Consider the following 40,414-nt stretch of genomic DNA (forward strand, 5'->3'; position numbering starts at 1 on the left):
GAGCGACAAATTCCAATTTGGCGGCCTGGCGGGCGAAGGCCGCGAACTCGCGCTGGAGGGGGAGAGGGGGTACGGGAACCTCCAAGGTCTTTATTTTTCCAGAGCTCAATGTAAATAACCCTGAGGTACTAACCGCCTTTGCAACAATCTGTTCGCGACCTGCTGGCGAAGAAAAATATGCAAGCGCAAACACAGGGAGTAAACCGGCATCCAAACGCACGCGGATAAGATGGTTCTGATGAATACATGGCTCAATTGAACCATTCCAAATCGCTGATCTGCCAATTTGATCTTTACTTCCATTCCCCTCAACGAACAGCAAGTCGCCCTTTCGTAGCAGGGTCTTATCTATTTCCGATTGCGAAGCCCCAATCGTCAGAACCTCTTCAAGATCGAGCTCTCCTTGCAATACATTAGCAACACGCAGATATGGAAGCTGCACGCCGTACTTATCTCGCTTGCTGTTTTTAGTTATTCCGCTCTGAATTTCAGAAACCTCTTCGAGCGCTTTGATATTCCAGCGGCCTTCTCCGAACATCTCGACAAACCGCGATTTGACCAGGGATTGGAGGCGGGAAATGGTCTTTTTTCGGCGTTCGATTAGGTCAAGTGATTTGTCGAGGGCTGCACAGATTTCTGCTTGGCGAGGTGCGGAGTGAGCAGGGAAGCTGGTTTCCTTGAGCAGCTTGAAATGCCTGCTGTAACCGAGGTTTTCGATGCGAACGCTTCGCAGGGCGTGATACCAGTAGCGATCATTGCCGGAGAGGGCGGGTTTCAGGATCTTCACTCCGTCTGCGCCCGCGAAGAACGGCTCCTCGATGTATTTTACGCATCGCGTGTGATCGCCGAACACTATCGCGGGTACGTCCGTAAAGAGCCCTTCCTCGCTATCGGAATAACCGCTTACGAGAAGTTGGCCTTGGTCTATGATTGGATGCGGGCCCTCATTCAGATAATCTTTCTGCTTTATCCGTGCCACGCCCCGAGACACCTCTTTGAATGCGGATGCAAAAGGAATCCGTTCCCCGCTAAACGCGGGTTTGCCAGTGCTAGCTTATGTATCGGTGGTGCGACTGCTTCACATTCTGCTGATCGACCATGGCGTAGCAGAGCGTCGTGTCGATCTTGCTGTGTCCAAGCAGCACTTGCACCTGTTCGATGGGCATTCCCTTGTCGATGGCCCGCGTCGCCAACGTTCGCCGGAATTTGTGAGGGTGAATTCTCTGCTGCCGCGCCATCGAGCCGAGCTTTCTCAGTCGTATTTCGACGCCGCTGATCTCAAGGCGATTGAATGGCGCATTGAGCGATGCGAAGAGAGCCGCGTTCCCATCTTGCCTTTGATCGAGATACGCTTTGAGATGCACTTTCGTGCGCGCGTCGAAGTACACTTTTCGCTCCTTACCGCCTTTGCCACGCACAACACATTCGCGGCCTTCGAAATCTATGTCGTCCCGGTTGAGCTTCACCAATTCGCCCACGCGCACGCCGGTTGAAGACAGCATGTCGATCATCGCCAAATCCCGCAACGTCGTGCAGTTGTCGCGCAGCGATTCCAAAGACTCGTCAGAGATGACCGGCTTGATGGCTTTGAGGGTGCGGATTTTCTTGATGCGCCGCACGGGGCTTTTGTATATGAGGTCTTCGATCTCAAGCCATGAGAACAGGCTTGAGATGACGCGCCGCACGTTGTCGGCGGTAACATTGCTCAAATTGCCTAGAGCTTGGTAATTGGCAAGATATTCCCGCACGTCGTCGGTCGAAACATGGGAGAGGGGCTTGCTAACCGACGTTATGAATTTCTTGAGGGTGGAAGAGTAGTAGCGAAGAGATCGTTCCGAGCAGCCTTCAAGCCGTTTTGCGCTCAAGAACGATTCAAGTAGGCCTTGATTGCTTGAGTGTTTTCCAGAAACGGGAGGGAAGTCGTTTTCGTCGATGAGGCAATGACTGAGCACGACATGGAGCCGCTTCATTTGCGCGCCATTGAGGGATGATGCCATCAGGCGTTCGATTTCGCTCATCGTGAGGAATTTCTCGTTCATGATGCCGCCTTTCGATTGTTTTGCAAGTCTTCGAGACGGCATGGTATCGAACCGGCGACGTCAAGCAATCCTCCTTTTTGAGAGGCTAATGGAAGAGGCATCGATGGTTGGACGCGGATTCTCCGAGGGATTGGCGGCAGGTTGACTGGGATGCGTGGGATTGCGAAAGCGCCACCGCGCATGAGCGCGCCGGGAGCACCTGAAAGACGGTTTGGGCGTCGCGAAAAGACGGGCTCCTCGGACGCGTCCGAGGAGCCCGTCGAGGGAAGGGGATGCGCGAAACGCTAGCCTACGTAGTCGGCAGCATTGTCGCCGGCGATACGGCCGAACGTGTAGATGTCGGCCATGGAGGTGGAGCCGAGTCGGTTCGTACCCATCTTATGCCCGGCCACCTCGCCGGCTGCGAACAGGCCGGGAATGGGCGCGCCCGCAGTGTCGAGCACTTCGGCGCTTGGGTTGATGCGCAAACCGCCCATCGTGTAGTGCACGGCTGGCTTGTACGTCATGATGTAGTAGGGCGGCGTGTCGATCTTGTGCATGGCGCCTCGATAATTGAAGTCGGGGTCGGCGCCTGCATCCACGTAGCCGTTCCATTGCTCGATGGTCTCGGCCAATGCCGCCGCATCGATGCCGAACGGTTCGCACGCCTCTTCGAGCGTGTCGGCCTTCACGCACAGCTTGCGGGACACGAGGTTCTCGAACTCGTCGGAGTGGATGTCAACCACCTTCGTCTCGTCGGCTGCGGCCTGGTCCCAGATCTCGTAAGCGCGCTCGTCGGTTTGGGCCAGCACGGCGCTTGACAGCACGTCGCGACGATCCAATTCCTCCACAAAGCGCTTGCCCTCTTTGTTGAACATGACGGTGCGCTCGTCAAGGCGCAGGTCGTCGAGGTAGAGCAGCGCGCCGGTGTCCACGTCGCAGATGGGATAGGTTTGGATGAGCTCCATGTCCACGAGATCGGCGCCGATCTCCGACGCCATGGTCAGTCCGTCGCCTTGCGCGCCCACCGAGTCGGTGGAGTTGAACTGCTCGCCGTAGTCCGGATTCGCCTTTGCGCGCATCTCCACGTTGGAACCGAAGCCGCCGCATGCCAATACAACCGCCTTGCAGCTGAACGAGTATTCGTTGCCCGTGACCGTGTTCTCGGCCTTCACTCCGCTGATGCTGCCATCCGAACCCGTGACAAGCGCCGTGGCCTTCGTGTTGTCGATGAGGGTGATGTTGTCGATGGACTGCGCCCGTGCAGTCAGTTTGGTGGTCATCGCATTGCCGATGTGTCCAGAGGGAATGATGGAGCGTTTGACCGAGTGGCCACCGAAGAACAGCAGGTTGTGCTCCCAGGACACGCCTCCCTCGAAGGTGAGCCATTGCGCCGCATCGTACACGCCGTTCGCGATGACGTTCACAAGCTCCGGGTCTCCACGGTTGTCGCCGCCTTCCAGCATGTCCTTTGCCAGCTGCTCGGGGGTGTCGGCCACGCCTTGGCTGGTCTGGATCCAGTTGCCGGGTACGGCCATCTCGCCACCGGAAAGGGCGGTGGAGCCGCCGAACACGCCGAGTTTCTCCATGAGCAGCACGTTCTTGCCTTTGTTCGCTGCGCTGATGGCGGCTGTAAACCCTGCGCCTCCGGTGCCGATGACGATGACGTCGTACGTTTCGGAGATGTCCTCGGCTGGTTGCTCGAGCGCTTTGTCGCGTTTCTTCCATTCCGACGATTTTTCACCGGCCTGGTCAAGCGCTTCCGCAACGGCGTTGAGGTAGGCCATGCTGGAAAGCGACGCGCCCGTCACCACGTCCACGTTGAGCGTCTGATTGTCCACGATAAGTTTGCCGAGTTTGTCGAAGCACACGTCGCCGAGCCCTAACGACTCGCGCGATTCCAGCACGTCGATGCGCTCGATGGCTCCGTCCTTCGTCACCACTTCCACCTGGATGGTTCCATGCTTGCCCATGCCGGTGCCTACGGTGGCGATTCCGGCGCCCTCGGGAAGCGCGCCGCCCGCGCTCTTGCTCGACGCTTCACCCGACGGCGCGCAACCTCCCAGCGCGAGCGCCCCGCCTGCGGTGGCGAGCGCCGCTCCGGTCAGAAACTGTCTGCGCGAAAGTCCCTCCATGATCATGTCCTTCCTTTTGACGTTTCCCGTCTCCTCGGCCTCTTGGCTTTCCTCGAGGCGGTTCCACCGTATCACCGATCACGCCGCTCGTTCGTCTGTCGGGCGGTTCAATGTGTAAACCTGACCGAGTTTAAAAATGTAACCCATGGCAAAACAGGCGGGCGGTCGGCGGGTTTCGGAGTAAGATGGGGACGAACCTTGCAGGGAGGGGAGAGTCTGCATGAAGGATTTCGTTGGGCGGTGGAGGGACGTGCTGATGCGCGTCGGCATGTTGCCCGCGGCGTTTCTCGGCGTGGGGCTGTATCGGGCGTGGCTTTCGACGTTCTTTCGTTACGAGGCGTTTCCCACCGTCGGTTTCTTCGATTACGCCCTGTTCGAAGGGGCAATCGGCGTCGCTTCCTTCGCGGTGGTGGCTTTTGCGCGTCGCGTCGTGCCGCTTTGGTGCAACAAGGCGCTGGTCAGGTTGACCGCCGCCTCTATGGTGGGCGGGTCGGCGTTGGTGGTGATCGCTTGTTTCGGCATGCCGGTCGCGGCGCTCAAATACGCGGGGCTCGTGCTGGCGGGAGCGGGACTGGCGCTGCTCATCCTCATGTGGGCAGAGTTTTTCGGGTCGCTCAACCCCATGCGCGTGGCGGTGTACTACGCGGGCGCCATCGTGCTGGGCGAGTGTTTCAAGTGGGTGTTCACCGGCCTTGAGCCGGCGCATATCGCCGTGTTTTCCTTGGTGCTCCCGCTTGTCTCGATCGACTGGGTGCGTCGCTCGATGCGGCGGCTTCCCGAACTCGACCTACCCAAGCCCATGGGCAAACCCCAGCTGTCTGAAGTGCCGTGGAAACCCGTTCTGCTCATGGGGGTGTGCACGCTCGCGACGGGGTTCGGCGTCCTGCCGGACAAGCCGCTTGTGACGGGGAACATCGTGGGTACGGTGCTCATGGCGCTGTTCGTGTTCTTCGGTGTGCTGTCGTCGTCGAAGTGGTTCAATTTCGATACCATCTACCAACTGGCGTTTCCTTTCATGACCGTGGGGTTGCTGCTCATCGTCCCGCAGTTCTCGCTCGATTTTCAAACGGCGGCGGCTTGCTATGACGCGGGGTACACCATGCTGTCCCTGTTCATCGTCCTCGTGCTGAGCAACATCACGTACCGCTTCGGCATCGCAGCAGCATGGCTCAACGGCATCGAGCGCGGTATTCGCTACCTTGTCGAGGCTCTCGGGTGGGGCGCGTTCGCGCTCGGATCGTCGTTTCTGACGCAGGGGCAGATGAACGTGCTGCATATCGGCATCGTTGCGGCAGTCGTCGTCGCGTTCGCGGCGTTGTTTCTTTCGGAGAAGCGCCTGTCCGCGAAATGGGGGATCAACCTCAAGGGCGATCCGGGGGAGGATGACGTGTTCTCTCCTGGGGTGTTGGCCATGCGCGTGTCGGATTTGTCGCACGACTGCAATCTGAGCCCGCGCGAGGAGGAGGTGCTGCAGCTGCTCGCGCGCCGGGAGACGGCGGCTCAGATCGGCGAAAAGCTGTTCGTGGCTCCCGGTACCGTAAAGGCGCATACGAGCCGCATCTACCGCAAACTCGGCGTCCGCAGCCGCGAAGAGCTCTACGAGCTGCTTGGACAGAGGGAGTGAAGGCGGGGCTGGTCCGCTGGGGTGCCAAGCGTGCGCGAGGTTGTCCGAGGCGCCGAAGCGCCGTATGCTTGGGCGTGCAGCGGCAGGTTGGGGTTTGCGCGGACAAACGGGGTGCGGGACGGTTGGCATGTTGAGGGGCTCGGACGAGGCTGGGCAGGGGGGATGTGGACAGCGAGGGCGCGGGTGGCGGCTCGAGTCGGGTGCGCATGTTGCCTTCGTCGTCGGCAGCTGCGGCAGCGGACACGGTCCGCGTCGCACACGAGGGCGTGACCGTGTTCGAGTGCGGCGCTGCAGGAAAGCCCCTATGGCGGCCACCGCGTCGTGCATGAGGGTGCGATCGGGTTCGTGTTCGGTATCGGCGGCGCGTTGCAGATGCGGCCATTGCGTCGTGCATGGGGCTCGGCCCGCATCGTCTGCCTATTAGCGGGTTTGGCCCGCCTCTTCCCCTTTCCCCTTTTTCGCTCGATGTCGATTTCGTTTGCGCTGCTTGCTGAGCTTCTATCGGCGGTTTGCAAGCTTCCAGTCATCGCCGCATCTCTTCCCGGCATCCAGCAGGTTCCGGTGGTCGCATGTCGATTTCGCTTACTGCGTTCAGTGATGTTGATGGGCTCTTGTCGGGAGCGAAGGGGAGGGCGTGGGTACTCGTATTCGGGAAGGTGCAGCGTGGCTTCTCGCGAGTCGATGGGCGCGCTCGCCGAGCGTGTGCGCCGCGCCTTGTATGTGGTGAGCGCGCGTCTTCGTGAAGCGATGGGCGAGTTCGTCGAGTGGGCAGTCGCGGGCAGGTGCGGTGTTCGCGTCTTCGCGAGTTGATGCGGCGCTGCGTTGCGCAACGAAGGAGCGTAGGTTGATGCGTGTTCGTGCCTTTACGAGTTGATGCGAGTTTGTAAAATGGCACAAATTTCGACCTATGGCAGCAATTTGAAGGATTTCCGGGAAGGTTTTGAGAATCAGCGTGGAAAACCCCAGGTGAATTGCTTCAGTCAGGCGTCTTTATTGCCACAGGTCGAAATTTGTGCCAAAATGGCCGACGTCCGTTGCTAAACCGAGATTGATGAAGGCCTTGAAACCCGCCGCGCAAATCCCTCCGGCGCTTGAAGAGCCCTCTGGTCCAGCGGATCGGTCTTTCGTTTCGTCCGGTCGCAAGAAGTTCGATGTGGAATCAGGTGAGTGCTGGTCCGTGTCGGTTTTGATCGGGTAGCGAAGACCAATGCTCTATGCCGAGCCAAGGTTGACGCCGGATTGCGTTTGCCGAAGTTCAAGCCGAGTCTTTTGCAGCCGGGCGAAGCGGAGGATCGCCCCGTTGGGCGGGGAACTTCCGCAGCGCTAGAGAGACGGTGCACGACGGGCTGATATAGACGAGGCCGGTATTGTTGAATTGGTTGATATAGAGGGGCGGCTATGGGCGAGACCAGCATTTTGCTCGGATACCTGTCTGCGTTGGAATACTGGCGGGCTGTCGGTCCGAGGTTCCTGCGCGGGAAACGCCAGCGACGCGAGGCCACGCAGCGGGCGCGGGAAATGCTTGCTGCCGGAAAGAAGCCGCGGCTATCGCCTGGCAACCGTCGTCCCGCTGGCGCGAAGCTTCCCGTCCGAGTGCTGGTGGGGGATGCGAAGTTCCGTACGCGAACCGCCTCCGTGCAGAGCCGCGTATGGCCCGCTATCCCCGACAACTCGATGGTCGATGCGGGCGAGGGGTTCCTTGTGAGCACGCCCGAGTTCTGTTTCCTGCAGATGGCTTCTCAACTGACACTCGTCCAGCTTGTGCTTCTGGCCTTCGAACTGAGCGGTACGTACGTTTTCGAAGAGCACGGTCCGGCGCGCCGTCGAGAAAGCCCACTCACTTCGATCAAGAAGCTGAACGAATTCGTCGGGGCGGCGGAGAACGCATCGGGCCGTGCGAAAGCCCTGCGCGCGTTGCGCTACGCGAGAGACCGCAGCGCCTCTCCTATGGAGTCGGCGCTTGCCATGATGCTGTGCATGCCGTACTCCCTTGGTGGCTATGGCGTGCCGTACCCCCTGTTTAACTATCATGTCGACGTTCCACCGTCTATGCGCGGAATGGTCGATCGCGCGTATTGCGAGTGCGATCTGTGCTGGCCGGAGTCGCGCTTGTGTGTGGAGTACGATAGTCGGCTCCATCATGCCGATGCCGAAAAGCAGGAGGAGGATGCGCGACGGCGCAACACGCTCATCACGCTTGGGCTTACGGTGATCACGGTGTCGCGCGGCCAACTCATGGATGGAGGCGCGTTCAATCGGCTTGCGCGGCAAGTGGCCAAGCAGACGGGCAAGCGCTTGCGCTACCGCGATCCGGAGTTCACGCGCAAGCATTTGGCGCTGCGGGGAGAGTTGTGGGCTGCGCTTCTCCCTCCGCGCACGTAGGCGCGTTCCGCTGCTCGTCTTCGCGCTTCCCTTCGCGTTCGTAGGCGCGATCCCTCGCACCTCCTGCCGCGCGGGCCATTCGGATGGAGGCCCTCCTGCCTCGAGTGCCCTTTCTGCGCTCGCCGGGAGGCGCGCGCAGGCTGTGTGGAGGCTGCTTTGAGTTTCGGTGACGAAGCGCGGCGGCGCGCGGCGAACGAAGCGCCGCTTTGCTATCATCAATCTCTATGGCGAAGGCGAAGAAACATGGATGGTTGAGGGCGATGCTGGGTGTGCTGCTGGGATGCGTGCTGGCAGTGGTTGCGGTGGTCGCGGCGACGAACGCGATCACGGTGCTGACCACGAAGGATCGCATCGTGGGTGCCGAGGCCGCCGCGTCGTTCGATGCGGATGCCATCGTGGTGTTGGGCGCGTCGGTGTACGCGGACGGTACACCGTCCGGCATCCTGCAAGACCGTCTCGACGACGGCATTGCCCTGTACTTCGCGGGCGTGGCGCCGAAAATCATCATGAGCGGCGACAACAGCACCGTGTCGTACAACGAAGTGAAGGCCATGAAGGACTACGCAGTGGCCCAGGGAGTTCCCAGCGCGGACGTGTTCTGCGACCATGCGGGCTTCTCCACCTACGAGAGCATGTACCGCGCCAAGCACGTGTTCGGCGCCGAGCGCATCGTCGTGGCCACGCAGACCTATCACCTGTACCGGGCGCTCTACGCGGCAAACGGCCTGGGCCTGGAGGCCGTCGGCGTGCCGAGCGACTACCGCGAGTACGCCCACCAGCTTCAATACGACATGCGCGAGATCCCTGCGCGCGCCAAGGACTTCTTCAAGACGCTGCTTCGCGTGCCTTCGACGTTCGTGGGGGATCCCATTAGCCTTGAGCAATCGGGTGACGTCACCGAAAGCTAGTCGGATGCGAGCTCGCGCGCTGCGGACAGCGCGTCGTCGTAGGCGGTGCGGGCCTGCGGCATGCGGTCACGCGCGGCGGCCGCATCGCCCGCGCGCAGCGCGTCGGTGATGGCGCAGGCGTGCTCGTGCAGAACGCGAAACGACAGGCTGCCGGCCACGCCTTTGAGGGAGTGCGCTTCGCACAGCGCCGTCTCGGCGTCGCCTGCTGACAGCGCTCGCTCGAGCGCGGGGAAGTGCGGGTCGTCCGCGAACTTTACCGCCAGCCGACGATAGAGCGCCTCGTTTCCGTCGAAACGTCGCAGGGCGTCTTGGTAATCGACGCCACGAGCGCGCAGGCGCTGCTCGAGCGATGCGTCGCCCCTTTTGCCGTCCATGTTCGTCAGTCCTCCAATTCGCTCGGGTCGAACGATTCGATGAGATCCAAAAGCTCCTGCTTCTTGTGGATGTCGAGTTTCGCGTAGATGCGCTTCGAGTGCGTCCGGATGGTGTTCTCGGACACCACGAGGTCTTCGGCAATGCGCGCCACGGTGTTGCCGCGCGCGATGAGCTCCATCACCTCGGCTTCGCGTGCGCTCAAACGGTAATGTTGCTGCAGGGCGGCGGCTTGCTTCGAGATACGGTCCTGGTAGACACGCTCCTCAGGACCCAGTCGCCGCGGTCGTTGCGCGTGTGCGTTTGCGCCGTTTGCCGGGCTCGTCTCGCGTGCCGCTTGCCTGCGTTGGCTTTTAGGCGTCCCCTGGCTTTCGACAGGCTGCGGCTTCCTTTCGCTATCCGTTGTCGCATTCGGGGTCGCGTCTTGGGCGGAGCGTCCGGTCTCGGATTTTCGTCCAGACGCGTGCGGGGCTCGCAGCGCCACGAGTTCGATGCTGGCTGCGGCGTCGGCATTATCGACATCGCGCTTGAATATGCGCACGAAGCCGCCTTGCCCGATGAAGTACATGAGTCCGAGCAAATACACCGCCACAAGAGCCACCACGGCAAGCGGGGCGACGCCCATCACCATGATCTGCTCGGCGAACGTCCCTCCGATGAAGCCCACGTCGTGCAGGGCGTACACGATGCCGCCGAAGAACCCATAGATGAACACGGGGTTGATGCCGCGGTCGCGCGAGGCCTGCGCGCATTGGATCATCATGAGCATGATGGCCACGCTGTACACGGCGTACAGGATGGCGGCAAGCCAGCGGACGTACCCCTCGGGCAGAAACGGCAGCATTAAGAACCCCGTGATCACGATGGGGAAGAACACGCGGTACGCTCCCACCACGTTCAGGCGCAGGTTCTTGAACTGCCACAGCACGAGCAGGGCTATGGCGGCGGCGCACATGCCTCCCATCGACAACGCATTCACGAGCGATCCGACCGCCGGCTCGCCGATGGCGAGCGAGCGCATGATGCCGGTGCAGAACCCGAGCGCGCCCACGCACAGCGCACTGCGCCAGTAGTCGTGCGCCACGCGCCGGTACACGCGCGGATGCTCGCGCGGAACGTCTTGGAACATGGCCTGGTCGCGGTCGATTGTTCGACTTTTCAATGCGATGGTCAGGCCAAATAGAGGCAGGAACACGAGCGGAATCAGAAACGCCGTCACAGCCTGGGGGATGAGGTAAAGCGAGAAGTAGAGCACCGCGGCCCAAGCGGTTCCCAGGATGAGCTCGCGGTTGCCGCTATCGGCATCTTGGCTGGCGAACAGCCGTTGCCACAGCATGTAGAACCCTGCCGAGCCCAGCCCTAGGAGCGCGCCGCCCGCAACCACGAGCGGAAGCGACCAATCGCTTAGATAGATGGCTCCGATCAGGCAGCACCATCCCAGCAGGTAGGGAACGGTGGCAAGCCGCACGATGAACGTGCGCGTGGGGCCGGGCACGAAGTACCCGCCTATCATGCTGGCGAAGTAGCTTGCCGAGAACACGACGGACTGCGCGAAGAAGAACCAGAACACGATCTGGGGTGTTTGGAACTCCAAGGGAAGGAACGGGAACACGCCGCCCCACACCCCTGCGGCGTTGATAGCCAGGAACAGCGCGTAACCGAGCGTTGTGATGCTGGGCGTGAATATGCGGACGATGCTTTGAAGCTGCACGTGCTTCCTTTCCCCGCGATCGGCTCATGCAGGCGCAAGGGCTAGCATACCAGACTTTTCCGGGGCCGCACGTGCCGGAGCCGCGACGTTGCGGTTTCGGCGTGCGACATGTTCCGCACCGTCCTTCCGCTTCGTCTTTCCGCAGGCGTGCCGTCTTTCGCCGCCGTTCGAAGATGGCTGCCTTTTGGGCGAAAGGGCGTTTTCGGGCGCGAGGGCGCAAGGGTCGCATGCTTGCGGGGCGAGGCGGGGCGGTTTGCCGACGCGCATGGCGACGCTCGCGCGCAAAGCGGCTCTGCACGCGGGGAATGTGCGTTCAGCGAACGGCCCCGCTGATCGCGATGGCGTCATGGACCGCGCCGGGATCGCGCGGAGCGGTCATGTGCGCTCTTGCCCCGTCTCCCTTCCATCGCGCGTACGCCCCCTTGAAAAGTGGGTCGTTCAGCGAACGCAAGCCTATCGCAGTTTTGGGAAGAACGCGAGTTTCGCTCGAGGCGAGGGCTCGAGTTCGCCAAAGAAGAGGCCGGGAGCGAAGCGGCTTGGCTGCGGATGGCGCAGTCGCGATCGGCGCGGCGCGTGGTCCTTTGCGAGCTGCGGGATTCGGTACCGTGGCGATCAGGCGACGGGGCGGCTGCGGCGGGGATACGGGTTGACGAACGATGCGGTCGCCCGGCGTGATCGAGCGATCAGGCAGGTAGGATGGGCCCATCGAAAACGACGGTTGGGCCCCTGCGCATGCGTTCGCGGCCCGTGAGGAGGTGCAGTCATGAGCCTGGCGCTCTTGCAACTGCCGATGACGCTGTTCACTACGTTGGTGCCGATGGCATCGGGCGCGTTCATCGGGTTGGCCATCGCGTTTCTGACGACGCGCTTTTCGGATGGGTGCCTTAAACGTATTGACCGCTGGACGCTTCTTCCCCTCGGCATCATCGCGGTGGGCTTCGTTGCGGCCTTTTTGTCGCTCGCATTCCCGCAGGGGGCAACAAGCGTTCTGCGAGATATTGGCGGAGCCGGCTTTGCGACCGGGATGATCGTTCCGTTGACGGGTTTGGCGTTCTCGTCTCTTGCGGTGGTGTATTGGATCATTGCCTTGACCGGGAATTTGGGCTATCGGGCGAGAACCGTGTTCGCCGTCGTGGTGGGGGTAGGCGCGCTCGCGCTGTCGTTGTCCATCGGCATGTCGCTAGCGGGCTCGTCCGCCTTGTCGTGGAGCGCGCTGCCCACGGTCGTCGGGCTGATGGGATTCTGCGTGGCGGGCGGCGTGCCGCTTGGCGTGCTTGTGGTTGCGCTGGGAGGCGGATTGCAAGAAGCGGAGAACGCGCGGTTCGCGTCGGCGTTGGTGGTTGCGGCGTTCATCGGCGTGGTGGCGTCGATTTTCGGAGTGGCGTCCCAGATGCTGTTCGCGCAGTCGCTGGTCGCTGCACTTGTTCCGGGTGCCGAGGCCTTGCCTGGTTCGTGGGTGTACTTGGTGATCTCCATCATCGGGTTTGTCGTCATGCTGGCATGCCTGCGAACGGCCCTTTCGCCTGATCGCACGTCCGCGCTCGGGCGAACTGCCGGCGCAACTGCAGGGGTGCCCATACGTGATCGCGGCGACGTTCTGCCGGTGGGCGAGCGTTCGGCCGTTCCGCTTCTCGTGGGCGGGAACGCCGCTGTGCTGGCTGCAATCTTCGTGGCGTGCCTTGTGTTCTATGCGCTGCCCGTGTGAGCTGCGTTGAGGGGAGGGGCGAGGCTCCCTCCCTCTCTCCCTTGTGCCCGAGGTTGCAGAGGCGGCGGCAAGCGCGCGGCGCGCAAGAGGGTGTTGGCCTCCGCATCGCGTGCCGTTCGGTTTGCGGTGACGAGGGGAGGCGTGATCGTAGACGGGCTCTGCGCGCGCCGTCCTCCCGAATGCGCAAGATTCGCCAGATCGCCACCCGGAAGGCCGATGTTCGTAGCGATAGCGAAGTCGCATAAAGTGTTTCCCCGTTCAAGAAAAACGTTACAGCTGAGGAAAAAGGATGCGGGTTCCGAGATGTCTTCTTCGCTTGCTGTTCGGCAGCAATCTGGCGAATCTGGCGAAAAGCACCCTGTGCGTTGCGAAGATGGCGGGCGGGGCCTTGGCGCTTTCGGCGCTTGCTCGCTCTTCGGTTTTGCCCGTGGGCCAGCTGTTGTTTCCCGGTGACTGCGCAAGTCTTCAGACGCTGAGCCTTCTTTGCGGAAGAGGTCGCCCGAATGGAGGAGAAGGGGCGGGGCGCAGGTAAGGGAGCGCATGCGGGAAGGCATCCAAGAAAGGACGCGTGCGGACGTATGCAAGATGCGAAGAAGCACATGTGCAGTGAGCGGGGGTTTGAATAGAGGCGGTAAGTCAGAGACGGGGAAGGGCGCTCGTGGAGGCCGAAATGCCTCGAGTTGTTCTGAAGGTCTGATCCTCTAGCGTCTTTCGTTGCGGCGGTCGAGAGACGCGGTCCTCTCGGGGTGGGGCTCGCCTTGCAGTTCGAAGAAGATTGCGAGATGGAGTGGATGGGGTGGCGGTGTGCGCAGGGGCGGGTGCCATGACGTGCCCGTGCGCATGAGTCCGAGCATGCGGAAAGCAGCGCTCATTTAAAGCGTCCCTTCTGTCACCCGTTTGTATGTGACCCCTTCTGAACTGGTAAGATGTCAAATTCGCACGTTTTATGTGACACGTGCCCAAGCTGAAATGGGTATGGTTGGCCTGCTTTGACGAGAGTGCGTTCTAGAGAAGGGGGAGTGCAATGTCTGAAGCAATGCCGACTTTGAGCCGTCGCGCGTTCGTGAAGACGACGGGGGCGCTCGGCGCGCTGGCCGCCGTCGGCGGCGCGGCTGCGACCGATTCGCTCTTCGGAAACGGCGTGGCGCAGGCGTCTGCCGACAGCGAGGAGAAGGTCACCTGGGGCCACTGTGCCATCAACTGCCCGGGTCGCTGCGCTTTGCGTATCCATACGAAAGACGACGAGGTTGTGTGGGTTGAAGGTGACACGTCGGATGACAACAATATCGATGAAATGCAAGTGAGGTGCTGCTTGCGTGGGCGTTCGTATCGCCGGTGGATTAATCATCCTGATCGACTGAACTACCCTATGAAACGTGTTGGACGACGTGGCGAGGGGAAGTTTGAAAGAATCTCCTGGGATGAAGCCATTGATACGATTGCCGAGAAATTGAAATACACTATCGATACGTACGGAAACGAGGCAATTTACATTCACATGGGTTCTGGCACCAGCTCCACTACTGCGCGCCCGTACTGGCGTATGTTTAATGTGCTTGGGGGGTCGCTGCAGTTTTATGGCAGCTATTCAACTCATCAGCTTACCTATACGACGCCGTTCGTTATTGGTTCGGGATCGGGGTCCACGCTCAATGTGATTGAGGATGCTACGTTGTATTTGGCCTTTGGTTCCAATCCTACGGTAACGACGCAAGGTGGCGGTTGCGGGCATACGGATTATGTTCGTATGCGCGAGAACACCAAGGCAAAGATTGTTCATGTCGATCCGCGTTTGACGGACACTGTAGCCGGGCATTGTGACGAGTGGTTGCCCATCAATCCGGGAACCGATGCGGCTCTTATCGCCGGTTTAGCCCATTATCTTATCGAGCATGATCTGGTCGATCTGGATTTCCTGCACACCTATTGCGTAGGCTACGACGAAGAGACTATGCCAGAAGCTTACAAGGGCAGGAATATGTCCTACTATGCTTACATCATGGGCGAAGGTTACGATAAGGTAGAGAAGACGCCAGAGTGGGCCTCTAAAATTACCGGAATAGCTCCTCAGAAAATTGAAGAATTGGCACAGGAGATTGGCACCACGGAAGCTTTGTTCGTTGATCAGGGATATGGTTCTCAGCGTAGAAGTAATGGTGAGTGGAATTGCTGGGCAATCATGGTTCTTCCTGCGCTTGTGGGTCAAGTTGGCAAGCCGGGAACGAATAGCGGTTATCCCCATGGAAGCTACTCAATCAATCTGACCTCCATCCCTGATCTCGAAAATCCCATAAAGGAGCAGATTCCCTGCTACCTTTACACTGACGCTATTGACCACGGACACGAGATGACTGCTAAAAATGCAGGAGTTAAAAGCGGCGACGCAGTTAAGAGCGACATTAAATTTATGTTCTATGGGGCAGGCAATTGCTTGACGAATCAGCATGGCGACATTAATCGAACTCACGATATACTAGCAGATGAGAGTAAGTGTGAATTCATCGTCTGCACGAACACGGTTTTGTGCGACTCTGCGAAGTATGCGGATATCCTTCTTCCCGATTCATTCCGTTTTGAACAGGTGTCGATGATTGGCACGGGCGGTGATACCGGCTACATGATTGCCGGCCAACCGTGCACGAGTCGTAAATTCGAGCGTAAGGATCCTTACGAGATCGCCACGCTCATTTCGCGAGCCATGGGAACAGAAGAAGAGTTTACCGAAGGAAAAACCCAGGAGGAGTGGATCAAGGAACTCTACGAAAAAGATCGTGCCAAAGATCCCTCCTTGCCAACGTATGACGAGGCAATGGAAATGGGAGTGTATAAGAAAGCGAATCCCAAGGGCAAAACCATCGCGTTGGAAGCGTTCGTTGCGGATCCTTCTGCGAATCCTCTTAAGACGGCGTCTGGCAAGATAGAGATATTTTCCGAGTCTGTGGAGAAGCTTGCCGAGACATGGGATCTTGCGGAAGACGAGCAATTCCATGGCTTACCGCTGTATATTCCCGAATGGTATGGTGTTGAGACGACGACGAAAGAAAACCCTCTCGTTTTGACGGGATTCCACTATCGCGGTCGTCAGCACTCTTCGTGGGGCAATATTGACATTTTGAAAGAGGCTAATCCTCAAGAGGTTTGGATCAACCCAGCCGATGCGGAGGAACGAGGGATTGTTTCGGGTGACACCGTTTCTGTAACGAATGATTTCGGTGAGACTCATCTGCTTGCCAAAGTAACGCCTCGCATAGTTCCCGGAACTGTCGCCATATCTCAGGGTGCTTGGCACGAAGCGGATATGTATGGCGACCGTGTGGACAAGGGCGGATGTATCAATACACTTACTTGCTATCGTCCCTCGCCATTGTCGAAAGGCAATCCGCAGCATTCCAATATCTGTCAAGTGACGAAGATCGCGGGTTAAGGAGGGGAGCAAGTCATGACCCAGTACGCATTCTATTTTGATGGTACTCGCTGTACAGGCTGCAAAACCTGCGAGTTTGCCTGCAAGGATTATTACGATCTAAATACTGAGTTTCAGTATCGCAAAGTATACGAATGTTCTGGAGGGACGACTGAAAAGAATTCCGATGGGCACATTGAGACGAGCTGCTTCGCTTACTATGTGTCTATGTCGTGCAACCATTGTGATAGTCCGGCCTGTGTTGAGGTGTGTCCGACGGGGGCCATGCACAAAGATGCCGAGACGGGCCTCGTGTCCGTTGACGCCGACAAATGCGTGGGCTGCGGCTACTGCCACATGGCGTGCCCCTACAACGCGCCGAAGGTGGATCGTGAGAAGGGCCACTCTGTGAAATGCGATGGTTGCGCAGAGCGTATGGCTTCTGGTGAGCGACCAATCTGCGTTCGCGCGTGCCCTGCCCGTGCCCTTGACTTCGGCACGGTGGAGGAGATGTCCAAGCTGGGCGAGCGCGGCAACATCGCGCCTTTGCCCGAACCCTCGTACACGAACCCGAACCTCTATATCAAGCCCTCGGCGGACGCGCTTCCTGCGGGGCATGAAGATGGCAAGGTCGCGAATCCCTTGGAGGTGATGTAGCATGGAGGCCGCTTTGAACGAACTGCCTTTGGCGCTGTTCACCACGCTGGCTCCTATGGGCGCGGGCGCATTCGTCGCCCTGGCGTGCGCGCTGTTCACCACGACGTTCTCCGACGAGCAGCTAAAGAGAATCGATCGCTTCACGGCCCTTCCCCTCATCGTGGTGCTGGCGGGCTTCGTGGCTTCGTTCTTTCATTTGGCGAATCCTCTGCACGCTCCCATGGTGTTCGCAGGCATCGGCTCCTCGCCGTTGTCGAACGAGATTGTGGTGGGCTGCGTTTTCCTGGCGTTGGCCGTGGTGTACTGGATTTTGGCCGTGGCGGGCAAGCTGTCTTCGGGCGCGCGCAAGGGGTTTGCGGCCGTTGTGGCCGTGGCCGCGCTCGTGTTCGCATGCTTCACGGGGCTGGCATACGTGATGGACACCATCGCGTCTTGGAACAGCCCTCTCGTGCCGACGCAGCTGGTGGGCTTCTCGTTGACGGGCGGTATGGCGCTGGGCGCTTTGGTGCTGGCGCTGGCCGGAGCGCTTGGCGATGCGGCGAAGGGTCCGTTCAAAATGGTGGCTCTCGCGGTGGTCGTTGCGGGAGTGGTGCTGGCCGTGGTGGCGTTCTGCACGCAGATCATGGGCGTCTCCGGTTTGTCGAACGCTTTGGCGAGCGGCGCTGATCTGGTGTCGGAAGTCGCGTCGTTCGTGGCGGTGGCCTCCGTTTTGCTGGTGGCGTCTGGTGTGGCGACCGTTCTGGCGGTGCGCGGCGTGAGTCCGGTGGCCCTTTCATCGGCGGCCTCGGTGCTGGCCGTGGCGGGCATTTTCGTGGCGCGCCTCGTGTTCTACGCGGTGCAGCTGTCGGTTGGCTTGTACGTGATGTGATCGACGACGCGCCCCGCGCACTGCGCGGGGCGCTTTCACATGCGGGACTGAAAGCGGTTTTGGCGAGAGTCCGTCGCGTGTCGAGATCGGTGGGGCAGGGCCGCGTTGAGAGGCGCCGTTCTTCCCTTCGCGCCCCTTCCTCCGCTTCGTTTTAGCTCTTCGAAACCTCGTTTGGTTTCCCTGGCGTCTGATCGGCATGCGAAGATCCCCTCCGTCCGCTCGTTTTCGACATCCATCCCAAGGCTGCGGCGTGGTGGTGTGGCGAAAGGGTCGGGCTCTCATTACGGAAAAGCGCGATAAGAGGACGAGGATTCTGCCGTAGATGAAGATCTGCCGCATGAGGTGCGAGGGGAGCGAGAGGGCTGATGCCCCCGCATGCCGCGCGTCGCGTTCGTAACGCGCGCGAAGGACGGCTGAAAAGCAAGGTGCGCTACAATGGACATCGCGTTTCGCCTGCGCGTTGGGCGCGTTTCGCTAAGCCTGCGAAAGGAACGACAGCATGGACAAGAAAACAGATCAGACGCTCGAGGCCATCGCCTTCGCAGGCGAGGCCCTGGCTCCGTTTTTCCTGCAGGATCCCCTCACCGGGGATGCGGGGGCGTCCTTCGACGCGATGGCGGCGCTCGATGTGGACGACGCGGCGGCGGAGTGGCCCTTCGCCGAAGAAGGCGAGGCGCGAGAGGCGCTCGGGCTCATGGTCGCCGGTCTGGCTGACGGACGAAAGGCCGATGCGCTTGTGTGGGAGTATCGTCGCCTGTTCGTCGGACCCGCGCCGAAGCCGGCCCCGCCGTGGGGCTCGGTGTACACCGACCGCGAGTGCGTCGTGTTCGGCGCGTCCACGCTCGAGCTGCGCGCGTGGATGCGGACGCGCGGCATCGCGCGCCTAGGGGGTGAGAGGGAACCCGAGGACCATATCGGGCTCATGCTGGCCCTCATGGCGTGGATCGCCCGCAACCGTCCGGCCGACCTCGACGACTACCTTCGCCTGCATTTGCTCACCTGGGCGCCTCACTATCTTGACGAGTTGGCCGAGGCGGCGTCCCATCCCTTCTACGAGGGCCTGGCGCGCCTCACGGGGATCACGCTCGAAGGGATCCGGGTCGAGCGGGGGCTCGAGGTGACCGTTCCGCGGTTCTATCGCTAAAGGCGCTCCCATGGCCTCGGGACTCGACACCGCGCTCGGCGAGATCACGCTCGTACTGTTCACGACTCTCGCGCCGTCGGGCGCGGCCGCGTTCATCTTCATGGGGCTTCCCGTCTTGTCGCGCGGCACGTCCGAAGAGATGCGGCAACGCCTTAACGCGTATCTCGGGCTGCCTCTCGTGGTGACCATGGTGGGGCTTGTGGCGTCGGCTACGCATCTCGGGAACCCGTCCAATGCGCTGTACGTGTTTCTGGGCGTCGGCCGCAGTCCGCTTTCGACCGAGGTGTTCTTCGCGGTGGTTTTTCTGGCGCTTGCGGGCTTGTACTGGCTATACGGGTTCGCAGAGCATCGCCGCCCGCGCGTGCAGCGTGCGTGGCTCGTCTGCGCGATGGCGGCCGGAGCGGCGTTCGTGGTGGCGGTGGCGTTCGCGTACTCCGCCGAGACGATCGCTTCGTGGCGCACGGCGTACGTTCCGCTCAACTTGATTTTGAACGCGCTGGTGGGAGGACCTGTTTTGGCCATCGCCGGGTTGCGTTTTGCGGGGTGCGACGTAGGCGAGAGCAGCGGCGGGCGTGTGCTGGCGGGCGCGGCTGCCGTCGCGTTGGCGGTGAACACGGCGACGTTTTGCCTGCAGGGTGCCGAATTGGACTCCATCGAGAACTCGTTTGTGACGGCGGCGCAGCTGGTTCCCTTTTACGGTCCGATGGTGGGCGCGTTCGCCGTGCTGGGCGCGGCGGGTGTGGCCGTTGACGGCGTTGCGCTCTGGGGCAGCGCTTCCCTTTCTCGCATGCGCGCGACGGGCGCGGCCGCTCTCGTTTTGACGGGCATCTTCATCATGCGGTTCGCGTTCTACATGATGCATATGACGGTGGGGTTGGGCGTGTGAGGCGCGATCGGGCTTCGCTGTGCACGTCGAGGCCTCTCGGGGCGTGCGCTGAGCTGAAGCGGGGCGCGCTCTCCGGCAAGCTCGTATCGTGAGTGCCGCGTCTTCGCAGGGGGTGCCTTCGGAATGGCGAGGTCGCGTCCGGGGCATGGATTCCCGTGCCTCATTCTATGACGGGAGTTGGCGATCAATGGCTTTGCGGGCAGAAAGGCACCGCAACGGATTCGAGTGCGGGGCCTGCGCGCGGAGCATGATTCGCGCTGACTTGCGGAGCCCTCGCGGCCGACTGTTTGACGGCGTGCGCTGGAGGTTGCGGCTTTCGGCTATATGCGGGGCGTACCGCGCTCGAGCGCATCGAGCAACCCTTGTTTCGAGTGCACGTCCGCTTTGCGGTAGATGCTCGTGATCTGCGATTTGATAGTGTTCTTCGAGACGATGCGCTCTTCGGCGATGCGGTTGATGGTGAAGCCCTTCGCAAGGTAGAACAGCGTGTCGCATTCGGCTTCGGTCAATGAGTGGGCTTGTCCGAATGCGAAGCATTGGTTGCGAATGGCGTCGTTGATGCCTCCGACATCGTTGGAGGAGGTTGACGCCGGACCTCTGTCGCCGGATGCATGGGGGCGGGCGAAAGGGCGTCCTCCGAACAGGAAGATGAATGCGAGCAGCAGCGCCACAGCCACGGTGGTGGGCGTTTCGACTCCGGGAGCCGCCACGTTCATGATTCGTCCGACGGCCAGTCCCGTTGCCACGCTGCCGTCGAAGAGAGCGAGGGCTGTGACGAGCAGCCGTCCGTCGGCATGGGCGCGCCCGGCTGTTGCATCGCCCGAACGTCCCAGCAGGAATAGGCACAGCGAAAGAACCGAGTATCCCACCCATACGACGCCCATGAACATTGCGTGCCAATCGGGTGCGACGGCGGTGAGCAGTATGGCTATGCCGAGAAGCGCGAACGCGGCTCGGACGAGCGTTTCCGGTCGAGCTTCCCTTCCCCGCACGAATGCCGTGGCGAAAAACGCGAGACATACGGCGAGGGCCCCGAACACCCACAGCGTGTAATCGCGGATTGACGCGGATGATCCCCAAAGGATACCCACGCCCAACGTCGAGACGGCTATGCCCGTTACAAGCGGATTCGCAAGCAGGGGTATGATCCGAGTTCGGGCGACGTTGCCCGATGAGGGGAAAGGATCGCCGTCGACTCGGGCGACAAGGGCGATGGTCGATGCGAACAGCACGGCGCAAGATGCCACGAGAAACCCCGCTTGAACCTCCGTGCTCGTTTGCTTCAGGAGCAGGAACGCCGTCGAGGTGGCCAGCTGCCCAGTGGTAAGCGCTCCCACGAGCGGCAGCGTGGCTGCCCTCATGGCGGCGACAAGCCAGCCGAAGTGCAAAAGCGCGCATCCTGCCGAGAAGACGCCTGCGGCGACAATGATCGTGAAAAAGGGGAACTCGGCGTAAAGAAGCGAGAGGAACGCGAGGCTTCCGCCGAGTCCGAGGACGAAAGCCGGCTCGAGGAGCCCTCTGAGCAGGCGTCGGCGTTTGCAGGCTGGCGTGCTCGAGAAGCACTCAAGCGTGATGAGCAGCGTGGCGGCCGTGACAACGCCCCATGTGCAGAACAGCGCCACGAAGCAGTCGGGCTGAAGATCGATCCAGGGATGCTCGGCCAAGGCGTTGCCGTTCCAGGCCAGCAGAATGCACAGCTTGTAGGAGGCGAAGCCGCCTGCGAGTAAAGCGATCACGCGCAATTGGCCGTCGCCTACCCGATTTCTCGTGCTTGTTGGAACATTGTTCATAAAGCCAAGCATAGCAAAACTTGCGAACTGCCGCCGAGGAGGTCCTCTCGTGCTTCGTCGTGGAAGGGCAGGGCGGAGGGGCGGTCGCTTCGGTCCCTCCGCCCTTGCCGAACTCGCTTCGGGCGGCACGCGGTTTGACGTCGCGCCCGATTCACGGGTCTGCAAGCGTGATCGCTAGTCCCAGGTGTTTTCGGCGGCTACGTTCGTTCCGGCCTGGCGGCCTGTGGTTATGGCCGTGGCCACGGCTGCGCCGCAGGTGGGGTAGAAGCGCCCGAGCGCCATGCTGTTCATGCCGGCGGCGTACAAGCGTCCAATGGGCTGCCCGGTGGCCGCTGCGATGGCGTGCATGTCGGTGTCAACAGTGACGCCTCCAAACGTGCTTGCGCATCCGGGCTTCACCTCGGCTGCATAATAGGGACCGCTCTCGAGCGGGTAGAGCTCGCTCTTGCGCCCGAATTGCGCGTCGACCCCTTCGACGCATCCTGCGTTCCACTGCTCCACGGTGGATGCGAGGGCACCCGCGTCGACGCCCATCTGCACTGCCAGGTCGGCAAGCGTGTCCGCCTTGCACGCCTGGTCGGCCGCCTTGCCCAGACCGGCCAGGCCCTTGTCACCGCACGTGAGCACGAAGGCCCGCCCCTCTGGCTGCTTAAGCAAGTCGTCGCAGATGTAGGAGTAGAACTTGCGCTCGTTGCTCCAGCGCTCGCCTTTCATGTTCACGCATATGAACGGAGGCTTGCCCTCCATCGTGTCTGGACCGAGCACGATGAAAGCGCAGGGGCTGATGGGTTTGGAGTACTGCACGTTCGACAGCATGCCGAAATAACCCGCTCCGCACCCGGCGGAAAGCCCCAGGTTCATCCCGTCGCCCGTATCCCCCTCGTTTGCGGTGGTCTGCACTTCGTAACGCGAGATGAGAGCGCGCATCATCTCGGGATTGCGCGCGTAGCCGCCTGCCGCCAGCACCACGCCCTTGCGGGCTTTGATGGCGCTTTCACCGTCCTTTCCAGCCATGACGCCGAGCACTTCGCCGGTTTGCGGATGCTGGACGAGCGCCGTTGCCGGCGTGTTCGTGCGCACGATGACGTTTTCTTCGGCGTCGAGGGCCTTCTGCAGCACGGGCCATAGGCCGGGATCGGGCTGCACGGCGTAGTGAGTTCGCATGATGGGGGCGGTCAGATCGGCGCGCTCCTTCTCTTGGCCGCCGTACACGAGCCCGGGGTTGCCGATGACGGCGGGCACTTCCATTCCGAGGTCGATGAGCCATTCCACGGCCTCGGCGCTGTGCTCCACAACAAAGCGGACCAGGTCATCGCGACCGTCTCCCACTTCGGCGAAGTACTTCATGGCCTCTTCCACCGAGTCTTCGATGCCCGCTTCCTTTTGCACGGACGTGCCCACGCCCATGATGGCTTGGCCGCAAAGCGCCGTTGAGCCGCCCGTCATCGCGGACTTCTCCAATACGATAACCGACGATCCCGCCTTCGCCGCCATGAGCGCCGCCGATGTGCCCGCTCCTCCACCGCCCACGATAACGACGTCGGCCTCTTCGTCCCACGTTGTCGGAATCCCCGATTCCGAAACGCCCCTGCCCTGGTCCTCGCGGGGAGCGCAGCCCCATAGGAGAGCTCCTGCGGCGATGGCGGCAGTGGCCCCGGTTCCCCTGAGGAAGCTTCTGCGCGAGCATCCGTCGCCAGAGAGGGAAGCGTTTGCGCTATGTTCGGTTTTCATGGTTGTCCCCTTTCCTTGATGAGCCGCGCCCCTCTGCGCGGCAACGACGCCAGCGTAGGCTCCTGGGAGTGTTTTGGCATCACCTCTTTTTCGCGAAATGGAAGGAGAATGCCGTTGACCTTGTCGTTTTCGTCATTGGAAACGTGTCGGCTGGGGATTTCTTCCGACGGGGCGTTTCGCACGGAAGGAATGCGGAGCGAGCGGTTCGAACGAACGCACGGAATTCGGCGCTTTCTAGGGAAGGGAGGCGCCGGGTTGGGGATTGGCCGGACGTGTCGCGCAAGGGAAAGGCGACATTCGGCTGGGGCAAGCGGAGCCGAAGGGAAAGAGGGGGAGGGGCGCTCCGCCTGCCCCAGCCGGGATCGGCGACGATGCAGCTCGTCTCCGATCCCGGCTGGGTGCGGGGGCGTATGTCCGATGCGCGCCGAAGGCATCGTTGCGAGGGGCCGATCCGCGTTCAGCGAAGGTGTCCTCTCGTTGCCGGCGACGCCTTCAGCGGGAAACGACGGCAACGGCGACGGAGGGGGATGCCGCCGGTCTTCGGTTCCGCTTCAGCGCTTGCCGCCGCAGCGGCGCATTGCCGCGCCCCTCGGCACCGCAAGGGCGCCGGGGGCATTCGGCGTGTCGCCGTGCGTCTTCAACGTCGAGGGGCGCGCGACGACGCTTCGCCTAGTACAGCAGGAACACGGAGTATCCCAGCTGGTAGATCAGCACCCTGAACAGGATGGAGGCAACCGCTGCCGCCACGACGGCCACAGCCATGAAGGGCATGGAAGCGCCCACCTTCTTCCGGGCGACCGCAGCGCACGCGATCACGACCGCGATGCACACGAGCGACACCCAGAAGTTCACCGCGCCGTCGCCGGCCACCATGATGTCCATGAGGCTGTCGATGTGCGTGGGGGCCGTCGTCATCGACGTCGGGTCGGCGTAGTGTCCGTAGTTGGCGAACGTGGCCGTGGCGCACACCGCCGCGTACGCGAGGTCGGCCACCAGCGAGGCCGCCGCGCCGACAAGGCTCATGCCGATCGCGGTCTTCTCGACCTCCTGATCGCGCTTGATCGTCGCGATGCCCCACAGCACCACAGGGCCCATCATGAGGGCGTTGCCCAGGTAGAACACCACGAGCGCCCAGCTCCATGCCGGGATGGCGGCCATCAGGTAGGAGTGCGCGGTGGCGCACACCATGGCGACGGCGGCCACGAGGGTGACTGCGCTCAGCCCCACGGGCAGCTTCTTGCCGCCGCGCAGCATCACGAACCACACCACGATGAGGATGGCGAGCACCACGCATCCGATCAGCTCCTGGGTGATGCCGGACGTGATGTGTCCGAACCCGTTGAAGATGCGCTCCCAGTGCTGCAGGTGCAAAAAGGATCCGATGCCGCCGATCACGAGCGACACGGCGGACGCGACAAGCGCCGTCATCTGCAGGTCGCGCCCCTGGCCTTTGATGGCCAGCACGGACATGCTACCCAAAAGACCGCAGGTCACGCACACGAAGAACGTGAAGATAACGAGAGGCCACTGCGTTTCCATTACTCATCGCCTCCTTCCCAATGCTGCCCGCGTAGGATGTAGGCGAACGACGGCTTGTTGCCCACGTCGGGCAGGTGGTAGATGTCGGACTCCTCGAACGGCTCCAAGAACTCGGTCATCTTGCGCTGGTTGCCAGCCGAGTCGAACGACCCCACGAAGGAGTCGAGCCCCTCGTCGGTGTCGCCCACCCAGCGGGCGTTGCCGCCGCATTGGCTGACGCACTGGGGCAGCTCGCCTTGGAGCAGCTTCTGCTCGCACAGCGTGCACTTCTCGACGACCCTCTCCTCCTCGTTGAGGTAGCGGACGCCGTAGGGGCAGGCCATAACGCAGAACTGGCAGCCGATGCACTTCTCTTTGTCCACCTGCACCGTGCCGTCCTCGGCGATGTGGGATGCCTCGGTGGGACACACGTGCACGCACTCGGGGTTCTCGCAGTGCTGGCAGCTGATGGGCAGGAAGTACATGTACACGTCGGGGTAATGGCCCGATCCGCCGGGGATGGGGTTGGGTCCCACGCGCACGACCTTGTTCCAGTAGTTGCCGATGGGCACGCTGTTGACGGCCTTGCAGGCAACCGAGCACGCAAGGCAGCCCACGCACCGGTTGACGTCGGTTATGATCGCTTTCGTCATGGTTTACTCCCTCCCTTCGTAGGTGGGCAGCCATTCCTTCAGACGCGGGTCGTCGGAAGTGTGGATGATGGGCTTTCCGGTGCTGTCGCACGGCACAGGGTTGCCGAACGGCGAGTTCTCAGGCGTGGCCTTGTAGATCTTCACCTGGTAGGCGCGCAGGTTGGAGCTGCCGGCGTGCGGGTCTTGCGCATCGTGGTCGATCAGCTGGTTGACCTGCGAAAGCTGCCAGCCGTGGCCGGCGTCTTGCACCTCGGGGTACCACCACGTGTGCTCGAGGTTGATGACGTCTTCCTTCACGCCGTAGTACAGGTCGGCCACCTCGCGGATCTTGCCCCATTCGGTTTCGATCCACACCCAGTCGCCCTGCTCGATGCCGTACTCGGCAGCCGTCTTCGGGTTGATCTCCACGCGCGGCACGGGCCACAGCTCGCGGCACCAGGGGAGCTGGCGATGCTCGGAGTGGAAGTACACGGGGATGCGGCGGCCGGTGGTGGCGGTCAGCGGGTACTCCTTGATGCGGTCGCCGTCCTTCGGGCCGTGCGGCGGCTCGCAGTAGGAGGGTACGAACCACTCGGGATGGTCGGGATGGTGCGACTCCATGACGGTGGACCAGATCTCCTGCTTCATGGTCGGCGTGAAGAAGCCCGGCTTCCAGTTGCCGATGCCCTTGCCAGCCGTGTAGTCGAGACGGCCCCAAACGCGGTCGCGTGCGCGCAGAGCGCCCGTCTGGTAGCGGCGGTACGTGCCCCAGTTGCGCGGTTCGACGTCCTTCGCCTGCCACCAGCCGTGCTCCTGGAAGGCGGCCACGTACTCGTCCCACGTCTTGTACTTGGGCGTGACCTCGGCCATCGGCACGCCGTGGCGCTCGAAGGTGGGAACGCCGTTCTCCACGTGCCAGGTAGTGTAGGTCAGCTCGTCGTCGGTGAGCAGCTTGATGGAGTCGTCGAGCTGCCACTGGATGTCGGGCCACTCGTTGCCCTCTTCGGTCGTCCACGGCCAGTTCATGCGGCGTGCGAGGTCCATGACGATCTCGGGATCGTACTTGGCCTCCGCAGGCGGCTGCACGCACTTGACCGTGGCGCCCATGGCGCCGGAAGCGCCCTGCGAGGCGCGCGGCGAGTTGAGCTCGATCCAGTGCGCGACGGGCAGGATGATGTCGGCTGTGTCGTTTTGCGGCGTGTGCCACAGGTTGAGGTCCACGTAGAAGTCGAGCGAGCAGAGGGCCTCCCAGGCGCGCGTGGTGTTCGACTGGCTCATGAAGTTGCCGGATTCGTTCCACAGGGCGCGCAGCGGGTAGGGGTCGCCCGTGATGGCGGCATTCCACACCGAGTGGCTGTCGGCCCAGTACTGCCACCAGCCCAAAAGCGGGAACTTGTCGCGGCCGATCTGCTTGAGGTTGACTTCCTCGGGCGGGGTGGTGGCACCCGGCGCCCAGGCGCTGAAGCCTTGCAGGTCGCCGTCGATGGGCACGATGGTGGGGCCGCGGTTGCCGCCCGGGGTGTCCAGGTTTCCGGTGATGCCCACGAGGTTGTCGAACACGCGGCAGGTTTGGATGCAGTTGCAGAAGTGCTCGATGGCCAGCATGTACTGGATGCCGCCGTTGCCGTAGCCGCTCTCGGGGTCGAGGCGCGTGCCGTAGGCCGTGGCCGCGGCCTCGATCTCCTCGGCGGGGATGCCGGTGATCTCGGCGGCCACCTCGGGGGTGTACTCGGCGGCGCGGGCCTTGTAGTACTCCCACACCGGCTTCACCTTCACGGTGCGCCCATCTTTGAGCGCGATCTCGAACTCGCCTTCGAGGGCGGGGTCGATGGCGGGGTCGAAGGGCAGAAGGTCGGGCACCCAGCCCTGCGTCTGGCCGGGCAGCAGGTTGTCCTGCGCGGCTTCGCGGCCCGTCTCGCGGGCTTTCACGGAGTCGTAGTTCTCGCCTTCCCAGAAGCCGCCCGTGTCGTCGATGTTGCCTTCCTGGTCGGCGTTGAACCAGGTGAACGCGCCGTACTCGTGCTCGATGCCCTGATCTTTGAGGGCTTCCCAGTTGTTGTCGTACACGAGGAACTTGTACGGGCTGCCGCCCTCTTTGATGTCGCTTTCCTTGAGAAGGTGCGTTTTCACGTCCCAGTACGAGCCGTCGGTGCGCACGGTGGGGAAGCCGGAGGGCTCCATGTCCTCGCACACGAGGAACGGGGCGTTCGTCCACTTCTTGGTGTACAGCTCGTCGTAGAGCTTCTTCTCTATGATGACGTTCGTCCAAGCCAAGCCCAGCGCGGCGTCGGTGCCGGGGCGCAGGTGCTGCCAGTAGTCGGCTTCCTTGCCCATGTTGGCCATGCGCGGGTCGACGCTGATGTGGACGTCGGCGCGCGACGCGACGTCGACGGTGGTGCGGCACGAGTCGTCGTAGTTGGACAGCTCCGATGCGCCGCCCCACTGCACGTACACCTTCGGGCGGCAGATCGTCTCCATCCACGACATGGCGAACTGCGACACCATGGTGGTGGCGAAGTGGCGCGGACCCTTGCAGATCTGCCAGGCCTCGACGTTGTTCGGCGTCTCGAGCATGTTCTTCAGGATGGACTCCGAGTGCATGCACCAGATGCGCGACGTTCCCACCTGGCAGGCGATGGCCTCGCCGCCGTGCTTCGCTTTGATCTCCATGAAGTTGTCGATGACGGTCTGCATGGCTTCGTCCCAGCTGATGCGCTGCCATCCGGGCTCCTCGCCCTTGGGATTGGTGCGCTTCATGGGGTAGTGCAGACGGTCGGGGTGGTACGCCGCCTGGATGGACGACTGCGACTTCGTGCAGCAGTTGCCCATGGACTGGAACGCGCCCTCGTCACCTTCGACGCGGATGGCGCGCCCGTTCTGGACGATGACCTTGACGCCGCACTCCATCTTGCCGCAGCCGCGGCAGCATGTCTTCACAGCCACGGTGTCCTGGCCGGAAACCACCGGATAGGTTTCCTCGGCCAGTGCGGTGTGCGTCGATGCGCCGAACGCCGCAGCCGCCGCGCCGGTGATGGCGGCGGTTTTGACGAACGTGCGCCGCGACATAGTCAGATTGCCCATACTCCTCCTCCTTCGTCTTCTCGTCTTGCTCCTACTCGTCTTCTTCGGGCGAACGGGGCGGGGGGCTGCCGTCGGGCGCATCTCGCGCATCGCTTTGGTCGCCGACGGTGCAAAGTCCCTGTATCGCTTGCGACGACCATACGGAGAAAGGGACGTCGCAAGCATCGTGCAAACGTTGAAAAGAGGATTTCGAACATCATAAATTCTTATGATTTTGCGATCATGAAAAACTCGGTAAGCATTTGAACTGGCATTACGTATGTTTCTGTCGTGAATTATTCCTAAACTAGAACAGTTTATGAGGGGGAGAGTGAGCTTGTCTTTTCCGTATAATTTGGTACGCCGAAAGAGGCTCCGACGAGCGGGTGGAGGAGTGGGCCGCCACGCCAAGGCGCGGCGGCGAAGCGGCTGCTCGACCCCTCCGCCTATTCGTCGGAGCCTTATGGGGAGGGGAAGATCGGACGCGGGCGGGGTAGGCGTGTCCGGTGCCTCGTGCAGGTTCGAGGGGAGTGGGGGAGCGTGGAGAAGCTTCGAGGAGCATGGGGCGCTGCGCTTGGGGAAGGCCTTTCTTCCAATCGGGTTGTGGGCGCCGCTTTGCAGTGGCTGTGGATGATAATGATGTTCTACAGCATCGTGCCGTACCGCTTTTCCTCCGATGAGCGAGGGTCGCTGTACATGGGGCTCCTCATCTCGCTCGTGGCCATGGTCGTGACCATGTTGTTCGTGGCGGTCATCGTGCGTCGCGAGCGCGTGGGAACCAACCGTTTCGTCGTCGGGGGCGCGGCCTTCATGATGAGCGTGGGATCGGTGCTCGCGCCCTTTTCCGATCCCACTACGCCTATCGGCATGCTCGCGCTCGGTTTGAGCGCCGTTATGACCGGGACGGGTTCGGCAGTGCTGTTCCTGTGCTGGATCGAGCTCGAATCGAGCTTGGGCGGGCGCTTGGCGCTCGTGGAGCTTGCCGCATCGCTGTGCGCGGCGTTTGCGATGGGCTGCCTGCTAATCGCGGGCCCGACGGTGCCGGTGGTGGTGCTAATTGCGGTCATGCCCGTGCTTTCGGCCGTGCTGCTGAGGCGCTGCGCGGCTTCGCTTTCTGCGCTGATCGCGCAGCGAGAACCTGAGCAGAAGCTTTCGCGCAACACGGTCGCCTTGTTTGCGAAGGCCCTTGCGGGAGCGGTGCTCATAGGCGCGCTCATGGGGTTTTTCGATGTGGTGTCGGGATGCAAGACCTATGAGGTGCAGGATGTTCACGGCATGTTCCTGTTTTTAGCAGGACTCGCTGGCGCGCTCGCCATCTGCGTGATCTCCGTGTTCCTTCATCGCGACGGCATCTTCTACTCCTACCGCGTGTCCATGCTCGTGCTGTGCTTGGGATGTTTGTTCACGCCGTTCATGTCCGATGCCAACACGTATTCGAGCGCTCTCATTTTCAGCGGCTACCATTGTTTCGTGCTCGTGCTGTGCGTTGTGTGCATCGACGTGTCGTCGAGCTTTCGCGTCAGTCCGGCGCGCACCATCGGGCTGGGATTCGTGGCGCTGTACGGCGGCGAGACGGTCGGTTCGCTGTTTGCGCATTCGCTTGAGGCGACGGGCGCGAGCATGTTCGACCTCACCCTGCTCACGTTAGTGGCGATGTCGCTTTTGCTGATAGCCCACCTGTTCCTGTTCACTGAGACAGACCTTGTGAAGATCGGCATCGGGGAGGTCAGCCTGATGGCGGTGACCGATTCGGCGGAGGGTTCCACTGGCGAAGCGGCCGATCCGGTGGATCCGAGCGTGATCATCGCCGAGCGCTTCTCCCTGTCTCCGCGCGAAACCGACGTGCTGCCGTTGCTTTTGGAGGGACGCACCATTTCGCGCATCCAAGAGGCGCTGTTCATTTCGGCGGGCACGGTGAGCACGCACATTCGCCACATCTACCAGAAAACGGGCGTGGACAACCGCCAGGAGCTCATCGATCTTGCCCATGAGATGGTCGAGCAGGACGAGGCGGGCTGATCGATGGAGACAGCTCACCTTGCCGAGTTCGCACGGGTGGCCGATTTCGGCAGCTTCACGGCGGCGGCTCGCGAGCTGCATCTCACGCAGTCGACGTTGAGCAAGCACATCGCCCTGCTCGAGCGCGAGTTCGGGGTTGATCTGTTCGTGCGCGACCGCAACGGCGTGAGCCTGACCGAGGCGGGAGGCGTGCTGTACGCTCAAGCGTGGCAGATCAAGCGGCTGCTGCGCGCCACCGAGGCGCTTGTGCGCGCCGCGGGCGAAGGGCATGCGGGCGCGCCGTGCGGGGCGGCGGGTGCCGGCATGGGGGCGGCTGCTGCGCGCGGGGCCGCGGGGGCGCAGGGCTCCCGCGCGGCGATGCGCGGCGCAGCGGGCGGCGCAGCGGGCATGTCGGGAGGGCTCGCCCGGGGTGCGGCGCGCGCGACGGACGCCGGTGACACCGCGCTGCGCTGCAAGTGCCGGCTCGTGGCCGAGCGCCGCGGCCTCGACGGACGCGAGTTGGGCGCGCTCATCTTGTACGTGGAGGAGCGCGGTTTCGAAGCCATCGAGGCCGAGCTGGGGCTTTCGCGCGACGAGGTGGCCGACGTGCTGGCCTGCGTGTACCGCAAGCTCGGCGTGGAGGACAAGCAGGGGGTGCTCGACCTCATCCATTCCGTTTCGGAATGATGGTAGACGCGCCAGCGCCGCTCGGGCATACTCGATCCTGCGAATGCATGAGGAAGCACTGCGAACACTGTGAAGCCGGGGGGCTTCGAGCAAAGGGCTTCATCCAAAGAGGATGGATGGAGGCCGAACGATGGGTGCTTGCACAGTCGCGTCCGTACGGGACGCGATGGACGAACTTCTCAAACTGCCGATAGAGGGCGCGTGCGCGTGCGTGGAGCACGACGCGTCCGACGACATCGCGCCGGCGCTTTTGGCGTACGCTCGCCGCGTCGCCGAGGCTGGGTTGCCCGTGCGCGTCGTATGCGCCGACAGCTGGACGGCGGCGCGCTATCGGGCGCTTTTAGCCGCTGATCCGATGCCGTCGCTCAACGCGACGAGCGTGATGTCCGTGCGCGATCTGGCTTTGGACGTCATGGGCGATGCGCGGGTGAGCGCTGCTGCGGGCCGCGGCGCGCGCGTGCTGGACGGCAACGAGATGGACGTCCTCATGGAGGACGTGAAGGTGAGCGGCCTCAAGCCCGGTCGCTTGCGCGAGATGCTCAAATTCTTCTACAAAAGCATCAGCGAGTGCGCCGACGATGACGAGCGCTGGCTCATCTCCGCCGAAGAGCAGACCGTCCACGCTATCCTGACCGAGAACCTTGAGGCGCGCCGCGCGCTTCTGCCGTGCGAGGCGGCGTCGCTCGCGTACCGCGGCCTGGCGTCTGCCGGCGTCGAGCGGGAGGGGCTCGTGCTGGTGGTGGACGATTACACGACGATGAGCAGGGCCTCGCAGCGTTTGGTGCGCCATCTGGCCACGCGCGGTTTGGTGGCGGCGGGGCGCGCGCTGGCGGCTGCGAGCGCCGAGGAGCCGTATCCGTGCTTCGAAGGGTTCCGCGAGCTTGCCGATGCGGCCGATCACGTAATGAGGGTGGAGGACGCGCGGCTGAGGGCCGCTCGGGAGAGCCGCGCGCTTGCGACTCCCGAGGCCGAGCGCGAGTTCGTGGCCGCGTCGGTGGAGGAGCGCCTTGCGGCGGGTTCGGCGCCGAGGGACGTGCTGGTGGCGGTGCCGAACGCGGCATGGGGCGCGCGTCTGGCCGACGCGCTCGAGGAGCGCGGCGTGCCTGTGGAGCGCTCGTTCTCCGACGGGAAGATCAAGGGCGATCCCCGTACGGAAGGCCGTTACGTCCAGCTCAAACTGGCGACGTTCCTTCGGCTTCTCCTCGATCCCGCCGATTTCGCATCTTTGCGTTCGTGGATGGGCTTCGGCGATTGGCTTTTGCGCTCCGATGCGTTCTTGGAACTTTTGGCGTACGCGCGCGAGCGCGGCATCTCCGCTGCCGAGGCCGTGGCGCAGCTGCGCGCGCAGCGCGACGAGGAGCGCGCCTCGACCATCTTCGGGAAGTTCGACGCGCCGCTCGACGAGCTTGACGAGCTGCGCCGCGCATGCGCGAACGGGCTGACGCGCAAGGAGGCGTGCGCGCTGTTCGAGGCGCACGGCATGCCGCTTTCCGAGCGCCAAGCGGCGCTTCTGGGCGACGATCCCGCGTGTGCGGACATCGAGCGCCTTGCGCGCGAGGCGTTTCGCCCGCCCGTGGAGAACGCGGCGCGCGATGCCGTGCGCGTCGCGACGTACGGGCGCTGCCATGGCCGTCATGCGCGGTTCGTGTTCGTGACCGGCTTCGTGAACGGGTTTCTTCCCGGCAACGATGCGGTGGACGACAAATTCACCATCGACCACAGGCGCGTGGCTCTCGAGCGCGAACGGGCGCTTGTGCTGGACGTGCTGGCCGCAGCGGATGCGCAGGTGGTGTGCACGCGCTTCGAGCGGGCGGCGCTGGAGGCCACCGCGCGCATGAACGTGCAGATCACACGCGTGTTCGTGCGCGATGGCGAGCGGCTGGCCAGCGTGGCGCCCTCCGCGTTCGCGTCGTTGTCCGACGAGGTGCTGTCGATCGACCCCAGCGTTCCCCGCGAGCTGCCCACGAAGGTGCTCTACAACGCCTCGACCCGGTGAGGCGGCGGGTGCGAGCGAGCGGCGGGTGCAAGGCGCGGACGCTGGCGGGCTCCGACATATGGACGATCCCTCCCGATGGGGAGGCGAGGTTGCAAGTGAAGGTGCGAGTTTCGAGAGGATTGATGAGCATGAGCGATGTCGAAGCGTTTGTGATCGATGACGATTTCGACCCTTTGGCCGATCTGGATTTGGACGAGGGCGAGCGGGACGACGCCGAGGCCGACTACCTGCCGCCCATTCCCGATGCCGACAAGAGCGTGGTGCCCCCGCCGGTGGAGCTTTCGCCCGCCGAGCGCATCGAGAAGCTGCTCTCGGGCATGCCGGGGCAGCAGTTCCGCTTGCTGCGCGCCGTGGAGTTGTGCACGGAGTCGCGCACGCTTGAAGAGGCGGCTTCTGCGCTGGACGAGGCGCATCCCAGCCCCACGAGCGTGTACAACTCGATCCAGGTGATCCAGCTGCTTGAGCGCGCCGGCGCGCTGGAGCGGCTCGAACATGCGGAAGCGGAGGACGGGCCGGCCCAAGGCGAGGGGTTTCGTGCGAAGGGCGCAGTGGGCGGCAGCGCAGACGCGGCTGTCGCAGCCCCTGTCGCCGAGGCCGACGCGGCATCGCCGGAAGGCGAAGGGCTTGATGGCAGCTTCATCTCGGTGACGCCTGCGCCTCCATGCCGCTACCAGGCCACTCAGGCGGGCCTTGACGCCATCGCGGCGCATGTCAACGAGGACCGCATCGTCCATAAGATCACCGAGGAAAAGCACTACCTGCCCATCTTCCAGCGTGTTTTGGAGATGACGGCGCGCGAGGGCGGCTGCCCCACCAAGGAGCTCGACGCCGCCGTGGACGGCGACCCGCTGTGCGCCGAGCCGCGGCGCTTCTGCGGCTTCTTCCGCGGCAAGCTTGAGGAAACGGGTGCCATCGAGTGGCGCGACACGTGGGCCATCACCGACCTTGGGCGCAGCGTGCTCGCGTCCGGCCTGTTCGAAGCCTCATCCTCCGCCGAAGGCACCGCCCCGTGCTCGTCCGGAGCATCTGCGTCCTCCGACGCCGCATCCTTTGCCGAGGGCGTCGCCGCCCTGTCTTCGTCCGAACGCTAGGAAAGGAGAGCATCCATGTCCCATGATCAGGAAATCGGCCTTATCGACGTGCTGCGTGGCCGCAGGGCCACCTACCAGTTCCTTTCGCGCTTGTTCCGCACGGAGGTCGATCAGGAACTGTACGACACGCTCGTCTCCATGCGTTTTCCCGCGAACACGGGAAACGCGCTTGTGGACGAGGGTTATCGGATGATCTGCGGCTATCTGAGCAAGGCGAGCGGAGACGTGCTCACCGAGCTGGCAGTGGACTACGTGCGCGCGTTCATCGGCTCGGGCAACGACGGCTTCTCGGCTGCGTACCCTTATGAGTCGGTGTACACGAGCCCGAAGCGTCTCATGATGCAGGATGCGCGCGACGAGGTGCTCGTGCTGTACCGCGCCGCCGGATTGGCCAAGCAGGAAAGCTGGAAGGAGGGCGAGGACCACATCGCGCTCGAGCTCGAGTTCGAGCAGATCCTGTGCGAGCGCGCCATCGCCGCGTTGGAGGACGGCGACGAGGACGCGTGCCATGCCCTTCTGCTGTCGCAGCGCAACTTCCTCGAGGACCACCTGTTGGCGTGGTATCCCATGATGGCAGCCGACCTGCAGAAATTCCCCCGCACCGACTTCTACAAGGGCCTCGGCAAGCTGACTGACGGCTTTTTGCGCAATGATCGGGAGTTTTTGGATGCCGTGCTGTCCGGAGACGGGGAGGGGTCGGACGAGGATGGCGGGGAATTGTCGTGCGAGACCGCTGCGTCGGCCGGGGGCGCGAGCAAGGCTGAGGTGGCGTGATGGGCGGGCGAGGGACGAAGCCCAGGCGCGCCGCAGGCCCCCGTGTGTCGCGGCGCACGTTCGCCCTCGGCGCCGTGGGTGCCGCCGCTGTGGTGGGGCTGGGCGGCGTGAAGTTCCTTCCCAGCAAAACGCTGTTGCGCCCGCCGGGAGGCCAGGACGAGGTGCAGCTTGTTCGCGGTTGCTTGCACTGCGAGAAGTGCCGCGAGGTGTGCCCGAAGCACGCCATCGCCCCGGCGCATCTTGAGGACGGCATCTTAAACGCGCGCACGCCGCGTATGGACTTCAAAAGCGGCTGGTGCGATTTCTGCGAGAACGAACCGGGCGGGCCGAAATGCGTCGCGGCATGCCCGACGCATGCGCTTGCGTGCCCCGACCCGGCAAGCGTGATCATCGGCAAGGCGGTGCTCAATCGCGATTGGTGCTTGGCGGCCAAGGGCATGGGTTGCCATGAGTGCGTCGACGTGTGCAACTACGATGCGCTCGAGCTGGGCGCGGACAACGTGCCCGTGGTCAACGTGAACGCATGCAACGGATGCGGCGCGTGCGAGTGGGCGTGCATCTCGCTGTCGGCGGGGTCGATCTCGGCAGGTGCCACCGACCGCGCCATCGTCATTCGGCCCACCGAAGAAGTGGAGGCGTGAGGAAGATGAAGAAGTTCAACAGCGCTCGGCTGCGGTTCCTCATCATGCTGGCGGTGCTCGCGGTGGTGGCCGTGGGGTACTTCACCGCCGGGGGCATCGGCAATTTCTGCGGCATCGGGTTCGGCACAATCACGCTTCTGTGTCCCCTGGGCGCGCTTTTGGCGATGATCGCCGAGCGCACGGCCATTCCGATGGCCGTGGTGAGCGTGCTGGCAGTGCTGGCGGTGTGCGTCGTGCTGGGCAAGGTGTTCTGCGCTTGGGCGTGTCCTGTGCACTTCATGGCGCGAGGGAAGAAGAAGGGGAAGCGAGGCGCGTCGCGCGCTTCGGGTTCTTCTGCTGAAGGCGGTGTCGGTTCGAGTTCCGTCGCGGCTTCCTCTAGCGGTGATGCGGACGACCCCGCCGCCTCCCGTGGCGCTGCGGACGACCTCGCCGCGCCCTCCCTCCATGCGGCGCAAGCAGGAGAATCTATGGTGCAAGCGGTGGCGCCTGCTCCCGAGCGTGACAAAAGCCCGGGGATGGTGTCGCGCTCCGCTTGCTCCGCGTGCGCTTCCCCCTGCGGCAAGGCCAAGGGCATCAAGATCGACAGCCGCCACGGCATCTTGGCGGCGGCGCTTGGGTCGACGCTCGTGTTCGGCTTCCCGGTGTTCTGCCTTATCTGCCCCGTCGGCCTCACGTTCGCCACGGTGCTTTTGGTCATGCGGCTGTTCGCGTTCGGCGACACCACCTGGACGGTGCTCGCGTTCCCGGCCATCATCGCGATCGAGGTCTTGCTGCTGCCGAAGTGGTGCCAGCGCTTCTGTCCGTTGGGTGCGCTGCTTTCCCTGTTCAGCGGGTTGAACCGGACGTTCCGGCCTCGCATCGACTCTGAGAAGTGCTTGCTTGAGGGCTGTGGGCTGTCGTGCAACCTGTGCGAGCGGGCGTGTCCTGAGGGCATCAATCTGCACGACGTCGCGGCGGGCGAGACGACGCTCAACGATTGCAGCAAGTGCCGCGCGTGCGCCGACGTGTGTCCCGAGCATGCCATCTCGTTCCCCTTCCTGCCGAACAAGGGGCGGGGCGTGTCCTCCTCCGTGCCGGTTCCCGCGTCCGTTTCCGCAGCTGCGGGCAGGGCGGCGTCCGCAACCGAGCCGCCGGTCGTGTCTGCGGACGGCGCCGCGGATGGCGACGGGGCTGCGGAGAGGGGGTAGTCATGTCCCTGATCGACGGAGTGCTCGCCCTGCTGAGCGGCATCGAAAGCGATGCTATCGCCGTGCACGAGGAGCGCTGCATCTCAGTGCGCAACCGCAACGCCGACTGTCTGCGCTGCGTTGATGCGTGCACGTCGGGCGCCCTTTCGCTGCGCGGCAACGAGCTGGTCGTGGAGCCGGAGCGCTGCATCGGGTGCGGCACGTGCGCCACGGCGTGCCCCACCTGCGCCATCGAGTTGCGCAACCCCACGGACGAAGAGCTGACAGCGCAGCTCAAGCGCTCCATCGTGGCGACGAAGGGGCATCCGGTCATCGTGTGCGAGACGGCGCTTGAGGCGGCGGGCGTTGCGAGCGCGGACGCGGCGGACGCTTGCGTGGTGCCATGCCTGGGCCGGATCGACGAGTCGGCGCTTGTGGGGCTGGCGGCGTATCGCGCGTTCGACGCGACGCTGGTGTGCGGCTCGTGCGAGACGTGTCTGCATGCGCCCGGCGGCGCGCTTGCGCGCGAGGTGGCGGCGGGTGCGAAGAACCTGCTTGCGGCGTTCGGGTCGTCCCTGTCCATCGAGGTGACGGAGCGCGTGCCCGACCGGGTGTTGGCGTTGCGCTCGGGCGCTTCGGCGCGAGGGCGGGGGCGCTCCTGCGAGGTGCGGGATGCGGACGACGGCATGGGACGGCGCGAGTTCTTCAAGTCGGCCAAGGACGCGTCGGCCCGTGCGGCCGGGGCGGTGATGGCCGAGGGCTTGGGAGCGGCCGACCCTGCCCCCGAGCCTGTCCATGCGGCGTACCGCAAGGTCGGCCCCGACGGCACGTTGTCGCATTTCGTCCCCACGCGCCGCGTGCGGCTGTACAATTACCTGCGGCATGTGGGCGATGGCCGTCCGGTGGCCGACGAGGTGGAGACGCGCGTGATCGGCGCTGTGTCCATAGACGCTGAAGCGTGCAGCTCGTGCCGCATGTGCGCGGTGTTCTGCCCGACGGGCGCTATCAAGAAGATCGACGAGGGCGGCGTGTTCGGCATCGTGCATCGCCCGAGCGCGTGCATGCAGTGCCGCCTGTGCGAGCGCATCTGTCCAGAGCAAGCCCTTACGGTGAGCGGGCTGGTTCCCATCAGGCAGTTCATGGGCAAGGAGGCCGTGTGCTTTTCCATGAAGCGTCCCACGTGGACGCCGAACAAGCCGGAATCGATGTACAACAAGGTGCACTCGATGCTCGGCGAGGATTTGGAGATGTGCATGTTCTAGGCTGCGATGGCTGGCTGCCGAGGCTACGAGTCGGTCCCGGTGGCCAGGCTGGTCGTCGTCTTCGACGGTGCGAACGGTCGGGCGATGGCGGGCAGGTCGCCGGGACCGGTGGCGCGGGCGGCTAGACGGCAGCGGGCGGATTGCCGAGGTGGCTGATCGCGCACCGGCGCGGGCCGCGTGCGCGGCAGACCGTTCGGACTGGCAGAGATTGCGTTTTGTGTATAGGTTTCTGCCCTTGGGGCGGCCCATGGGCGCAAGATGAGGTGTTGGGTTGAGAAGAAAGACCGGGTCGCTTGTTGTGCGAAGGGTCGATCGCCCCTTCCAGCCTGTGCACAAAACGCGTTTTCTGCCATCTCAACCGAGTTTTGCGCGCAGGCATCGAAGGCGGAAGGAGGCTCGCCGGTTTCCGTCTTGCCCAGGTGCGTTCCGTCTTGCCGGGTGCGCGCTCTCGTGCGGTCGTGGCGGTGTTCGCGCTACGAGGCGCAAGCGCTTGCGCGCTGATGGGAGCGCTGCGGGTATCGGAGCGGGCGCTGCGTGGTGTCGGGGGCGAATGCGCCTTCGGATTGCGATGGCTTTCCGCATTGAAGCGGGAAGGGAAGGAGCGAGCGAATGATCAACTACACGCTGCCGGATTTCACGGTGGGGCTGGGGCTCAACCTGTTCTTCATTCGCCTGATGGAGCAGCGTCCGACGCTGTTCCAAGATGGCGTGCGCATCGACAGCGTGTACGGGTGCTTCCCCGCGTGCGTCCTGAACGGCGGCCGCGCGTACCTGCGCGAGCGCGCCACGCCGGCACAGATGGAGGAGGCGTTCTCCCTTTTGGCCGAGCACGGCGTGAGGCCGCGCCTCACCTTGACGAACATGCTGGCCACTGAGGACGACCTGCATGACGGGTATTTGAACGAGATGCTTGCCGCCGCCGCCCGCCACGACGGCGAGGCCATCGTGTACGCCGACTTCGTGGGCGACTACGTGCGCGAGCGCTACGGCATGCGCCTCGTGCTGTCCACCACGCGACCCTTGGCCGATGTGGCCGAGGTCAATCGCATGACGAAGCGCTACGACTGGGTGGTGCTCGACTACAACCGCCATAAAGACCCGGCGTTTCTCGCGGCTCTTGAGAACCGTGGCAAAGTGGAGGTCATGGTCAACGAGTTCTGCGCCTTTCGGTGCCCGCATCGTGCGCGGCACTACCTGCACAACAGCGAGGACCAGCGCTCGGGCGCCATGCGACCGTTCGAGTGCGTCGCGCAGCGCGCCGACTTCTTCGACCACGATCCGGGTCATCCGGTGATCTTTACCGACCAAGAGGTGCGCGACCTTCACGACGCATACGGCATCGGATACTTCAAGATCGTGGGTCGCGGCGTGGCCTTTCAAACCGTCCTCGAGGCCTACGCGTACTACCTCGTGCGGCCTGAGTATCGCGCGGATGTGAAGCGCATGGTCATGCGCGCGGCGGGGTAGGGGCGGTTCGGTTTCGTGCCCTCGATGGTGGGGCGTGGGCAGGTTCGCCGGATGCCGCCTTGGCTCAACGGCGGTGATGGGACTTTAACGCCAAACCGTAGCTGGCATGGCTCAGGCCGGCCCGTTGCGCAAGGCGCTTCCAGCGCTCCGGAAGACCCTGTCCATTTGGTGGGGAAGGGGTTCGAAACACTCAGTCGGAAGGGACTCTGCTCAAGGTCCGGTGGGCGCGGGTTCGTGTCAGCGGTGGTTTGGCGGCGAAGGCGGCGCATCTTGTTGCATAATTGCCGATTTCGGCGGGTGGTTCTTGCTGCCGAAGGTCAAAGGAAAGCATCACCTGGGTAAACGCTCTCGTTGTCGCATGTGGTGCGAGCAGATCCTGCAAGAAATCGCCGAAATCGGCAATTACGTAGCAGGCAGGATGCCTTCCGGGCTTGGCGCGCATTAGCTTTCGAGCGGCTGCAGTTTCGCGGGCTTGTCGTCGCCCAACGGGCCATCGGGCTCGACGGCGTCGATGTCCTCGCTCGCTTGCAGTTCGAGCTCGATGTCGACATTCGCATGCACGCCGACGGCTTTGAGGGCGTAGTCGCCCGGATCGAGCGTGAAGATGCGGCTGCCGACGGCAGTTCCTTCGCAGACGACGTCGACATCTTCGCCGTCGACGAGCACGATCTTGAAATCGCCGGCGGATACGTCCACGTCGTAGTCGATGCGGAACGTGCCGCCCTTTTCGGGGATCGAGAGGCGAAGCCATGTCTCCAGGCCGGAGAATTCCCCCAAATGCCGGTCGG

The 40,414-nt window shown here is 63.1% G+C and carries 29 protein-coding genes; 18 read left to right on the forward strand and 11 right to left on the reverse strand.

Annotated elements, in window-relative coordinates; genetic code table 11:
• From B5F40_RS13355 to B5F40_RS13365, 3 genes are all read right to left on the reverse strand, one after another.
• The coding region (locus B5F40_RS13355; protein ID WP_087194779.1) for a restriction endonuclease subunit S at positions 1-979 on the reverse strand (979 nt) is incomplete at its 3' end.
• Positions 980-1,049: 70 nt separating this feature from the next.
• Positions 1,050-2,039 carry a site-specific tyrosine recombinase/integron integrase gene (gene xerA / locus B5F40_RS13360; protein WP_087194780.1) on the reverse strand — a complete coding sequence of 330 codons (990 nt, stop codon included), beginning with the start codon at positions 2,037-2,039 and terminating at the stop codon, positions 1,050-1,052.
• Positions 2,040-2,323: 284 nt separating this feature from the next.
• Positions 2,324-4,153, reverse strand: coding sequence for a flavocytochrome c (locus B5F40_RS13365; RefSeq protein WP_087194803.1), 1,830 nt, complete (start codon positions 4,151-4,153; stop codon positions 2,324-2,326).
• 220 nt (positions 4,154-4,373) lie between these two features.
• Between B5F40_RS13365 and B5F40_RS13370 the strand changes: the two genes are divergently transcribed.
• From B5F40_RS13370 to B5F40_RS13380, 3 genes are all read left to right on the forward strand, one after another.
• Positions 4,374-5,777, forward strand: a complete 1,404-nt coding sequence (locus tag B5F40_RS13370) for a helix-turn-helix domain-containing protein (protein WP_087194781.1) — start codon at positions 4,374-4,376, stop codon at positions 5,775-5,777.
• A 1,398-nt stretch (positions 5,778-7,175) separates the two neighbouring features.
• A complete protein-coding gene (locus B5F40_RS13375; RefSeq protein WP_239443062.1) occupies positions 7,176-8,159 on the forward strand; it encodes an endonuclease domain-containing protein in 984 nt (327 codons plus the stop codon).
• Between the two features lie 260 nt (positions 8,160-8,419).
• A complete protein-coding gene (locus B5F40_RS13380) occupies positions 8,420-9,067 on the forward strand; it encodes a SanA/YdcF family protein (protein WP_087194805.1) in 648 nt (215 codons plus the stop codon).
• On the opposite strand, the gene B5F40_RS13385 is transcribed toward B5F40_RS13380, so the two are convergent.
• Positions 9,064-9,441 (reverse strand): Hpt domain-containing protein, encoded by a 378-nt coding sequence (locus tag B5F40_RS13385; RefSeq protein WP_087194782.1) that lies wholly within the window; start codon positions 9,439-9,441, stop codon positions 9,064-9,066. The genes B5F40_RS13380 and B5F40_RS13385 overlap by 4 nt on opposite strands.
• Positions 9,442-9,446: 5 nt before the next feature.
• Positions 9,447-11,150, reverse strand: coding sequence for a helix-turn-helix transcriptional regulator (locus tag B5F40_RS13390; RefSeq protein ID WP_087194783.1), 1,704 nt, complete (start codon positions 11,148-11,150; stop codon positions 9,447-9,449).
• Positions 11,151-11,913: 763 nt separating this feature from the next.
• Here B5F40_RS13390 and B5F40_RS13395 point away from each other — a divergent pair.
• From B5F40_RS13395 to B5F40_RS13425, 6 genes are all read left to right on the forward strand, one after another.
• Positions 11,914-12,855, forward strand: a complete 942-nt coding sequence (locus tag B5F40_RS13395) for a DMSO reductase (RefSeq protein ID WP_087194784.1) — start codon at positions 11,914-11,916, stop codon at positions 12,853-12,855.
• Between the two features lie 1,024 nt (positions 12,856-13,879).
• Positions 13,880-16,279, forward strand: a complete 2,400-nt coding sequence (locus tag B5F40_RS13405) for a DMSO/selenate family reductase complex A subunit (protein WP_087194786.1) — start codon at positions 13,880-13,882, stop codon at positions 16,277-16,279.
• 15 nt (positions 16,280-16,294) lie between these two features.
• Complete coding sequence (locus tag B5F40_RS13410) at positions 16,295-16,915, forward strand: 4Fe-4S dicluster domain-containing protein (protein WP_087194787.1); 621 nt, start codon at positions 16,295-16,297, stop codon at positions 16,913-16,915.
• 1 nt (position 16,916) lies between these two features.
• Positions 16,917-17,783, forward strand: a complete 867-nt coding sequence (locus B5F40_RS13415; RefSeq protein WP_087194788.1) for a dimethyl sulfoxide reductase anchor subunit family protein — start codon at positions 16,917-16,919, stop codon at positions 17,781-17,783.
• A gap of 499 nt (positions 17,784-18,282) precedes the next feature.
• Positions 18,283-18,927 (forward strand): Tat proofreading chaperone DmsD, encoded by a 645-nt coding sequence (gene dmsD, locus B5F40_RS13420; RefSeq protein WP_087194789.1) that lies wholly within the window; start codon positions 18,283-18,285, stop codon positions 18,925-18,927.
• Between the two features lie 10 nt (positions 18,928-18,937).
• Positions 18,938-19,813: a dimethyl sulfoxide reductase anchor subunit family protein gene (locus tag B5F40_RS13425; protein ID WP_087194790.1), complete on the forward strand. Its 876-nt coding sequence runs from the start codon at positions 18,938-18,940 to the stop codon at positions 19,811-19,813.
• Between the two features lie 320 nt (positions 19,814-20,133).
• Here B5F40_RS13425 and B5F40_RS13430 read toward each other — a convergent pair whose 3' ends face one another.
• From B5F40_RS13430 to B5F40_RS13450, 5 genes are all read right to left on the reverse strand, one after another.
• The gene (locus tag B5F40_RS13430) at positions 20,134-21,549 is read right to left on the reverse strand and encodes a helix-turn-helix transcriptional regulator (RefSeq protein ID WP_162610987.1); all 1,416 of its coding nucleotides are present in this window, start codon (positions 21,547-21,549) and stop codon (positions 20,134-20,136) included.
• 228 nt (positions 21,550-21,777) lie between these two features.
• The gene (locus B5F40_RS13435; RefSeq protein WP_087194792.1) at positions 21,778-23,334 is read right to left on the reverse strand and encodes an FAD-dependent oxidoreductase; all 1,557 of its coding nucleotides are present in this window, start codon (positions 23,332-23,334) and stop codon (positions 21,778-21,780) included.
• A gap of 669 nt (positions 23,335-24,003) precedes the next feature.
• Positions 24,004-24,873, reverse strand: coding sequence for a dimethyl sulfoxide reductase anchor subunit family protein (locus B5F40_RS13440; protein WP_087194793.1), 870 nt, complete (start codon positions 24,871-24,873; stop codon positions 24,004-24,006).
• On the reverse strand, positions 24,873-25,505 hold the full coding sequence (locus B5F40_RS13445; RefSeq protein ID WP_087194794.1) for a 4Fe-4S dicluster domain-containing protein: 633 nt from the start codon (positions 25,503-25,505) through the stop codon (positions 24,873-24,875). The genes B5F40_RS13440 and B5F40_RS13445 overlap by 1 nt, the downstream gene beginning before the upstream one ends.
• 3 nt (positions 25,506-25,508) lie before the next feature.
• Positions 25,509-28,565, reverse strand: coding sequence for a molybdopterin-containing oxidoreductase family protein (locus B5F40_RS13450; RefSeq protein WP_087194795.1), 3,057 nt, complete (start codon positions 28,563-28,565; stop codon positions 25,509-25,511).
• Positions 28,566-29,084: 519 nt separating this feature from the next.
• On the opposite strand from B5F40_RS13450, the gene B5F40_RS13455 reads away from it, so the two are divergent.
• The 9 genes from B5F40_RS13455 to B5F40_RS13500 all read left to right on the forward strand — a co-directional run bounded on the left by B5F40_RS13455 (position 29,085) and on the right by B5F40_RS13500 (position 39,626).
• Positions 29,085-30,563 (forward strand): helix-turn-helix transcriptional regulator, encoded by a 1,479-nt coding sequence (locus B5F40_RS13455; RefSeq protein ID WP_087194796.1) that lies wholly within the window; start codon positions 29,085-29,087, stop codon positions 30,561-30,563.
• 3 nt (positions 30,564-30,566) lie between these two features.
• Entirely contained in the window at positions 30,567-31,229 is a 663-nt protein-coding gene (locus B5F40_RS13460) for a helix-turn-helix domain-containing protein (RefSeq protein WP_087194797.1), read from the forward strand.
• Between the two features lie 166 nt (positions 31,230-31,395).
• Complete coding sequence (locus B5F40_RS16885) at positions 31,396-33,225, forward strand: hypothetical protein (protein WP_275531817.1); 1,830 nt, start codon at positions 31,396-31,398, stop codon at positions 33,223-33,225.
• 128 nt (positions 33,226-33,353) lie between these two features.
• Entirely contained in the window at positions 33,354-34,316 is a 963-nt protein-coding gene (locus B5F40_RS13470) for a hypothetical protein (protein WP_239443064.1), read from the forward strand.
• A gap of 15 nt (positions 34,317-34,331) precedes the next feature.
• Positions 34,332-35,090: a TorD/DmsD family molecular chaperone gene (locus B5F40_RS13475; protein WP_239443065.1), complete on the forward strand. Its 759-nt coding sequence runs from the start codon at positions 34,332-34,334 to the stop codon at positions 35,088-35,090.
• The gene (locus B5F40_RS13480) at positions 35,090-35,731 is read left to right on the forward strand and encodes a 4Fe-4S dicluster domain-containing protein (RefSeq protein ID WP_087194799.1); all 642 of its coding nucleotides are present in this window, start codon (positions 35,090-35,092) and stop codon (positions 35,729-35,731) included. Before B5F40_RS13475 ends, B5F40_RS13480 begins: the two co-directional genes overlap by 1 nt.
• A gap of 5 nt (positions 35,732-35,736) precedes the next feature.
• Entirely contained in the window at positions 35,737-36,918 is a 1,182-nt protein-coding gene (locus B5F40_RS16745; protein WP_239443066.1) for a 4Fe-4S binding protein, read from the forward strand.
• Between the two features lie 2 nt (positions 36,919-36,920).
• Entirely contained in the window at positions 36,921-38,159 is a 1,239-nt protein-coding gene (locus tag B5F40_RS13495; protein WP_087194800.1) for a 4Fe-4S binding protein, read from the forward strand.
• 609 nt (positions 38,160-38,768) lie between these two features.
• On the forward strand, positions 38,769-39,626 hold the full coding sequence (locus B5F40_RS13500; protein WP_087194801.1) for a hypothetical protein: 858 nt from the start codon (positions 38,769-38,771) through the stop codon (positions 39,624-39,626).
• Positions 39,627-40,067: 441 nt separating this feature from the next.
• Here B5F40_RS13500 and B5F40_RS16310 read toward each other — a convergent pair.
• Positions 40,068-40,414, reverse strand: a 347-nt coding sequence (locus B5F40_RS16310; RefSeq protein ID WP_162610988.1) for a hypothetical protein, incomplete at its 5' end; no start/stop codon positions are given.

This window comes from Gordonibacter sp. An230, assembly GCF_002159915.1.
In the GTDB taxonomy this organism is placed as follows: Bacteria; Actinomycetota; Coriobacteriia; order Coriobacteriales; family Eggerthellaceae; genus Rubneribacter.

Coding starts and splice junctions, on each gene's coding strand:
- B5F40_RS13410 (WP_087194787.1), top strand. CDS start 16,295: ATGACCCAGTACGCATTCTATTTTGATGGTACTCGCTGTACAGGCTGC.
- B5F40_RS13440 (WP_087194793.1), bottom strand. CDS start 24,873: ATGGAAACGCAGTGGCCTCTCGTTATCTTCACGTTCTTCGTGTGCGTG.
- B5F40_RS13385 (WP_087194782.1), bottom strand. CDS start 9,441: ATGGACGGCAAAAGGGGCGACGCATCGCTCGAGCAGCGCCTGCGCGCT.
- B5F40_RS13475 (WP_239443065.1), top strand. CDS start 34,332: ATGTCCCATGATCAGGAAATCGGCCTTATCGACGTGCTGCGTGGCCGC.
- B5F40_RS13435 (WP_087194792.1), bottom strand. CDS start 23,334: ATGAAAACCGAACATAGCGCAAACGCTTCCCTCTCTGGCGACGGATGC.
- xerA (WP_087194780.1), bottom strand. CDS start 2,039: ATGAACGAGAAATTCCTCACGATGAGCGAAATCGAACGCCTGATGGCA.
- B5F40_RS13445 (WP_087194794.1), bottom strand. CDS start 25,505: ATGACGAAAGCGATCATAACCGACGTCAACCGGTGCGTGGGCTGCCTT.
- B5F40_RS16885 (WP_275531817.1), top strand. CDS start 31,396: ATGGACGAACTTCTCAAACTGCCGATAGAGGGCGCGTGCGCGTGCGTG.
- B5F40_RS13470 (WP_239443064.1), top strand. CDS start 33,354: ATGAGCGATGTCGAAGCGTTTGTGATCGATGACGATTTCGACCCTTTG.
- B5F40_RS13425 (WP_087194790.1), top strand. CDS start 18,938: ATGGCCTCGGGACTCGACACCGCGCTCGGCGAGATCACGCTCGTACTG.
- B5F40_RS13415 (WP_087194788.1), top strand. CDS start 16,917: ATGGAGGCCGCTTTGAACGAACTGCCTTTGGCGCTGTTCACCACGCTG.
- dmsD (WP_087194789.1), top strand. CDS start 18,283: ATGGACAAGAAAACAGATCAGACGCTCGAGGCCATCGCCTTCGCAGGC.
- B5F40_RS13395 (WP_087194784.1), top strand. CDS start 11,914: ATGAGCCTGGCGCTCTTGCAACTGCCGATGACGCTGTTCACTACGTTG.
- B5F40_RS13405 (WP_087194786.1), top strand. CDS start 13,880: ATGTCTGAAGCAATGCCGACTTTGAGCCGTCGCGCGTTCGTGAAGACG.
- B5F40_RS13500 (WP_087194801.1), top strand. CDS start 38,769: ATGATCAACTACACGCTGCCGGATTTCACGGTGGGGCTGGGGCTCAAC.
- B5F40_RS16745 (WP_239443066.1), top strand. CDS start 35,737: ATGAAGAAGTTCAACAGCGCTCGGCTGCGGTTCCTCATCATGCTGGCG.
- B5F40_RS13380 (WP_087194805.1), top strand. CDS start 8,420: ATGCTGGGTGTGCTGCTGGGATGCGTGCTGGCAGTGGTTGCGGTGGTC.
- B5F40_RS13450 (WP_087194795.1), bottom strand. CDS start 28,565: ATGGGCAATCTGACTATGTCGCGGCGCACGTTCGTCAAAACCGCCGCC.
- B5F40_RS13370 (WP_087194781.1), top strand. CDS start 4,374: ATGAAGGATTTCGTTGGGCGGTGGAGGGACGTGCTGATGCGCGTCGGC.
- B5F40_RS13460 (WP_087194797.1), top strand. CDS start 30,567: ATGGAGACAGCTCACCTTGCCGAGTTCGCACGGGTGGCCGATTTCGGC.
- B5F40_RS13365 (WP_087194803.1), bottom strand. CDS start 4,153: ATGGAGGGACTTTCGCGCAGACAGTTTCTGACCGGAGCGGCGCTCGCC.
- B5F40_RS13495 (WP_087194800.1), top strand. CDS start 36,921: ATGTCCCTGATCGACGGAGTGCTCGCCCTGCTGAGCGGCATCGAAAGC.
- B5F40_RS13375 (WP_239443062.1), top strand. CDS start 7,176: ATGGGCGAGACCAGCATTTTGCTCGGATACCTGTCTGCGTTGGAATAC.
- B5F40_RS13480 (WP_087194799.1), top strand. CDS start 35,090: ATGGGCGGGCGAGGGACGAAGCCCAGGCGCGCCGCAGGCCCCCGTGTG.